Below are 45,422 nucleotides of genomic sequence, written 5' to 3' on the forward strand. Positions count from 1 at the left end.
AACACCGCGGTGCCCTCGACGGCGGCGGCCTCCCCGCGGACCGCGGCGGCCCCCCACCCCGGGCCCCCGCCCCCCCCGGCCCCCCCGCCCCCCCCCCCCTGCTGTGCGGCCGGCGGCAGGCGGGCCCCCGCGGCGGTGGGGGGGGGGGCCCCTCGCGTTGTCTCGCGGACAGTGTGGTCATCGCGACAGCGGATTCAGGGGCTGCGGGTGGCGTGGCTCGTCGTGCTTTGTGGCCGGGGTCGGCGGGTTCGACCCACAGCGGCGCGCAGACTCTTGTCTGTGTTGAGGACGTCGCCGCCACATGGCGGCGCTGCGGGCGGCAGGCAACGACGTCGACCAGGACGTGACTCGTCGTCTGTCCGCCGCTCCGGGCGACGACTTCGGAGACAACCCGCACGCAACGCTGCAGCACGCCGACCACGGCGTGGCCTCCAACGAGTGGCGCTTGGTCAACCTGCAGGCGGCCCGCAGTGGCGCGACCATCCCCTGCCCGCCGTGGACGGTGTGGTTCGCGACGACCGGCGCCCGGCCGGGGCACAGGCCCCGGTCCAGCAGCTGACGGCGCGTGACCAGATGCTCCGGGCAGGCTCCCTGGTCGTACTCGGGCAGGCCTGCCGGCCACGCGTCCGTGCTGCTTGCTCCAGGCGGCGGTTCGGTCGAGGACCTGACATCACTGTCCCCAGACGCCGGGCACCGGCGGGGCGGTGCGGATAACGGGACCCGGGGCGCTGCGGGCGGGGCCAGCCGATCCGGCGGCGGGCGGGGAATGACCACGAGTGATCTCCTCCAGACGTCCGGCGCATCCGCCGCCGGTGGGCAACAAGCAGTGCGCCCCGCGGCGCGGATGCCTCGGCGGGGCGCGGGATGGTGGCCGGCGGCCTGTCCGGTCCTCTCCCGGGGTCGCGCGTGACGCAGCGGGGCGAGGTCCAGGTGCAGCGACCGGAGGTCAGTGCTGGCGCGGGCTGCAGCTGGGGGCGTTGTCGGGCGTGCCGAACGGCAGCGGCGTGGGGTGGACTCGGAGCTGACCTGCCAGTGCGGAGTGCAGGGCAGAGACGAGGACGCACTCCCCGCCCCTGCCACAGACGGGACTCGGGACAAGAAAGGCAAGACAGTTGCGAAGGATGCGCCGGATCAATCGGTGGACACCGGGGTATCCGCACCGCATGTATCTCTCGAAACCGGTGAAGGCTCTCTTACTCGGCGTCGGCGTCTATGCGCTGCTCGTGTTGATGTTCCGGTACGGGCGCGGCGGCATGGCCTGGGACAAATCGCTACTGGTCGCCCTGGTCGCAGCGCCGGTGGCGCTGTTTTGGGGATGGGTGCGGGACCACTGGAACGACCGGGCCCGAGAGGCCGGCGCGAGGTGGCGGCGGAAGAGGCAGAACTGACCCGTACACGGCCGACCCGGGTTCCGGTGTGGCATCGGTCTGCGGGACGCCAAGCGGAGCACCGCCACGGCGTCCGGTGCCAGCAGGTATTCGATCAGATGCAGAGTACGGAGTGTGCCCGCAACTGGTCGGGCGGCCTACTGAGGTTGAACTCATGATGTCGTAGGGGCTGACGGCTCGTCGTCCCTGCGGTATCACCGGGGCATGCGGTATCCACAAGGGGGTGGGCTGACCGCCGAACGGCAGCAGTTCCGCGAGGAGTTACGGCTGAAGGCGGCCGAGAGGTTCGCCCAGGGCGAGGCGAGCTCGGTGATCGGCAAGGACCTGCGGGTCAGCGTCCGCTCCGTGCAGCGTTGGCGGCAGATGTGGGACGAAGGCGGTCCTCGGGCTCTGCGGTCACAGGGGCCGGCGTCGCTGCCGAGGCTGAGCCAGAAGCAGTTCGCGCAGCTGGAGGCGGAGCTGGCCAAGGGGCCGGCCGCGCACGGCTGGGAGGACCAGCGATGGACGCTCGCGCGGATCAAGACGGTGATCGGCCGGCGCTTCCACCTGACCTACACCATCCAGGGCGTGCCAAAACTGCTGGTACGCAACGGCTGGTCCTGCCAGGTTCCGGCCCGACGCGCCATGGAGCGGGACGACGAAGCGGTGGCCGGGTGGGTGAAGGAGGTTTGGCCCTGCGCGGAAGGCTCGCGGCGGCCCGTGGAGCCTGGCTCGTCTTCGAGGACGAAGCCGGCTTCTCCATGACGCCGCCGCGGGCGAAGACCTGGTCACAGCGCGGCCGGACCCCGGTGGTGCGGGTCCGCGGCCGCTCCCGCAGACGGGTGTCCATTGCCGCCCTGACCTGCTACAAGCCCAGCCATCGTTCCCGGCTGATCTACCGGCCGCGACGGGACGACGGCCGCCGCGACGGCCGCAAGAGCTTCTCCCGGCGCGACACCCGGGATTTGCTGATCGCCGCACACCAGCAGCTCGGCGGCCCGACCGTGCTCGTCTGGGACAACCTCAACGTCCACGCGGCCGCCGACCTGCGAAAGTTCGCCGAGGATCGCGACTGGCTGACCATCTACTACCTGCCGCCCTACGCACCCGACCTCAACCCCGTCGAAGGGATCTGGTCACTCCTGCGGCGCGGCTGGCTCTCCAACGTCGCCTTCAGCACCCCTGAACACCTCGTCCAGCGCATCCGACGCGGCTTACGGCACATGCAGTTCCGCAGCGATCTCACAGACGGCTGCCTCGCCGAGACCGGTCTGACCATCCGGCCCACCTGAGCAACCATGCGGCATCACGAGTTCAATCTCAGTAGTTTCCCGGCGGCCAACCACGGCGGCCGCAGGGAGCTTTTGGCGCAAGTCCAGGCAGCGCAGCCGTACGCCGGGCTCGCCGGCGTCCCGCGTCGTCCGCTCCGCTGTCGCCGTTGCCCACCATCCGGCGAGCATCTGCTGGAAGGAGAGCGCGGTCGCGTCGTCGGCGGCCGCGACGTCGACGACGACCAGGTCCTGCTCGCTCACGTGCGCCTCGTTGATGGGGTCCGTGTACGGCACTACGCCTGGCCTGCCGAGCGGGTTCCGCAGCAGCGGTGTCTTCACCCGACCGAGTGCAGGTGGTCAAAGGCTGTCGCAGCCCCAGTCCCAGCGGGCCGGGTTGCCGGGGCGCGGGTCGTACAGCGCCCAGCCTCCGGGGCCGAACTGCCCGAGTTCCGTGGCGAGGGAGACATCGTCGTCGATCTCCTCCGGCCTCCAACCGGTGATGTCGAGCAGCAGGCCGTCCAGCGGCCCGCCGACCAGTTCGGCGTAGTCCCGGTCCGGCCGGGCCCGGGTGGTCCTGGTCGCAGCCCGGCGGCGCAGCAGCTGCTATCGAGCTGGTGGACGACGAGGGGCTGAACCGCCACGGTGAGCGTCCCTACGACGACACCTACAGCCAACGGGGGCAATGAGCGCGCCGGCGGCTGCCTACTCCGGGCCGGGGTCGCGCAGCGGGTTGCGGTGACCTCAGTCCCAGCACTTCACGCTCTCGGGGAGGTTCTCGAATCGCGTGCCGGAGACGCCGAAGGAACCGGCGATGCGGAAGCCTCCGCAGCCGTGGCACGGTGTGGCGTGGAAGGGCTTGTCGCAGCGGAAGCAGGTGCCTTCCGCGCTGGTCTGGTCGAGGCGGGTAACTCGGGTGTCTGCGCTGCCACATCGCACGCAGAACGCTTCTTGGGTCTTCATGAGTCTGGTGTACGTCAGGTTCGCGGCATCGTTCCCCCTGCTCCGATCCGGGGGCGTTGCCGGCGGTCGCAGGGCGCGTGACGCCGCAGTCGCGGCGGGCCCCAGGGGGAGGCTCAACCCCGGGACCCGTGGCGTACCCGGGAGAGTCAGGGCCGGCGGCGGAACAGACCGCGGAGCTTGCCCGGTTCCTGGTCGTGGTCGTGCTCCTGTTCCAGTGGCGTGGCGGCCTGGTGGCGGGCGGCTTCGTCGGCGGCTTCCTTGCGGGCGACGTCGGCGGCGTGGCAGTGGCCGCACACGGACAGGTCCCCGGCCTTCCAAGCCGTCCTGTGGTGGATATGGGCGTCATGGCCGAAGGTGCTTGAGGGTGAATTGCGGTAGGGCGTAGGGGCCGGCCTGAGGCGCGGCCGGGTCGGTCGGGGAGTCCGCCTCGGGAATGCCTGCGGCATGGAGTTCGGCGTTGTCGACGGGGGTGTAGGCCAGTTCCGCCGGGTCGGGGAGTGCCCAGAAACGGCGGGTGTTGTTGGAAACGGCGTATGCCGTGGTGAAGCGGATAGAGGGCGGTGCGACCAGGGCGGCCCGCAGGTAGCCGACAGCGTCTCGCGGGCTCAACCAGGTCGCCAGGTGCCGGGGCTCGGTAGGCAGATGCTCGAAGCTGCCGATGCGCAGGCAGACGACGGACAGGTTGAACTTGTCGGCATACAGCTGTCCGAGCGCTTCGACGGCGGCTTTGCTCACCCCGTAGAGGCCGTCGGGGCGTACCGGCTCCTGGGGGCTGGTGAGGTGCGCGGCAGGGTAGAAGCCGGTGACACGATTGCTGCTGGCCAGCACCACCCGCTCGATTCCCGTGCGCCGCGCACCCTCCAGGACATGGTGCGTGCCGAGCACATTGGTCTCGAGCAGATCAGGGAGGGGCGCCTCGTCGGGCACGCCGCCCAGGTGCAGCACGCGGTCGGCTCCCGCCAAGGCCGACTCCACAGCGGCGGCGTCCCGCAGGTCCACGGTGTGCACCTCCTCGTTCTCGGCCTCTGGGCGGAGCGGCACGCGGTCGAGCAGGATCAACCGCTCCGCAGTGCCCCGCAGCGCCTCCCGCACCATGGAACCGATGGTCCCCGCCGCTCCCGTTACTGCCACCGTTCCCAGAATCACTGCGTCTCCCCTGATTTCGATAGTCCGGGCATCTTCGCTCCCGTTGATCCACTCAGCAAGGCGGTGGGAACCCGCGGAACTCCAGGGACCTCTTGTGCGAGACACGGGGACCTCCGGGAGCGCCGCCGACGATCCAACTTCGATGTCGTGAACGGTTCAGTCGTCCAACTTCGACGGCAGACGGTCCAGGTCCGATGTCAGAGGAGGACACCCGCCTCCAACGGGCGCGTTCCGCCGGCCCCGCACCCGGTGTCACGTTGACAGAGCGTAACTGTCACGCTCCCGCGGAAGAGTGTCACGCCTACTTCCACACGCCCGCCTTTATCCGTTGTGAAGGACCAAGAAGACCCCTCCAGGGCCCTGCTTCCCTCACCAGGCCAGAGCATGACACCCCGCCTTCGGCGTGCCGATCCATCACGATCCGTCACATCGCTCCTGAGAGGCACCCCTTCCGCGTGGGGCTGCCTCACCTTGATCTGGCTCTGCCGCGGTGTGGATCAGTGCGTGTGGACCAGGCGTGGACCTAATGGTGCGCCGTGAGCAGACAGCGAAATGCCGGCCGCTCCATGATGCTGACGCGGCATGTGGCAGACGTGCCTAAAGTTGGTGTGCCTTGCAGCCCTCGGCGATTTGAGATGCGGAGAAACGATGCGCCACCAAGCGGCCACTGACCGCGGGCCCAACACGCGGCCTGATCCAGACTCCAACGACAGCGCAGCACGCAAGCACCGGTTACGGCTCCTGGCGATCGGGTTTGTGGCCGGGGCCGCACTCGCTGTTGGTGGCATTCTCGCCTTCACGCCGATCATCGACGGGAACACCCAACCTCAGACGAACGCGAAGCCGTCCTCGAGGTCGGATGGTGACAAGAGCTCTGAACCACCGGGCCAGGGGCAGGAGTACACGCCAGCGACCGCCCGACCTGTCTCACTGCTCAAGCCGAAGTCGAACGCCAAGGGCATCGGGACCGGGTTCGAGCACTCTGGGCTCGGCGCGGAATCCGCTGCGGTCTCCTACTGGCAGGACTTCGACCTGAGGGATGAAGTGATCGCGCGCGAACAGTGGACCGCGGTCACTTCCGAGGACTCTCCCGAAACGATTGACAGAGGTGCGAGCGGAACGGTCGGAGAGCCGCTTCTGATCGCGGTGCCGAGGGATGGGAAAGCCGTCGTGAAGGCGCTTCTCTCCCGCAGCCTTGACGACAGCGGCGACATCATAGCCGTTTGGATGTTCTACGACCGCCTCGTCCCCAGTGGCGAAGAGGGTGCCGACAACAAGTCGCTGAAGGGTGAGACGACCTACTTGATCGTCAAGTGGGAGGACGGTGACTGGAAGGTGACCGAGGAGCCGCAGTACAAGGCCAAGGTGCGCGGTCCGCGTTCGTACCACCCGGACAGCAAGTGGGCTTTCGCGGCCGGATGGCGGCGGGTTGCCCAGGGCTAATTGTTCTGTCTCGGGAGGTTGTGGACGGGTGAGCCAGGTCTCGGCTGAGGGATCTTGAACGGGTGAGGGCCTTCCGGTTCGGTGTGGACCCCGACGTGTCCGTTCTCCTCACGTCACCGCACCAGCCGGAGATCAGCTCCTGAACACCGAGCTTGCAGCAATCGACGGACTCACCCGGCTCCGATCATCTGGAAGCTGAGAAGCCACCGATCCACAGGTATCGACGATTACTCCAGTCGATCTGGCCCCACTCTCAGATGATCTCGTCCGATTCGCTCGTCGCCTCGGGCGAGGCACGGGCGTTACTGGCCGTTTCGGGCGGGGCCAGAGAGACTCCTCCGCCCTTGGGCGGCCCGCGCCGGGCCGCTTCTGGCCCGGTCGGCGCTGCTAGATCTGCTGTGGTGCGTAGAGATGGCTGCTGGCCCGGCACCCGGAGGACGGCACTGTCGATCGCATCAGCCCCAGGATGTAAACCCGTGGGTCGATGCCGTACGGGAGGGGCATGTGACAGCGTTCCGTTGTGCCCACGGACCGGCCGTCGCGGCACGATTGACGATCCGTGACACGGAGGTCCCATGGCCGTCTCGCCGTTCACCGCCCACAGGAGCCTGACACGCCGCCGCATGCTGGGAGCCGCGCTGGCCGCCGGGGCCGCCGTGCCGCTCGCCGCCATCGCAAGCCCCGCGTGGGCGGACCCGGACAGGCCCGCCCCCGCCCCGGAGCGGCTCACGCTGCCCGTGCCCAACGGGCCGCACCCGGTAGGCACGGTCCCCCTGCACCTCGTCGACCGGTCACGCCCGGACGACATCGCGGGCCCCGGGCACTTCCGGGAGCTGATGGCCACCGTCTGGTACCCCGCCCGCGACGTCGAGCACTACCCGGTGGCGCCCTGGATGCCGGCCGGCGCCCTTCAGGCGTTCCTCACCGACGCCGGGTTCAGCGACCTGGTCCCCCTGGCGCCGCTCACTGCCGGCCACGTGGGCGCTCCGGTGCGGCGGTCGGGCCGACGGCTGCCCGTCGTCGTCTTCTCGCACGGCGCACACAGCCACCAGGGCGACCACACCGTCATGGTCCAGGAGCTCGCCAGCCACGGTTACGCGGTTGTGACGGTGGCTCACCAGTACGACACATACACCGAGTTCCCCGACGGCCGGGTCGCCGTCCCGCTCTACGACCGGAAAACACCGACGCTGCCCGGGGACTTCGCCGCCGACCTGCGCTTCGTCCTCGACTGCGTCGAGCAGCTCGCCGCCGGGTGCAATCCGGACGTCGACCAGCGGGAGCTGCCGGCCGGGCTGCTCGGCTCCCTCGACCCGCGGCGCATGGGCGCGTTCGGCTGGTCCAAGGGCGGGACAGCCACCGCCTGCGCCACGCTCTCGGACGACCGCATCCGGGCCGGTCTGAGCCTCGACGGTCCGATGCAGATGAACCCGCCGCTCGCCGGTGACCTGGACCGGCCGTTCATGATGATGTCCGCCGAGTACACCCGGGCCACGGATGCCGAGGCCGCCGCGTTCTGGTCGCATCTGCGGGGCTGGCGGCTGAACATCCAGGCCCAGGGCGCCGTCCATATTTCGTACGGCGACAACGAGGCGCTGTTCCCCCAGGTGGCGAAGCTGTTCGGATGGAGCCGACAGCAACTCCAGGGCGTGATCGGCACCCTCGATCCCGACCAGGCGGTGAAGATCCAGCAGGCGTACCCGCTCGCCTTCTTCGACGAACACCTCCGCCACCGCCGGGGACACCTGCTCGACCGGCCGTCCCCGGCCTTCCCCGCCGTGACGTTCCTCCCCTGAGACCCCGGGCCATGGCGCCGCGGCCCGGTCACAGGCGCCTGAGGGAGCAGGACGACTGGGCCGAGTTCTACCCGAACGCCTCGGGTTCCGCGCGCCGTGGGACAACTTGTACGACATCTGACTAGCCGTTGCTCTATCGATCTTGGTGATCGTGCGTTCGAGTCTGCCGACTCGGTCGGGTGATCTCCCGGTCGGCAGGGGATGAAAGCGGGCCTCCCGCACAGCTCGTGGGTGTCGAATCCAGCCGAGCAACAGGAGGCCCCTGGTGCCGCAGTCTTCCGTCTCCGTGACGTTGCCGTCCAACGCCGCGCCCCTGTCGTGTGATTGTCTCGCTCACCGGTTCGGGAACGCCGGGGATCGGCCGCACAGGCGTCCGAGGTACCCCTCGGACATGACCGACGCGGAATGGGCGGTCGTGCGCGACGCGATGCCCGTACCCGCCTGGCTGGAAGGCCGCGGCGGGCAGCAGGAGGGCTACTGCCACCGGCAGCTGGTCGACGCCCTGCGTTACCTGGTCGCGGGCGGCATCGCCTGGAGGGCGGTGCCCGCCGACTTCCCCGCATGGGACCGCGTCTACGCGTTCTTCCGGCGCTGGCGGGACAAGGTCCTGGTCGCGGAGTTCCACGACCGGTTGCGTGATCGGGTCCGCGAGGCAGAGGGCCGGGATCCGGAGCCGACCGCCGGGATCATCGACGCGCAGTCGGTGAAAGGGGCCGCGTCGGTGCCGACTGCCAGCCGGGGGTTCGACAGCGGGAAGAAGGTGAACGGCCGCAAGAGGCACATCGTCGTGGACGCCCTCGGGCTGCTGCTGGCCGTGATGGTCACCGCCGCATCCGTCACCGACCGCGAGGCCGGCCGGACGCTGCTGGAGCGGCTGCGTGAGCGACACTGGCGCATCTCGCTGGTGTGGGTCGACGGCGGCTGCACCGGACGCCTGGTCGACCTCGCCCGCGATGTCCTGCGGATCGCGCTGACGGTGGTCAGACGCACCGACGACACCACGGCTTCGTGGTGCTGCCGAGAGGCTGGTGGAACGGACATTCGCATGGCTGATGCACTCACGCTGCCTGGCCCGCGACTACGAGACCCGCACCGACACCTCCGAGGCGGTGATCCGGTGGTCGATGTGCATGGTCATGAGCCGCCGACTCGTCCGGCGAACACGCTGAACATCCCCGGGCGTTCCTCGGCCGGCCAGCCCCGCACGACCAGGTGCTTCACCTTCGACCGCACTCCCTCCACCTTCGCCGCGACCACCTCCAGATCCAAGGCCGCCGCGAGCTGCCGACAGTCCATCTCCTGCCCGCTCCCCGCCAGGACCTCCACAAGCCGCTGGCAGTCCGGCGCCAGCGAGTCGGGGGCGAGCCCTTCCCTCCAGGCGAGAACCACCGATCCGGGCACGGCCGAAGCGACCCGCGCAGGCCGTTCACCGGCCACCTCGGCCGACGGCGCCTCCTCGCCTGCAGGAGGTTCTGCCAGGACTTCCGCCACCGTCTGACGGGCGATCACAGACCGCTCCCACGCGGCTTCCGCCTCCTGCAGCTCAGCCTGAAGGACCTCCACCCGCTGCCGAGCAACACGCTCACGCTCCTCCAGCAGCCCCATCACCGACGGCATCCGGCACCTCCGCCGAAGAGACGACACGACACGACACCGCGTCTCTGCCACCGAGGCACCGACACTACGCCTGAGCAGCGGAAACGCACCCATCACTATCGGAAAGCAACGGCTTCCAAGGCCCCCGTCACTCGATGTCCTGCCGGTTGTCGTCACGTGTGTCATCCCCCTGCACAGCGATCCCGATCTCTTCGCTGCGACCGCCCAGACATGGAACTGACATGACAGCGGCAACCGATGTGGCGAAGCCGTCGCAGCCTGAAGCACCCGATCGGCACCGCAAGGTTTTCACAAGGTCGATGGTCCAGCTTTGGCGTCATCAAGCGCGGACGGTCGCTCTCAAGTGGTCGCCGCCGGTCAGGGAGGGCGTGGACATGCAGCAGAAGGACACGATCGCCAAGCGGATCGGCACTGGACGGGTCAGGTCGATCATCATCGTCGCGGCGCTGGGCTGCGCCGCCGTCATGGGCGGGGCGCCGACCGCCCAAGCGGGCACGGGGTGCACCCTCGGCATGTGTTCGACGACGGTGAACGACAGCGCGTACGGGGTCACGGCCTACTTCAACTGGTGCCGGGGCGGCGACAGCACGGGCGACTCGACGGCCAGCCAGCCGAAGTGCGCGTCCGACGGGGCGGCTCAGAAGACCCAGAACCTCACGGCGCGAGGCGGCCACACGCCGTACAACCAGGACTGGGACACCTTCCGTGTCGACGCCGGCTGGTGCTACAAGGTGAAGTTCGTCCGCACCGGGCAGACCGACTTCACCCGCACCTACGACCGGCGGGGCAAGTCGGCACTCTGGGTGAAGGTCGGGGACAACGCCGACGCGCACGTCCTCGACCAGGGAACCGCGTCCTGCCCCTGATCGGCCGCAAGCGCAGGCCGCCGGCGGCGCGCGCGGGTCCGGACGGGGGTCGGGGTCGGCGGACCGCCGGAACATGGGCACCGCGGGGCTGCTTTCGAACTGCCGGCGCTTGACCGCGGCTCAGGCCGAGCGCGTGTGCAACGAAGCGAAGTCGATGCTCGTAGCAGTACCCGATGATGCCACCGGCGAAGACTGGAACCGCCTCTATCACCAGCACGGGAGCTGGTAAGGAGCGACGAGGCGATGAACGCGGCTTGAGCCGGCACGACTTTCCGCATGCCCTGAGGCTGATCCAACCTCGTCGTCTCACGGTGAGGTGGGAAAAGCCTCATTGACAGCCCGGTGGCCGACCTCAGGTTGGCTTGCGCCATACGGAGATGTGCTTCGCGGAGTCCTGGGTGAACGGAGCCTCGTCCCAGTCCGCGACGCGACGTTCCAGCTCGAGTCCGGCGATCCGTGCCATCAGGTCGAGCTCTGCCGGCCAGGCGTACCGGTGTCGGGAGTTGCCGCGGCGGTAGCGGCCGTCGCCGCCGCGGGTGAAGTGGTGCGAGACGAGAATCTGCTCGACCAGGTCGAAGGTGTCGAAGCCGAGATGCTGCTCGGAGACATCGAACGGCACTGCGACCTGGCCGGGCGGCAGGAACCGCAGCGGCGGCACACCCAGCTCGATGACGAATCGGCCGCCGGGCTCCAGATGCCGTGCGGCGTTGCGGAAGCACTCGACCTGCTCGTCCTGAGTGAGCAGGTTCGTGATGGTGTTGTAGACGAGATAGACCAGGGTGAACTCACCGGGAACGGCGGTGGTAGCCATGTCCCCGATGACTACTGGGAGCGTGTCCTCGTCGATCTTGCGCCGCAGCACCGCTGCCATGTGCTTGGACAGTTCGATGCCCACTACCGGCACGCCGCGTTCCCTGAGCGGGACCCCCACTCGTCCGGTTCCGATGGCGAACTCCAGTGCCCGGCCGTCTCCGGCGAGATCGGCAAGGAAGGCGAGAGTCGGTCCGAGAACGGCAGCCGAGGAGGCGTCGGTCTCCTCGGCGTCGTAGCGGTCGGCGGTCGCACGGGTCCACAGTTCGCTGCTGGTCACGGACGGCCACCTTGCCGGATACCGAGGGGCGCTGTCGACGCATTTACGTTCTCCGCTGCGCCGCGCGCACCGCCCACAACTCGTCGCCGCCTTCCCACGGCTTCGGCCGACCCACCCCGCATCCCGGATCGGCAGTCCCGGAGTGATCCAACCACCTCGGAGATCATGGAGTAATCGTCAAGACCTGTGGACTGAGTGGTGAGAAGAAGCCGTTCGTGTCCTTGAGGAGACAAACGGATTTTGCGCGGTATGTGGCGCTGTCGCGCCAGGTCCTCTCTGTCTGCCCGCCGGTGATCGTGACGCCCGCCCTCCCAGCCGAGTTCTCCGCGGGCGCCAGGTGGCCGCAGGCGATGAGTGCGCCGATGCGGACGAGGGCGACGAGGTGAGGTGCGGTGATCGCGCGCCAGCGGACCTGGGCGGACTCGACGAGCTTGAACACCATCGCCAGGGCCGCGACCGGGCTGCCAGTTCGCCGGCCAGTACCAGGGCACCGTCTTCACCGGAGCCCGGGTCGAGCTCGTCATGAGCCAGGCGGATTCCGCGGTCAACGAGAGCGCCCTGCACATCTACGACGTCCTCAACCGCCCCGAGCGCATCTTCCCCTCCTGGCCGGGCAAGTCCGTCTACGGGCGAAGGCACCCCTGCATCGGCTCGTCAACGCGACCAAGATCGACGACCAGCAGGACCGAACCCGCCTGCGAGACCACGGCCCGACCGCCGCCCTCGACCCGGACACGCGGGTACGACCCGCTACGCTTCTTCACCTGGAGAGTGCTCCTTTCCCTGCAGCTGACAGGACCCTCGACAAGTCCCATCGTTGCAGGTCAGCAGCGCTCTCCTTTTGTTTGATCAAGACCTGGACAGCCCCACCCTCGTGAAAGCCCGAGGCCAACAGAAGCTGTTGATCATGTGCTTTTCGGCTTCGGTGGTCGTTGGTCTGGTCGTGGGGAAACGACAGTCGCGGCCTTGGATCGTGTCGGATGAAAGCCTCAGTAAGAGGTCGTCTCATTTGGTGAGCCGGCGGTAGCAAATGAGGGTGCAGGCGATGGCGGCGGAGGCCAGGAAGTGTTCGGCTTTGCGTTCGTAGCGGCGGTGGAGCCGACGGCAGCCGGCGAGCCAGGCCATGGTGCGCTCGATCGTCCAGCGGTGGCGGCCCAGCCGTGTGGAGGATTCGATGCCCTTGCGTGCGATGCGGTGCGTGATACCGCGCTTGCGCAGCCATCGACGCAGGTGGTCGTAGTCGTAGCCCTTGTCGGCGTGCAGCTTGGCGGGCTTGCGTCGGCGTGGGCCGCGGCGGGAGCGGATCAGGGCCTGGCTGAGGACGTCCTGGAGGGCGTAGTCGATCTCGCCGTGAACGGTCACGACACGGATGCCGTCGACGACCGTGCGCTGCGCGCGGAGCGGGTCTGATCGGTCGGAGTTGGGGTGTCGGTCATGGTCTCCTCGACTGCGACCTGGAGGACTCGCCGATCGACACGCCCCACTGGTCGCCGTCCGGGTCCACCACGAGCCTCGACTGACAGTGAGGGTGGGACGCGGTGAGCCTGCCTGCGGGGACCGGCTCGCCGATTGACCGACGTCTCGTCCGACTTCGCCAGACCGCACCCGTCCTCCATGAGGAAGCGCGTGGCACGGAGGAACTCCTCCCGAATCAGGAGGAGCAGAACGACGATTCCGCCCACGATGTCGCCGTGACCATCGCGGGTTCGGCTGCGGCAGGTCCGTCCCCGCCCTTCGGCTCACCGAGCAGGCGACCGCACATTCGGGCTGGAGCCGGGCCCCCGTTTTCCCCCCGACTCGCCACCCAAGGACTCCTGGGACGTCGAGAACCACCTCTGGGCACCCAGGCTCGGCATGTACGGTGTCCAGCGCAGCCACCTGCTGGGCAACGTCTTGTTGCTGGTCGGCAGGGGCGGGTGCGGCGGTTCGCCCAACGGTCCGGGCGATCGCCCGGACCGGTGCACCGTGACCGAACTCCCGCATGATCGCATCGGCCAAGGCGCCCTTCGCGCCCAGGAAGCTGTGTACAGGCGGAGAGCGGGGCCGGTAAGGCACTGGACAGCAGATCCGAGCGCGGACACGATCGCGTTCATGACACTCGAGGATGCCATTGTCGCCACTGCCGACCGGATCGCGGAGCTGCTCCAGGCGGGGGCCGACCCACACACGCCGCTGCCGGGCGCGGAGTGGACGGTGGGGGAGGCGGCGGCTCACCTCGCGCTGGCGGGGAAGCTGATGGCGGACATCGGAGCGGGCGAGGACCGCCCTTACGGCGATGGGACGCCGAGCGGCCTCGCGGCGGCCAACCGTGCGGCTCTGGCCGTCTTCCCGCAGCGGGATCCTGCGGTCCTCGGCGCGGAGATCGCGGATACCGCCCGAGCCTTCGTCGCGGCCGCGGCCGCGGCCGGCCGCAGTCCGCGGGAGGCGGTGCTGACGCCGATGGGGCCGATGAACCAGGCCGCCCTGGGCTCGTACCTGCTCACGCACCTGCTCGGGCACGGATACGACATCGCGGTCGCGCTGCGCGGGCCCCACATGGTCAACCGGGAAGTGGTCGCCTTCACACTGCCCTTCATGCGACTGGCCATGCCGCGTGCAGTGAACGCCGGCGCGGCCGGCCACCATGCGTGCTATCTGCTGCGGATCGGCCGCGACCGCTTCGCCGTCACCTTCGCCGACGGCGTGCCCACGGTCACCGGCACCCCGCCCCGGCGGCCCGACTGCACGATCGCCATCGACCCCGTCGCCTTCCTCCTCCTCGCCCTGGGCCGCTGGACCGCCCCCACCGCCATGGCCCGCGCCAAGGTCGTCGCCTGGGGCCGCAAACCGTGGCTGGGCCTGCGCTTCCCGATGCTCTTCACAGCGCCATAGACGAGCGAGCAGACTGCCGCCGGACGGCCTCTTTGACAACAATGAGGACACGAGCCCGCCAGCCCTTCGAGCAATGGCGAACGCTTACCCGTGGCTGATCTCGACGCACCCCGCAACGCTTCTCATGCAGATGCAGGGATAGGCGTCGTGGCGGCCGTCGGGACACAGGGCGACGACCTGATCGGCGAGGCCATCCGGGCGGGCTGGATGAGGATCTGGGAAAACCGTGCACCTGGCGCTGGGCGCCGATGCCGACCGGACTGCACGCTTCTTCGCCTGCGGCATGCTCGGCAACACGCTCACCGCCATTGGACTTCCCCGTCGGGGGAAATAGCCAGAGGGCCAGGAAGCCTTCCGGACGGACGAGGCGTCAGCGCACGCCTGCCGCATCCAGCAGGGTGACCACCGTGGGGGCGATGAGTCCGGTCATGGTGTCGGCTCCGATCCCGGCGCGGGCGCGGGCGCCATCGAAGACCAGGATCAGCTGCCGGGCCAGCAGATCGGGGTCGCTCGCGCCGCCACGCTCGGCCTCGGTGCGGAAGAAGGCGGTCAGTTTCGCCTTGATCCGGTGTGCCACCTGGCTCGCAGGGTGACTCTGGTCCTTGAGCTCGATCTGCACAGCCGGGTACCGGCAGCCTCGGAAGGCGGGCGCGCCCTCCCTGCGACTCCAGTTGCTCGAAGACGTGCAGGATCCGCTCGCGGGGGAGCGGCCGTCGTCCGCCGGGGGCAGGAGAGTGGCCACGAAGGGGGCAGTGCGCTCCTCCAGGCTTGCTGCCAGCAGGTCGTCCTTGCTGTGGAACAGCTGGTACATGGAGCGCTTCGACACACCCGCCGCCTTGCACAGCGCGTCGACGCCGATATTGACGCCGTCCTGGTAGGTGAGCGTGGCCGCCGCCTCCAGCAGGCGCTCTCTGGAAGTTGACTTCACTTCGGAGGTCCTGTCGTGAGGTTAACTCGAAACAGGCGAATCGAAACCGATCGGTTTTCAGCGATGCGGGGAGCCGACCGGCGCCGTCCAGGCACTGAAGTCCGCTCAGAGGCTCGGCGACGGTCTCGGGGGAGAAAAACCGTTGCCGAGCCCTGACGGTGTGCACGCCCCTCGTCCCCACGGGGGCGGCACACACGGGGTCACTCCGCTCAACGGCCCCGTCCTGGGAGATGCGGAAGGAATTCCGCTACACCGGGGTGGCGTTCTTCTCGGGGTCCGTCTCGGCAGGGATGCGGTGCAGCCCCTTGCGGTCGTACCACCCCAGCACGCCGAAGCCGAACAGCGCGGCCGCCACGAGGCCGACGGCCATCATGACCCAGCCCCGGGTCAGGCCCGCGTCGCCCTGCGCGCCGTAGTAGAGGATCGAGCGGACGCCGCCGGCGATCTGCCGCAGGGGCTCGAACTCCGCGAGGAAGCGGTAGAAGCCGGGCAGGGCCTGGATCGGCGTGGTGGCGTTGGCCGTCGGCACCGCCATCCCGATGAAAACCAGCGTGGCCACCAGCATGCCGGGGGTGCCGAACACCGCGAGGAGGGTGAGCGCGCCGATCCCGGAGATTGCGACGGCGCACACCGAGTACAGCCACAGCAGCGGCAGGTGCGAGGCGTCCATACCCATGATGCCGACCGCCCCGACCATGACCAGGGTGCCCATCAGCAGCGACAGGGCCGCCATGAGGGTGCTGCTGATGGCGAGGGTCTGGACCCGGGTCGCCCGGATCAGCGGGCGGTGCATGCGCAGCGGGCCCAGGTCGTTGTGAGGGTAGCCGAGGGTGTGGTCCACCTGGCCGCTGATGACGTTGGCGGAGAGCATGCCGACGACCGCGAGGGCGAGCGCGTAGTAGAACGCGGTGAGGCCCAGGCCGCTGTGCGAGTCGAGGGGATGGCCGTCCTTCACCGTGACGGCAGCCGGATCGGCGAGCAGGACGCGGGCCGCGGCGGGCAGCTTCTTCTGCGCGGGCCTGATCTGGGCGGTCAGTTCCTGGCCAATGTGGAGCGAGGCGCTCTCGGCGGCCTGCGTCGTCGCGACCCGCGCCAGACTGGAACCCAGGCTGCCGGCGGACTGGTTCGTCAGCACCGTCAGCGCCGGGCGGACCGGGTTTCGGCGGCCGTGGTGCCGGTCAGGGCGGCGACCGAGGACGTGAAGTCGGCGGGCACGACGAGCGCACCGCACAGCTTGCCCTTGCCGAGTTCCTCCTTCACCTCCCTCTCGTCCATCACCTTCCATTCGATCTTGTCCCCTCCTGCGGTGGACTTCTTGATCGAGTCGGTGATCTGGGCCCCCAGGTTGACCTGCTTGCCGTCGGCGGCAGCGCCCTTGTCGGCGTTGACCAGGCCGACGGGCAGGTTCTTCATGTGGCCGGCCGGGTCGATGTTGGCGCCGACGTACAGCACGGCGAACAGCAGCGCGAGAACGCCGGTGATCACACCGCTGGCGATCCACGGTCTTCTCCCGATGTAGCTGTGTTGTCCAGGCCGGAGTAAGTCATGAACGGAATTCATCCCTTCCGCATGCTGCGCGCGAAACCCCTGGACGGCACCATCGCCGGACCGGGAATCTGCAGACTCAAAAACGCCTTCGGCACCCGAAGCCAACCGTGGATCACGGTCTCGGCCGCCTCCCCTGGGGAAACCGATCGGTTTCCGGCCGAGGGGCGCGAGCAGCGGCATGGCCACCAGTGCGGGCAGGGCGCTGGCCCGCAGGATGAGGTCGCGGTGGGGTGCCCGGCGATGCCGGGCGGTCCGGCGACGGCCACCGCCGTGTAGACAGCGACGAATGCGCCCATCAGGGTCACGGTGGCCGCGTAACGGGCGACCAGCCGGCCCCGCCGCAGCGGCCGTGGCATCGCGGTGAAAGCTCGGAGCAGGCCCCGCCCGTGTCCTGGCGCGGTGTGGGGCGCAGGGTGCGGCGTACGGGCAGCAGGCTCAGAGCCATGAGGGCGGCGCTGATGAGGAACACCCGGGCGCCATCCGGGCCCGGCCGCGACGGCCGGGGCTGCGATCCGCATGAGGACGGCGGCGCCGAGCATGCGGCTGGTTACACAGGTGAGGGCGATCGAGCGCCGCTGAGGTGCGAGATGGTGGGCAGTGTAGGAGAACGCGGCGGGCGCGAACGCCGCAGCTGTCAGTCCCTGGTCGACGCGGAGCGCAATGGCCCAGGTCAGGGGCCGTGCTGACCGCGGCGGTCGCGACCGTTGCCGCCACCAGCCCGGTGGCCATCACCGCTTGCACTCCGTACCGGTCCGTCAGCGGACCGGCGACGAGAAAGCCGGCGGCGTAGGCGAACCCGAACGACGACGCGGTCCAGGTGACCTGTCCGGTCGTGGCATCCAGCAAGGTGGCCATGGGGTGGATAGGGGCCAGGACAAGGACGGTGTACATCTGGCCGACGACCAGGACGCCGAGCGCGGTCAGCAGCGCGATCGCCGCAGTGGCGGGGGCCCAGTCAGGGGGCGTGAGCGGTGCACCGACTTTGGCCAGGTGCCGGGGAGCGACGGGGTGTCGGCCAGGCGCAGGACGGCGATGTCGGCGGCTTGGCCGGGGGTGAGGGTGGCGCTGGTGTGCGGCGTGGTGAAGTCGGTGGCGGCGGGCAGGACGAGGGTGCCTGCGCAGTCGATGACGATCATGTTGTCGTCACCTGCCGCGGTCAGCAGGCCGGGGCCGATCCCGACGATCACGGAGCCGCCGATCAGAACGTCGGCTTCCTGCCAGTCACCCAACAGCGGATTACCGGTGATGACTGTGCCCGGTCAGCAGCAGTGGGCGCCCTTCCGGGTCACGCAGGGCGCATAGGACCTCGTCGTCGCGGCGCGGCGCCGTCCAGGGTGTGGTGGTCATGTCGGTATCTGCTTTCGGTTTCGTCGGTGGTGCTGGGGTGAGGCCCTGATGTCGGGACGCGTGCTCTCTCCTGCGGAGCGTGGGCGCGTCCCCCCCTCGCTCTTCGGGCCGGGTGAGGCGGCGGACCGCCTCCCTGCGGCCCGGAGGAGGTGCCCAGGTCTTCGATGGGGTGGTGCTCAGGCCGCGGGGGTGTTGAGCACGTACTCGCGGGAGGCGTGGACCTCGGCACGCAGAGCAGGCAGGTCGACGTCGAGGACCTGGCCGTTCCATTTGCGAGGTTCGCCGTTGATGAGGACGGCGCTGATGTTGCGGGCATCCGAGCCCAGCACGAGGGTGCCGACGGCATCGTTGAGCGGCATGTTGTTCAAGTCTTCGGCCTGGATCACCAGCAGGTCGGCCTTCCTGCCCGGGGTGAGCGAGCCGGTGATGCCGGCCAGCCCGTTGGTGCGGGCGCCCTGGAGAGTGGCGAAGAGCGCTGAAAGCCACGGTTGGCAACCGGAGCCCGGGAGGACCATCCAGTCCATCTACGCATCGACTCACAGTTCGCACGTATGCAAGCTGCAACGATGACTGCTCTCGGTGCGCAGAAAGATCCACGCCCGGGTGCGCTGGAGGTCACCCTCCTGGACGCGTTCGAGGAACCGCAGCATGTCGAGGGGGAAGGCGCAGGGTCGTGCATGTGTTCGATTCTAGAGAGTAGGGTGACCACCCGGCACTACGAGGAGGGCGCGACCAGCAGAAGGACGGCATGGACGACGACGCCCTCGCGTTCCTCCGCGTCGACCCCGCCGCCCTGGAGCGGGCCCCTGAGCGGCCGACGCGCGCCGATTCATGGCCGCGTATCGATATCTATTCGGCCGACCGGCGCCGCTGCTCGTCCTGCCGGGCGCTCGCCGTCGCGACACGCGTCGTCCGCCCGGCCGGGTACGGGCCGCGCTGGCACGATCGGTGCCGGGCCTGCATGATCGCCGGGATCCGGCTCACGTGGGAGGCAGGCACTCCCACGGAAGGCCGCTACGAAGTGACCCTGCTCCTCGAGGAGCGCCCTGCCACGGAGGGCTGGTGGCAGGAGCGCGCGACCGCAGAGCGGAAGTACCTCGCCTGGATCGGCGAGTACGGCAGCCGTGCCGGTGCAGGGTCACCCTCACCGACGAGGACGGCGGCGACGTCCTGGCGAGCTGGCCCGACGGCAAATGATCGTCCGTCAGTCGAAGAGGACGCCGGGGCGGCAGCTCGCAGCGCGTGAGCCGCCGGTCAGCCGGGACTGACCGCGCCCGCGGCAGAAGACGATGGCGACGTCGGCGCGACCCCGGTCTGCGAGGTTCGAGCCGGACCCGCAGCGGTGCCGGCCGCAGGCGAGTGGAGGACGCCGTAGTCGCGGTGGAAGCGGTTGGCCTCGGCTGCGGAGCCCGTCAGCCGGTGGAGCCAGAACCCGTAGGCCACCGACTCCATCTGCTCCTGTGTCAGCATCAGCCGCCACCGGCCCGCACCGCGATCGTGGACGGCCGTGCGGACCCGTTCAGCGAGCCCCTCCGCCGGCGGCGTTGTCACTGAGGTTTTCAGGGTGGGGTCGGTGGTGCGAGGGTCAGGCCGGTGGCGGTGAGGCAGCCGTCGATCAGGGTGGGCCGGAGCTGGATCCTGCGTAACTCCCGGCGAAGGACACGGTCGAGGTCGTCGGGTGTGTCGGAGGCGGTGTTGGCCATGGCCCGGCGTGCCAGTGACCAGAGGGCCTCGACGGGCTTCAGTTCGGGTGCGTACGGCGGGAGGCGGACGGTGGTGAGCCAGTCGTGCTCGGCCTCGTACTGTTTCAGCCCGGACGCCAGGTGGGTGTTGAGACCGAGCAGCAGTGACGGTCGGGGAGTTGGCCGGGCCCGCAGAACGCAGGGCCGCACTGCCGCCCTCGCGCCAGGCCCGGCGCCGGCGTTCCACCGACCGCACGCTCACCCGCAGGTCCTTCGCGATCACCGCGGTCTTCTCGCCCGCCCCGAACCTCTCACCGGCCTGGAGCCGGATCTTCTCCCGAAACGCCCGACGCTCAGCGGTCAGGCCCCCACCCCCCGGATAACGCATGCCACCGGCATACCGCAGGGATCATGAACCGTCACTCCCCGACGACAACCCGAAAGCCTCAGTAGGAGCCGAGCGGGTCTCGTGAGCCGGCGCAGGCCGACGGACAGCATGAGGTCCTGGTCGGTCTCAGTCCGCGCTGAGGGGGATCCGCAGCCGCACCCGGTAGCCGCCCTCCACGGTCGGGCCCGCCTCCAGGGTGCCGTGCAGGATGTCGGCCCGTTCCCGCAGGCCGACCAGACCGTGCTGTGAACCGGGGAGGGACAGAGAGGGACGTGTGGGCGGGGTGTTGGCGACGGTCACGCCGACGGTGTCGCCGTCCTGCCACAGTTCGACGCGGGCGGTGGCGCCGGGGGCGTGCTTGCGGACGTTGGTCAGCGCTTCCTGGACCGTGCGGTAGAGGGCCCGTTGGGCCGGTGTGCCTACGGTGGGCGGGAGTTCACCTTTCAGCTGTGCGTGAGTGCCGCTGGATTCCACAAGTTTGTGCAGGTCGGCCAGGGTGGGCTGAGGCGTCAGCTCGGTGGCGTTGCCGCCGGAGGCGCGCAGCAGCGTGACCATGGTGCGCAGTTCGTCGAGTGTGGTGACGCTCAGGGAACGGATCGTGCGGGCGGCCTCTTTGGCGTTCGGGTCCTGGGCGGCGACCTGCATGGCTCCGGCCTGTACGGCGATCAGGCTGACCTGGTGGGAGACCACGTCGTGCATCTCGCGGGCCAGCTGGGCGCGTTCGCGGGCGAGCACGGCCTGGGCATGCAGGGCCCGCTCGTGCTCCCTGGCCTCCTCGATCTCGGTCAGTCGCCGCGTCAAGTCCCGGTGCGCCCGGAGGAGCTGTCCGAAGAGGACCGGGGCCGCGGCGGTGGCCACGCTGTACACGAAGTCGATCAGCGTCATGGTCCGGCCGACCTCGGCGAAACTGGCCAGGGGCCACGGAATACTGCCCGCGACTGCGGCCAGGGCGACGCATCCCGCGAGGAGAGGACGGTTGCGGGAGCGTTCGGCCAGGGTGAACAGCGCCACGAGCGGGGCGAGGGCGATCGTCTGCGTCAGCGCGATGGGCAGGGTGAGCAGGAAGACGCCGAGCGGGAACCTGCGCCGGAAGGCCAGCGCGGCGCAGCCGAGCGCGGCCGGCGCGACGCCGGGACGCGTGTCGTCCCACAGGATCGGCAATAGGTCCAGGGCGGCCACCGCCACCAGGACGATGTCGACGACCGGCGCGGGCACTCGCTCCCACAGGACGCGTGCGCGATTCATCGTGTGGCCTCGGGCTGCGGGCGCGCATCGAGCAGCCCGGCCCGCTGCGCCAGCAGCGCGGCCTGCACCCGGCTGGTCACGCGAAGCTTGGTGAGGATCGCGCTGACGTGGTCCTTCACCGTGCCGGCACTCAGGTGGATGCGCACCCCGATGTCTGCGTTCGACAGGCCCTCCGCCACCAGGACGAGGACATCGCGCTCGCGGGCGGTGAGCAGCCGGACGCGGGCCGCCTCCTCGTCGACGGCGGCCTCGGTGCGGGGGTGGCTGTGCAGCAGGGTCCGCGACGCCTTGGCGGACAGCACCACGCCGCCCGCGGCCAGGGTGCGCACCAGGTGGGCGAGCTGTTCCGGCTCGGTGTCCTTGAGCAGGAAACCGGCAGCGCCGGAGTGCAGCGCGGTCAGGATGTATTCGTCGGCGTCGAACGTGGTCAGCATGGCCACCACCGGAGCATCAGGCATCGTCCGCAGCTCGCGCAGGACGGTGAGCCCGTCGACGTCCGGCATCCGGATGTCCAGCAAGACCACGTCGGGCCGCTCCCGGCGGACAGTCGCCACGGCGTCGCCGCCGCTCGCGGTCGCGACGACCTCGATGTCCTCGGACGCGCCCAGGATGAGCCCGAACCCCGACCGGACCAGGGCCTCGTCGTCCACCACCACTACCCGGATCACGTGCGCTCCGCCTCACCTTCGTCCCTACCACCCGGCTCATACCGCCTCGACCCTAAAGCCCCGGAGCGCACCTGCAGGGTCTCGAGTGGCAGCTCCAGCCACCCGGCGGGGTATCGCCCTCCGGTCGGCAGGGGCACGGCAGCCTTCTGCCGGATACTCCGCGGCTCGTCCGGTCTCCAGCCTGAGAGCCATGACTCAGCACGCAGACTTCCCGCCGGCTGACGCACCGTCCTCTGAACGCGAGCGCGGTGAGCCCTCGCCGGGCGCGGCCGGCGAGGGCCGGCTGGTTGGGCTGGACCTGGCCCGGGGTCTGGCCGTCTTCGGCATGTACGCGGTCCATGTGGGCCCCGCCCCGGGCCAGGACGGTGTCATCGGCTACCTGATGGAGCTGGCGCAAGGCCGCTCCTCCGCCCTGTTCGCCGTCCTGGCCGGCTTCGCGGTCGCTTTGATCACCGGGCGCCGCACACCGAAGACCGGGTTGGCCGGCCGCCAGGCCGTCGCCAAGGTAATCATCCGGGCCGTGATCCTTCTGGCCCTCGGCACCGTCCTGACCATGACCGGCACCCCGGTCGTGCCGATCCTCGCCTTCTACGGACTGTTCTTCCTGCTCGTTCTGCCGTTGTACCGGCTGGGCGCCAAGCCGCTGGCGCTGATCGCGGTGGGCTGGGCCGTGGTGGGCCCGCAACTGCTCTACGCGCTGAAGCCGGTGGTCGGCGGCCGCGTATTCCTCTCCTACGGCCAGGCCGACGGCCCCCTCTCGCTTTTGTTCACCGGCGGCTATCCGGCCCTGACCTGGGTTCCGTTCGTCATCGCCGGTATGGCTGTCGCCCGCTGCGACCTGGCCGCCACGGCGGTCCGGATACGCCTGGCTCTCACCGGCGTCGCCCTCGCCGTCACCGGCTACGGCGGCTCCTGGCTGGCGGTGCGTCTCGTACCCGGCGCCGCCGAGGCCGTCCGGAAAGCCGAACAAGGATCGGGCATGTCATCCATGCCGTCCATGCCGTCCATACCGTCCATGCCGTCCGGATCGTCCATGCCGTCTGTATCGCCCGACAGCATCGGCATCTTCGGCGACACCCCCGCCGGGATGCTGGCCTCCGCCCCGCACAGCGAGGCGACCCTGTCCATCGTGGCCGCCACCGGTGTGGCGATCCTGGTGATCACCGCGTGCCTGGCCGTCATGGACGCCTTCCCCAGGCTGCATCGCCTGGCCAAGCCCGTCATCGCGGTCGGCTCGATGTCTCTGACGGCGTACGTCTACCACATCGTCGCTATCTGGCTCCTGAACACCGAAGGCCAGACCGCCTCGCCCTTGTACGTCCTGCTCGGGTTCATCGCGTCCGTCACCGTCCTCGCCACCCTCTGGTCCCGCTTCTTCCAGCGGGGGCCGCTCGAATGGCTGATGGGCCGGGCGACCGGGATCGCCCGGCGCGTTCAATGAGACGGATCGAGGGAGCGCGACCTCGCGAACCACAAGAAGCGCGATTCCGTAGTGGCCGACCACCAACGAGCGGCCTCGATCATCGTCCCCTCAGGTTGAGGGTGACGGTGTAGCCGAGCTGGTTGAGGGCGGTGACCGTGCGGCGGGTGGCGCGTTCGGGGTCGCGCTGGGCGAAGTAGGTGCCGCCGAGGTCCTGGTAGGAGACGTGGCCGGTGAGCATGTGCCAGATCGCGGTGATGATCGAGTGCTCGATGGCGACCAGGGCTTTGAGCGGTCCGCGGCGTGCGGCTGCGACCTGCGCAGCCGTTTGTAGCGGGCCTGCAGATAGGTGTCCTTGGTCCTGGCAGCGCCGACGGCAGCCAGGCCGAGGGCGCCCCTGAGATACGGGTTGCCGGGGCGGACCTTGGTGTTCTTGGTGCGGCAGGCGGACTCGTGGTGGCCGGGGCAGACCCCGGCCCAGGAGGCGAGGTGCTTGGCGGAGGCGAAACGGTTCATGTCGCCGCCGGTCTCCGCGATGATCACCTCGGCGACGGCCCGGTTGATCCCGGGGACGGTGTCGAGGAGGTCGAGCGCGGGACGAAAGGGGGCCCTCGCCTCCTCGATCCGCGTGTCCAGTTGCCCGATGGCCGGAGGGGTTTTGGGCCTGGTTCGGGGAGTGTCGCTTCGTGAGTCGACCGGGCCACGATGCGTCCCGAAACGCCTGGCCGCCAAGCTGGCCGGGAGGAGTGGCGGCGCTGCCCTCTCTTGCCCGCGTTCTGTTCGTCCTGGACGGCGCCGGGCCCGCCGGTGTCGACAGACGATCGGATCAGCGCCCTGCCGCGGAGTAGGTCCCAACCCGCTCCTCTCGTGTCAGGAGCTGGTGCGGCCGGGTTCGGAGGAGAGGTTTGTTCGGGCGCGATCGGTGCAGACGATGAACTGACACAGCCTGTACATGACGAAGCGGAGAGGCACCATGGGCATCATCGCGTGGATCCTTATCGGCCTGCTCGCCGGCGCCATCGCCAAGGCCTTGATGCCGGGCAAGGACCCGGGCGGCATCATCATCACCATGCTCATCGGCATCGTCGGCGGTCTGCTCGGCGGCTGGCTCGGCAAGGTCGTCTTCGGCGTCGACTCCATCGACGGGTTCTTCGACCTCTCCACCTGGATCGCCGCGATCGCCGGCTCCGTCATCCTGCTCGCCCTCTACCGCCTCGTCACCGGCAACCGGCACTCGCACCGCCACGCGACCCGCTGACGGCACAACGCCCCCGGCCCACCTGGACGGCTCCCTTCCCTGTTCGCGGGACGGGAGCCGTCAGCGTGTACGGGCAGGCCACCCGGCGATCCACCCGCCGGTTACCGACGTCCGGGGGCCAACCGCGTCCGGCCGCCGTCCGAACAGGCACCTGCGCAGCCCGGTGGCATGATGGGGCTGCTCCTCGTGGGCAGGCGATAGCTGTGTCATATGCCCCGGCTGAGCTCGTCTCGCGGGTGAGTTCTTGCCTGGAGCAGGCCGGTTTTCCGGTGCTGGGCGACGCGGACAGCGGAATTCCGGGACTGCGGGTGGCCGAGGTGCCTTCGGACCGCCCGCTCGCCGGTACCGTTCGAGGGCACGCTCACTACGCAGGCCCGTACGTTGCGAGTTACCTACCTCGTGGGCCTGTTCAGATACAGATCACGATCTTTCCTCGGGTGCGTCCGCGCTCGGCGTGCGCGTGGGCGTCGGCGATCCGCTCCAGGGGGTAGGCCTGTTCGATACGGGGTGTGTAGCGGCCTTGCCCGCCCAGTTCCGCCGCCGCGGACAGGAGAGTGGAATCGTTCTCCGCGTTGACCACATGGGCGCCCAGGCGCTGCCCGCCCGCGTGGTCGGCGACCGTCGCGACGCGCTTCGGGTCGCCCGCGATCGCGACGAGGTCGTCCAAGGAGCCGGAGGCCGCGGTGTCGAGCACGATGTCGACGCCGTGCGGAGCGAGGGTGGTGAGGCGCTGTGCGAGGCCGGGGCCGTAGGTGGTGGGAACGGCGCCGAGAGAGGTGAGGAACTCGTGGTTGCGTTCACTGGCTGTCCCGATCACAGTGGCACCTTGCGCTACCGCGATCTCGACCGCCGCGCTGCCCACGCCTCCGGCGGCGCCCTCGACGAGAAGGGTGCGCCCCGCGAGGGAGCCGAGCGCGTTCAGTCCACCCATCGCGGTCACGGACGCGAGACCGGCACCAGCGGCCTGCTCGTCGTTCCACGTGGCGGGGGTGTGCGCCCAGGCCGAGAGGATGAGCAGCTCCGCGGTCGCGCCGGTGACGCCGCCCAGCCCGAAGACCCGGTCGCCGATGCTCACCCCCTGCACCCCGTCGCCGATCTCGTCGACCACACCGGCGCCGTCGCGCCCGGGAATGTCGGGCAGGTCCAGGGGAATCAGCTGGTGCAGGGCGCCGGAGCGCAGCTTCCAGTCGATGGGATTGACGCTGGCCGCCGCGACGCGGACACGGATCTCACCGGGTCCGGGGTGGGGATCGGGGGCCTGCTCGATCACCAGGGTCTCCGCTCCGCCGTATTCGTGGAACCGGGCTGCGCGCATTATGGTCTGCCTTACTTTGACGGGCCGGAAGGACGTGTTCATCCGACGCTCGTCACTCTAGAACCTGACGTTGACGTGAGGTGCAAGCCGCAACTGCCGCCCGGCCGGAGGAGGGCAGGCGCGGATGGGTGAGGTTGCCGAGCGGGCGGGGGTGAGCGTGGGGGCCTGCGCCGCTGCGAGGGATCACGCCACCCGTCACGGGCGACACCCATGTGCCCTCGGGCGGGCTCGGCGATCCCGGCACGACGCGAGGCTGCCGTGCGTACGTGAACCGCGTGAACGCCCCTCGGGTCCGCCACCGGGTCATGATCAATCTCGGCGCCGGCAACGGTTCGATCGGCCCCCAGGGCTGCCGCCGGAGCCGGTATTGCTAGCCTAAAGCTGACGTCAACGTGAGGTACGAGCGGGAAGGGAGTGACCTGCGTCATGCGCATCGGACAGCTCGCCAGGCGGTCAGGGGTCAGCGTGCGGGCCCTGCGCTACTACGAGGAACAGCGGCTCCTGGAATCGGCGCGGACGCCCGGTGGGCAGCGTGACTATCCCGACGAAGCCCTGGAGCGGGTCCAGCTCATCCAGGACCTCTTCGCGGCCGGCCTCTCCAGCCGTACCGTCGTCGAACTCCTGCCGTGCGTGAGCACCGGCGTCGCGACCCCCGCCATGCTCGACCAGCTCATCATCGAACGCGACCGCATCGCCGCACGCATCCAGGACCTGACCCGGGCCAAGACCAAACTCGGCCGCGTGATCGAGAATGTGACCGCGGCGAACGTGGCGCAGGACTGATCAACCCGTCGCGAGGGGTGGGGCCCCGGCCTATCCGGCATCTGCCGGGCGACATCGCGCGTGAACAGGTCTCCCCACCCGATCGGGTCCGTGAGCGCCACTGCCACCCCCCTGTACCCGCCATGGACGATCAACGCCTCCACGGTTTCGGCCGAGCGAAGCCCACTCGTACATGCCTGACTTGCCTTACATCGTTTCAACCCGTTGACCTGTAGAGACACTTGACAGCACTGGATAAAAGGAGAAGCGATTCGACGCCTGACCGCACGGTGCTGCCCGGCAAGTAGAGGACTGGAGAAGGGTGCCGCCGTGCCCGGCCCCGTAGGACGGCGCCGCCTTCTGCAGCCCGCGGCGACCGCGGAGGCCTTCTGTTCGGCGCGGGCGCGGGTGGCGGCCAGCCGGTAGGAGTCGGTGCCGGTCAGGCGCGGGGGCGTCCTGGTCGGCCGGCTGTTCGGCGCCCTGGTCGGCCTCGCCCCACTTGCGGGCCTCCAGGGCGACCGCGTCGGCGGTCAGCGCACCGGCCCGCAGCGCGGTCGCGATCCTGGCCACCGCGTGCTCGTGGACCATGTGCCGGTGCAGCAGCAGGACGGAGATGAGCGCCCGGGTGCCCTCCGCGTCGCCGTGGGCGGTGCAGGCCGCCTGCCACCAGGCGTCGTGGACCGGGGTGAACTTGCCCGCCGAGCGGGCCTGGTCCAGCGCGGTCGCCCCGGGCAGCGCGCCGGGCTTGCGGACCAGCGCCTCCAGGCAGTGGTCCAGCTCCAGGCGGGAGCCGCCCTTGGCGATCAGCCGCTCGTGGCGGGCGACTTCCGTGTGCGCGTCGTAGACAACGAGCACGATCTCTCCACGCCGACCCCACCCCCCCGGCAGCCCGCCGCTTCACGGCAAACCGCCGGGCACGACAGCGGGGGCCAGCGAACAGTGCCGTCTCCTACTGGGGGCGGCGTCCGGTGACGTCCCCGCCCAGGTCGTCCGGCAGGGCGATGCGGGCGGTGACGCGTTTGCCGACCGGCTACCGCTGGACCTCGAAGCCCTGGCAGACGGCCATGACGATCTCCAGGCCGTGGTGCTGCCCCACCCGGCCCGCATCGGCGGCGCGGGCCACCAGCAGGACCGGATCGCTGTCCCACACGACCACTTCCACCACGGCGCCCGTAACGCGCAGTTCCATCAGCACGGGCCCGGGGGCGTACTTGCGGGCGTTGGTGACCAGCTCGCTGACCACCAGCTGGGTCAGGTCCATCGCGCGTGCGGACGGCGCCCCCATTCGCCCGACACAGTTCCCGCACCTCGCGCCGCAGCTAGGCGAGCTCTTCCTTGTCCTCAGTGGCAAGAAGGTCGTCGCGCTCGCCGGCGTCGGCCTCGGCCTGGCAGATCCAACCTCGCAGGGCCTCGTGATGCACGCCGAGTTCCTCGGCCATGCGACGGATCACGGGCTTCGGCTCAGCTGTTCGGTACATGGCCCGTTCTCGGCGTTCGAGCCACGTGCTGTGCGGTAGTGCGTCGTGCGCCGTCAGAAGTACCGGACAGCCCAAGGCGCCCTGCGTGCCCCTGACGAGCGGCGGATCACCGACGCCTCGCAGACGCCCTGGGCACCTACCGCGTCATCCTCACCCGCGGCGCCGACGCCACCCGCATCCACACCATCGATCCGGACACCCACGACATGCTCGGCCGACTCCTCCCTCAGCCACCGCCGACTGACCCAGGCAGGGCACAGCTCACCAGCCGCCCAGGAAACCGCCCCCACAATGCGGACAGTCGCTGTCCCCGGTGGAGCCCACGGCGGTCACCGCTTATGGGAACGGCCTCCCCGGCGGAGAACGAGCGCTGCGGCACCGCCCTCGGTGCCGCAGCGCTCGCCCGCCGTCGGTGGTGACCTGGTGGGTTCAGTCAGGGGGCGATGTCCCACTGCTGGCATGTGTTGTCGAGCTGCTGCCACTGTCGGACTGCGGTGCCGTTGGCCGTTCCGCAATTCGCGACGTCCAGCGTCATGCCGTTGTTGACGTTGGTGATGGTGTAGTGGCTGCCGGCCTTGGTGACGTCCCATTGCTGGCAGGTATTGCCGAGGGAGGACCACAGCTGGACGGCGGTTCCGTTGCTCTGCCCACAGTTCTTGTCGTCCAGGACCGTGCCACTGTTGACGTTGGTGATGGTGTAGTGGCCGTTGCCTGCGCTGGAGAACTTCCACTGCTGGCAGGCGTTGCCGAGCGAGGACCAGATGTCGATCGACGTCCCGTTGGCCGTGCCGCAGTTCACTGCGTCCAGGACCTTGCCGGAGTTGGTGTTGGTCAGGCGGTAGGCAGTGCCTGCGACGGGGAAGGCGGCCGACGGGGTGGTGTATCCGACGGAGGTGATGTTGGCCTGTACAGCGTTGTCAGCGGCGTCGGTGGGGTAGCCGGAGGTCATGACGCCTTCGAAGAAGGAGCCGTCGGACCCGTTGCTGTTGTCGCCGCCGGTGCCGAGGACGATGGCGCCCTCCAGGTGCATGGGGGTGTATCCGCCGAGGTTGGGCAGGGCGCCGTTGTACCAGGTGCTCAGTGAACCCGACTGGGCGTTGCCGCCCTTGATCGCATAGGTGGTCGTGCCGTTGTTTTTCTCCATGGCGGTGACGTACTCGCTGGAGTTGCCCTTGTTGTTCGCGTTCGAGCCGTTCCCTCCGAAGAAGAGCCCGTTCTCCAGGTCCGCCTCGACCCAGGGGCCCGACCCGGCACCGGAACACGAGAACCAACACTCGGTACCGAAGTTGATCGCATCCATGTGACCGTTGCCGGTGTCGTTCCCGGATGTCTCGGCATTGCCGTAGTCGAAGCAGCACCGGTTGTTCACGTGGTGGCCGCTGGTCACCATGTACGCGCCCTCCGGCTTGCTTCCGGTGGCGATGCCTGTGGTGCTGTTGTCGCGGTAGCCGACGCCGGCCGATACGAAGATGCCGTAGGCCGCGTGGCCGCCGACCGTGACCGGCAGGGCATTGGCGATGGCACCGACGTCCTGTCCGCCGTTGCCTCCCGGCCCCTCGATGGTCAGGTCGTTGTGGTTCGAGCTCTGGTCGTAAATCTTCGTGATGACACAGGTCGTGGCGGAGCAGAAGGAGTCCTGCGCCGCCGCGTTCGCGTAACCGCCGGCGGTCAGCAGTCCGATGTTGGTGGTGGCGCCGTCCGAGGCGCGCTTCACCTGGTAGAGAGCGCCGTTGTAGGAGGTGTAGAGGGCCCGCGTGGTGCTGTGCGCCGCGGCGCAGGGCGTCCCCGCGGAGGCGTAGATGTCGCACGGCAGGGACGAGGCGGCCTGAGCCGTTCCTGCGGCGCTGACGAATCCGGTCAGGATGCCGGCGAGCAGGGCGAGAACCGCGCCCACCACCCTCAGCCGAATCCCTCTCAGGTGTCTGCCTATCACTGTGAACCTCTTCCGTCTTGGGTTCTCGCTCGGCGCGACGCCGCGTGCGCAGGGAGCAGGGGGACGTCGACCGCACAGCGGTGGATTGTGAGCGCTAACAAGGGCGGCGTCTCGGATGCCGCCACTCATACGAGCTGTATGGACACGGGGGTAGGGTCGGCCTGTCGGTTCGCACTGCTGGAGCTACACCGCGGTGTTGTGTTCCGCGCCGCTCTCACGTGGTTGGTGACTGATCGACCGGTTGTCGCGACAGCATCTTTTTACGCCGCGGTGAACTGCAGGCAACACAGTCGAACAGTCAAGAGTGTGGAAAGTAACGTCATGCGCTCGCTTCAATCCGGTGCTCGGTCGGCGGCCACCCGGCTCCGCTATGGGTGACGGAGGCAAAAGTGGGTGCCGATTTTGGATCCCTGACACGTGGTCACGAATCAAAAGACCAATCAGAGCGATCGGCCTACCGAAATGTGTGCGCTCACAGTTCCTGTCGGGTCAGCCCGTCACACGGAAGGTGGCGTCGCCGCGCCCCGTCGCCGTGGAGATCGGCTCGAGCTTGAGTTCGTACGCGTAGTGGCGGATGTACCGGTCGGGGTAGTTGTACGACTGGAACGACGACCAGGTCGCGTCGGCGAGTCCGGCGACCTGGCGGAAGCTGGCGTCCGCGGCGAACCCGGCGGTGCCGTCGTTGTAGACGAGCTGGAAGTCGAACGCGGAGTGCCGCAGGAAGTAGCCGGGGAAGTTCACCGACTCGAAGGAGACGGTGCCGGTGCCCGCCAGGCCGGTCCGCATCCGGAACTGGGAGTCCTGGCTGGTACTGACGTTCTGGTCGATGCGCACGTCGAAGTTTGTGTGCCTCACGTACCGGTCCTGGAAGTTGTACGACTCGAGCCGGTTGGCCGTCGTGTTGGGCCAGCGTGCGAGAACGCGGCTCTCCTCGGCGGCCGTCAGGTTCATGATCCAGCCGTGGCGCTTCTTGGTGCCGCCCATGTTGTAGCTCGTCGACGCCTGCTTCTGGTAGGCGGCCGGGTTGGACGGGTCGGTCGTCAGGACGGGCATGTAACCGCCGCCGGTGGCGTACTGGTCGAGGAAGAGGGCCCACTTGTCGCTGCCGTTGAACTTCATCCACATAGGGCCCTCGACCTGAGAGCCACTGAGGCCGACGCCGGACAGGTCGCCGAGGGTGGTCCATGTCCCCAGGATCGAGTTGCTGCCTTCAAGAGTGATCTGGCCGTCGCCGGAGGCCCGAACGTAGCGGTAGTTGCCCACGCCGGACGGCACCTCGATGATCTGGGTGTCGATGATGCCCTGAGTGCCGGGCCGGTCGATGTATACCTGCGGGGTGGTGATGGTGCGGAAGTCCGTCGTGTGGGCGTAGTAGATGCGGTGCTTCGTCACGCCGTTCAGCGGCGCGTTCGTCGCCCAGTACAGGACGTAGTCATTGCTCGCCGGGTCCCAGATCGCCTCGGGCGCCCACGCGTCACCGGAGCCTGGGATCGCGTCGGCGACGTTCAGGAGCCGCGGCTGCGACCACGTGACCAGGTCGGTGGACTCCCACACCACCAGGTTGCGGCTGCCGTTGGTCTGGGAGTCACCCCATCCCTGCCCGCAGCCGATGCACAGGTCGGTCGCGATGATCCAGTACTTGCTGCCAGGCGATCTCACGAATGCGGGGTCGCGCACCCCCTTCGTACCGACCGTCGAGCGCAGGACCATGCCGCCGCCGTTGAGGTCGTTCCAGTGCAGACCGTCCGTGCTGTGCGAGAGGTACATCTGCTGATTGGTCGACCCCTCACCGGTGAAGTGCACCATCAGGTAGCCCGGGTCGGCGGCAGCCGCCCGCTCGGGTGCGGTCAGCGTCTGGGAGGTGAGAAGCAGGCAGGCGGTGACGAATATCGCCGCCATCCGGCCGAGAAGCCTGGCCATGCGTGTCTCCTTTCGTACTACGGGTGCCATGCTCGCGTTGAAGGCGGGATTGAGGGTGAATCCGTTTTTTGCGCCAGGGGACAGAACCTGCTGTCGCATGACGCGGAACGTCGCATTGGGGCGCTCGGGCGCTGGGCTGGTCAACGGCCGAAGAAACGCAGTTCTCGCTGGAACATGGCGGGGAGCCGTGACGCGGCGGCGGCGGACTGGGTGCCGAGTGGAGCAGCCAGGGCCGACGGAGCAGCCAGGAGAGCGAAGCAGTAACGGGTGCGATGCACGGGCTGTCCCCTTTGACGGCCATGACGTTCGACAAGTCGAACGCCGTACGTAACTTCGACCAGAAGATAAGTTTCGGCTAAGAGCGCGTCAATGGAACTGGCCGATCTGCTGCTGAATATTCTGCGGGCGCACGAAACGCCAGGCCCGAAAAGGGCCATTTCACCCTCCGCCTGGGATCTCTCCCACTACTCGCCGAGCGCTCTGTCCCACGCTGCGGGCGGGGAACAGCTGGCCTCACTGGGTGACGTCCCGGCGCACGCGACAGCGGTGGACGCCCATCCCGAGTAGCGGGAGGAGCGCTGGCGGGAGGTGAAGCGGGCGGTAGAGGAAAGGGCGGTGCGGGAGGCTGCCCCGGCGGACGACGACACTCCGTCGGCCTACCGCGTTCTCGCCCGCTTTCGAGCCCGGTGACAGCGACCTCTTCTTCGGCCGGCACGGGAAGGGCTCGTACCCGGCAAGGTGTGGGCGGGGGACTGGTGGGTCGCGACTACGGTGAGGTCGGGGCGGACGTTTCCCAGGCGGCCATCTGCTCGCGGAACTTGGTGCAGCTGACGATGTCCTCTTCGCCGCACTGCAGGGCGTGGACCAGGAGCTGGTGGGCGTGGTCGAGGTCGATCATCCGCTGCTTGACTTCGGCGATCTTGGCGCGGATCATCGCCTGCCTGCGCGGTTGGTCCTCCTGGAACTCGCCGATCTCCGCCAGGGTGAGCCCCGCCTGCTGGCACTTGCGCAGCACCACGATCCGCTGCGCGGCCTCCGGCGGGTAGCGCCGCTGCCCGCTCTGGCGCTCGGGCGCGGGCAGCAGGCCGTGGCGTTCCCAGAACCGGATGGCCGACGCCGGTACTCCGGTGATCTCCGCGAGCTGTCCGATGGTCATGCGCACGTAGCCGCTCCTGCCGTTCCTGCTCGGTCCGGCCGTCGGCCGCTTGACTTGAACCTGAGTTTAAGTTGAAGAGTGGGACGTGCGAGCACGGCGGCGATCGAGAGCCGCCGGCAGTGGACTTCGGAGGTGCCGGATGGCAACCGTACAGGCGGCGAACGAGCGGGCGCACGAGCTGGTCGCGGCGGCGGAGGCGCTCTTCACGGCGGGGGTGATGTCCCACTCGGGGCATGCCAACCTCAGCGCCCGGCTCGATGCCGAGAGCTTCCTGTTGACGCCGGGATTCGTTCGCGGGCTCCGCCCCGGCGACCTCGCGGTCGTCAACCTCAACGGGCGCATTCTGAAAGGGGAGCTACGGTCGGTCAGCGTCGAGATCATCGCCATGCACAGCGCGGTCTACCGCGCCCGCCCGCACGTGGGCGCCGTCATCCACACCCATTCGCCCTCCGCGACTGCCTTCGCCGTCGCGCACCGGCCGCTGCCATGCCGGACCGAGCCGATGCTGCGCTTCGGACAGCCCGAGGAGGTCCCAGTGGTGCCCTGGGGGCCACGCGGGTCCGACGTATCCGTCCGGGGCATCGCCGACGTCCTGGAGCAGCGCCCCACGACATCGGCAGCCCTGCTGGCCAACCATGGACTGATCGTGTTCGGCCCGGACTCGGCGGCGACCGCCCACCTGGTGGTGGCCATCGAGGAGAGCGCCGAGGCGGAGATCGCGGCGGCGGCGATCGGCGGAGCCGTTGATTTCCCCGAGGGCGCCCTGGCCGCCGTACGCGCCTCGATCACCCGGGTCACGTCATGACCGACGACGCGATGACGGTCGCGGCGACGGCCGACGACGCGACGACCGATGACGCCTTCGCCCGGCGCACCGAGGCCGTGCGCGCCCGCTACCACTCCACCCTCGGAGGCGTTCCGGGCGGCGTGCAGGACCGGCTGCGCCTGGCGCGGGACTTCGACCGGCTCCCCACCGAAGAGGCACTCGCGGCGCTGCGGCACATCGTGCTGACCGACAATCCGCTGGGCGCTCGCGTCCAGCAGCTCGTCCACTACGGGCAACTCCTGTCCCTCGGCCGGGAACACCCCGCCAGGATCCACGCCCGGGGCGCGCTCCACGCGGGCGCCACCGTCGCCGACCTCATCGGAGTCGCCGAGACCGCCCTCATCACCTCGGGCGTCCCGGCGTACGCCCTGGGAACGGAGATCGTCATCGACCTCCTGGCGACCACCGCCCTCTGACATCCCTCGTGCCGGCGCGGCCGGTCAGCGCGGTTCCCGGATGCCGTCGATGACGCGGGTCCAGTTGTCGCCGCCGCGTCCGTCCTCGATCGCGCTCCGGTAGGGAGACCGGACGACCAGCGGGAGCGCGAGATCGAGGCCGAGCGAGACGCTGGTCTCGACGATGGTCGGCCGCCGCACCCATCATGGTGACCCTGCCGCTACGGGCCGACACCGTAACGCCCTTGAGAAGGAGACTATGCGTACAGCACCGAGAGCCGCTCTCGCGGCGCTGTCCCTGCTGTGACCAGAGCCGGCCCGGCCGGACCCGCGCAAGCTCGGGCGAGCGGCGGGTCGACGGCGCGATCCTGATGGAGTTGCGCCAGCTGGCGCCGCTGTTCGGGGTGTCCAAGTCCGCCGCCGACCGCATCATCGATCACCGCGGACCCGCGCTCGCGCTCAAGCAGCGCAAGCTGTTCCGCAAGGACACGGTACTGATCGTCGACGGCACCCGCGCCCCCACCCGCGACCACACCATCGCCGAGCAGCCGAAGGACACCCCCGAGCCGGCCACGGTCGCCGCACATGCGTGCCGTGGCCGTTCGCCTCACCACGTAGGACACCGTCTTCGTACGCGCGGCACCCGCCCGGCGAGCATCGCGGGGCGGGCGCCGTCGAGCTGCAAGCTCAGGCGGGGGTGATGTTCTCCGCCTGGGGGCCCTTCTGGCCCTGGGTGACGTCGAAGTTCACCTTCTGGCCTTCTTGGAGCTCACGGAAGCCAGAGCTGGCGATGTTGGAGTAGTGAGCGAAGACATCGGGGCCGCCGCCGTCCTGCTCGATGAAGCCGAAGCCCTTTTCCGCGTTGAACCACTTCACGGTTCCGGTGGCCATGTCGTCCTCCAAGGGGACTAGGAATCGGTCCCGCACCGTGCGGAACCGGAGGTGATCGCCCTGGTCCTCAGAGAAAACAGAAAAATCGCCCATGAATGTTGCGCTCACGGACGCCCGGTACTTCGGAACCATGACAGCTGCCACCGACGCTACACGCACACTCCCGGCCCCACCATCAGGACATCCTTACGGGTGGCGGAGAGCTCACCTTCCGGGGGAGGGCCAGGCCGCCGCGGCGCAGGAGGCTGAGGCACCGCTCGGCTAGTACTGCAATCACAGTTATGAGGTTTGGTGTGATTGAGTGCCCCGGTGTCTGTGGATCTTGGTGTGCGTCAAGTCGAGTCATGGCGTGAGACGTTGGCCGGGTCACACGCGCGGTTCGCGTCGCGGTTTGCTCGCTCGGAGCCGCGGGGCCGGGCGCTGGAGTACATGGCCGGGCTGGTGGCACCGCTGGAGCGTAAGAACGGCTGGTCGCTGGCGGAACGCGCTGGTGAGGCGCATCCGGTCGGGATGCAGCGGCTGCTGGGCGAGGCGGACTGGGACGCCGACGGGGTCCGCGATGACGTCCGTGACTTCGTCATCGAGAGCATCGGCGACAAGGACGCGGTGCTGATCGGTGACGACACCGGGTTCCTGAAAAAGGGAGTCCGCTCGGCCGGGGCGCAGAGGCAGTACTCCGGAACGGCCGGCCGCACCGAGAACTGCCAGATCGGCACCTTCCTCGCCTACGCCTCGCGGCGAGGGCGGGTGTTGATCGACCGAGAGTCGTATCTGCCGAAGTCCTGGACGGACGACCGGGAGCGGTGCCGGGCGGTCGGTGTCCCGGACGATGTGCCGTTCGCCACGAAGATCGAGCACTTCCAGGCCATGCTCCAGCGGGCCCTGGATGCGAAGGCCATTCGCGTGGGTGACCGCAGACGAGGCATACGGGCAGGTCAAGCGACTGCGGTACTGGCTGGAGCAGCGCGCGGTCGCGCACGTGCTGGCGACCAAGGTCAACGACACCGTCATCACCACCCGTGGCGCCGAGGCCCGGGTCGACGCCTTGGTGGCCGGCCTGCCGCGGCAGGCATGGAAGCGGCGTGTCGGCAGGGGCCGGCGCCCACGGGCACAGGTTCTACGACTGGGCCCGGGTGTCGATCCGGATCTGGTGGGAGAACGGCTTCGGCCACGGTGCGTGGCCGGCGCGAGGGAGAGGTATCGGACGTCCACGAAAGGCGTGCCGCAGTGCCGGCCTCCCCGCTCCCGCGCCCACAGACGCACAAGGCATACCCCCGTGCGGTACCGAACTCCCTTACGGGGTGAGGAATCGGCCATTCGCATCCGGCGCTCAGGGGTGTGGGGAGGCGCGCGATGGGGGTGAAGAGCGCGATGCCGTTTCCCTCGCCCGTATGCCGTGTCAACCCGTGGTTCACCGCGGTGTCACCGCAGGTTGCGTTCGGACCCTCCCCGCGTTCTCGATCAACGCCTTACCATTCGCGTACTTGCCGGGGTGGGCATGGGGGGGAGGAACTCTTGTTCGGTGATGTTCAGGAATGCGTGCCGGGTACGGCTGCCGTCGGGAAGGGCCGGAGCGGGGTGGGGGACCTGCCGGGCGGTGTGCGGCTGTACCGGCTGCTGCCCGACGGCTCGATCGTCCTCGCTGACCGGGACGGCGCCCACGACCTCGGTCCGGAGCGGGATCTCCTGCGGTTCATCGACGACGGGCAGTTCGCCCACTACCTGGTGGGCGACGCCGCCACCTCGCCCGAGCGTCCCTCCAACGCCACCGTCAAGCTCGGTGTCGTCGGCCCGCGCAGCGCCTTCACCCCGCACGCGCACGGCGGTGAGCACTTCGTCCTCAGCCTGGGCTACGCGTCCTGCGGCCTGTACGACGCCGACCGCGACCGGGTCACGGAAGTCCCGCTCACACCGGGCGAGTTAATAAGAATCCCCGAGATGATGCCGCACTCCTTCGCCAATCGGGACACTTCTCCGCTGACCATTCTGGCCGCCAACACCGGCTACGGCATCGACCACGAGGACTACGCGATCACCGCCCCCGAGGCGGACCGCAGGGCGGCGGGCCCGGCGGACGGCATGGTCGCGCCTCCCGGCTCCACCGGCACCAGCACCCTTGCCCGCACCGACTACCTGGCGCTGGCCGCCGCCCTGCGTGACATCGAGCGGGTCCAGCGGTTGCGGGGAGCGGGTGTCACCACCGTCAAGGAACGCCTGGCCGCCCGGCTGCGGCGGCTGGCCCACCGGCTGGAGGGCCCCGCGTGATCTGTCCGCACTGCGAACAGTCCCTGCTGCGCAAGGAACGCCCCGGCAACGTCTGCGGCAAATGCGACCGCAGGTATGCACTGGATCCCAAGACCAACCCCCTGCGCCTGAACGACCTCCGTGTCCGCCGCGTCGCCGCCAAGCTCACCGAGGAAGGCCGACTGCGCTGCACCACCGGCCAGTTGTGGTACGCCCTGTCCCGCAAGTCGCTTCAGGACACCGCCGTGGAGACGGGCTGCGGCGAAGTGGCCGCCCTGTTCGGCCTCGTCCTCGGCGTCGTCGGGCTGATCAGCGATGTGGTGCTCTCCGCGGTGCTGGGGGGTCTGCTCCTGGTGACCGCCCTCGGCTACCTCATCGCGGGGGCGTCGGGATGGAGGCGAGGCCGGCCCCGCGTCTCCCGGGAGTCCTTCCGTACCGAGTTGATGCGGAAGTGGTACGACGTCTACGGCTCGCTCCCGCCGGGGGTGATCAGCGACAAGGGGTATCCCTCACCTCGGCCGGCCCCTCGTACCTCCCGTATCGGCCGGGACCGTTCGGCGGTACCGGCAGCCGAGCCCGCGTCCGGCGGGCCCGTGCTGCTCTGCCCGGACCCGTCCGTCGCCGTCTTCCTGGATGCCGCCGACCTGCCCGCCCGCCACGGGCTGCGCCTGGTCGCCACGCCCGACGGACTGCCCGCCGCCCTCGACCCGTCGGGCCCGGGAACGGTCCTGGTGCTCCACGACGCCGACGCCGCCGGCCTCGCACTCGTCCACCGCGTGCGCGCGGCGTACCCCGGACACCGGGTCGTGGACCTCGGACTGCCGCCCGACGCCGCGCGGGACCGTCCGAACGCCGTGCCCGTACGGGGCGAGCCGCCCGGCGACGCTGTCATGGAGATACTGCGACGCAGCGGGGAGTACCCCCCCGACCAGCTGAAGCGCCTGTCCAAGGGCTGGGGGCTGCCCCTGGTCGCCGTCCCGCCCGCCAAGCTTTTCGCGGTCGTCACCCGAGCCGTCGAGCGCGCCGGCGAGGCCACCGACCCGGAACGTCGGCGCGCCGCCTCCCTGGGCTTCATGACCTGGCCCGGCGGAGGCGGTACATGATCTGCCCGCACTGCCAGACCTCCCTGCCGCGCAAGGAACGCACCAACAGCGTGTGCTCCCACTGCGAGCGGGCCTTCGCCCTCGACCCCAAGGTGCACGGCCGCGGCATGCACGACACGCGGATCGAGCGCATCGCCCGCACCCACACCGATGAGGGCCGCCGCACGGTCACCCTCACCCAGTTGTGGTACCTGGCCCGGGCCGAGAACCGCACCTGGGACGCGGCTCCGCGCAGCGGTCGCTCACCATGGGCGGGACGCACGGCTGCGGTGGTGCTCGTCGCCGGACTGGCGGCGCTCGCCGTGCGGCTGCCGGACAGCGCTCACGCCGGACTGCTCTGGTGGGGCAGCGTGGGGGCGGCCGTCGTCGTGTACCTGATGGCGAGGGGGCGGCCACGCAGGCCGGCCCGCCGGGCCGGCGCATGCGTGGTGCCGTACGCGCACGCCTTCCGGACCATGATGCTCGGGCGTTGGGTGGAGGTCTACGGCGGTTTGCCGCCCGGCGTCGTGGACGAGGAGAAAGCCGGCGACGCCGCGTTCCTGCCCGCGGATCGGGACCGGCAGAAGCGGACGGTGGCGCTGCTGTGCCCGGACCGGGCGGTACGCGTCTTCCTATCCGTCAACGACTTCCCGCACCGGCTGGGACTGACCCTCGCCGCCCGGCTCGCCGATCTGCCGCCCACCGGGCCCGTGGTCGTCCTGCACGACGCGAGCGCCCGCGGCTTCCAGCTGCTGGCCGACGTTCGCGCGAACCGCCCCGACGCGGTGGTCGTGGACGCGGGCCTGCCGGTGAAGGCGGTCCGGGGCAACCGCAGGGCCGTCGTTCTCCATGAGGATCCCTCCGAGAGTGTCGGGTCCGGCGGGGCCGACTGGCTCCGGCGGATGGAACGACTCGCCCCGGAGGACGCCGCATGGCTGCGACTGGGCTGGCTCGGTCCGGTCGCCGCGGTCCCCCCGGCCCTGCTGGAGGCGTGCGTCGCCCGAGGCGTCGAGCGGGCCCGGAGCGCCCCGGAGCCGGCGCGTCGGCGGGCCGCCGAGCTCGGATTCCTGAGCTGGCCGCAGCCGCCCGAGCTGGAGGGGATCTGACATGCGTCACCTCGTCGAGCCGCGCACGGCCGCCGTCTTCACGAGCGTTGTCGCGGCGGTCGCCGTCCGGCGCGCGGCGCCGACGCGTGGGCGGACCACCGAGTTCGGTTTCCCGAACCAGTCGCAGTCGTCGCCCGGGAAGGACGAAAGCTGACATGCCTACCCCCATCGAGCCGCCCGGGCCATTGCGCCCGGTCTCGCGGATGGTTCTGGAGCGGGCGATCGGCGTCGCCGCCCGGCACGCGGCCCTGCCCGGCGGGATCCGTTACACCGAACGGCAGCTGTACTACGAGACGTGCCGCGTCCTGAGGCCGACTCCCGCGCCACTGCGACGCCTCCCGCACAGCCCGCGCCCGCCCCTCAGGCTGCCCCGCTTCGCCGAGGCGCTGCGGGGACTGGAGCCGGCCGGACTCCTTCCGCCCCCGCGCCGTGCCGCCCGGACGATCGGCGGGCCCGCGCGCGAGGCCGACCTCTACGCCTACGGGCTGCCGCGCATGCTGATCTGCCAGGACCGTTCCGTCGCCTGGATGCTGCTGGCCAACCACGTCCACCTGGAGGCCGCCTGCCCCGTCCTGAGCGCGGCCGACGACCTGCCACTCGATCCCCGGCTGGTGGCGGCGCTGGAGCGGGCCGAAGGCGCCACTGTGCACGTCCTGCACGACGCGAGCCCCACCGGCGTCACCCTGCCCGCCCAGGTGCGCCAGCAACTGGGGCCGGTGCCAGGAGTACGGGTGGCCTCGCTCGGGCTTGTGCCCCGGCACGCCCGGACCCTGCGCCTGGTGACCGGGCGCGCACCCGGCCCCGTCCCCCCACTCGGCCCGCTGCCTCCGGGGCTGCGGCCCGAGGAGGTCGCCTGGCTCGCGGGCGGCCGGTTCGCGGAGGTCGCCGCGGTGGCGCCGGCCCGGCTCCTGCGCGCCGTACTGCGCCTGACCCGCGGCCCCCGGCCGTCCCGGCACTCGGTCTGGGGCGAACTGCGCGAGCTGCGCACCGCGGGGTTCATGACCTGGCCCGATGCATGATCGGACGCCGACCCGAGGACCGTATGCCCGAGCACCGCAGACCCGAGGACCGATGAGCATGATCCGCCCCCGCGAAATCGGCTACACCGACGAATTGCTCGCCGACGGCAGCGTCCACCGCACCTACGAGGACGGCCGTCAGGAATGGCGCCGCCGCGGCCCCGGTGGCGTGGTGGACTGGCACGACGACCGGGGCGGCGCGGGCACCGACGAACTGCTCGGGGACCGGATCGTCAAGCGGCTGCTCGCCGACGGCACCGTGACCTACGGGCGGGACATCGGCTACGGCCGGACGCTGTGGGGCGGCGGCGACACCGTGATGATCAACCGGACGTCGTTCGGCGGCCGGATGGGAGCGATCCTCGTCGGCCTCGGCGTCACCGGACTCGCGATCACCGCCGCTCAGTTGCCGCCCGCACATCTGACGCCGGAGGAGGAGGAAGAACTGCGCCAGCAGGCCCAGAGCTCGTCCGCCTCGGGCGGCGACGGCGGCGGGGACGGCGGAGGGGACGACTGGGACGGCGGCGACTGGAGCGATGGCGAAGACGGCTGGAGCGACGACGACTTCGGCTGACCGCGTGCGTCGCGGCGGTCCGGACCGGGGCGCCGCGTACACACCATGACGCACGTACCCGCACGGTCCACCTCCCCGAAGAGCGCGCGGGCGCAGCCGGACACAACGACGAAAGGACTCCCTCGCTCCATGGCACGCTTCTGCGTCTGTCTCGGCCCGGATCCCGGCCACCCCGACGTTCGGCCTGCGGCCGCCGACGCCCACCTCACCGCCATGGGGGCCCCGCCTCTCGCGCCGGGACTGGCACTGCTGCCCGACGAACCCGGGCACGCCGAGGGGCCGTTCGAGGCGTCCGGAATGCGCGCCGTCGGCGAGGTCACCCTGCACAACCGCGCCGACCTGCTCACCGCGCTCGTCACGGCCGGCGCCCCCGCCCCGCACGGCTGCGGCGACGGAGAGGTGCTGCTGCGGCTGTGGGCCCGGCTCGGCGCACCGGGCGTCGCGCTCGCCGAGGGCATGTTCGCGCTCGCCGTCCTCGACGGCCGCGACCTGGTGCTGATCCGCGACCACGTCGGCGCCCGCACCCTCTTCTACGCCCGCGCCGGCGACACCTGGGCCGCCGCCACCTCCCTGCGCGCCCTGCGCCGCTGGCCCGCACTGGGCACCCGGATGAACCTCTCCGCCGTGCGCTCCTTCCTCACCTTCGCCTACCTGCCGGGCGAGGAGACGCTGCTGGAGGGCGTGCGCGAAGTGCTGCCCGGACGGGTGGTGCGGCTGGCGGTCGACGGGCCCCTCAGCCAACAGGTGTACTGGGAACCGCAGGAGGGCCACGGCGAGCCGGGCGGCCCACGACCCGATGACACGTACGCCCTGACGCTTCGCGCCCTGCTCGAAGAGGCGACCGCACGCCGGCTGCCCGAGGCCGAAGCCGTCGCGATCCTGCTGTCCGGGGGCGTCGACAGCTCTCTCGTCACCGCGCTCGCCGCGAAGCTGCACAGTCACCCCGTGCACACCTACTCCATCAGTTTCGGCGGCGAATTCCCCAACGAACTGGGTTACTCCGGGCTCGTCGCCGCCCACTGCCACACCCGGCACCGGGTGCTGACCGTGTCCGGTTCGGCGGTCGCGGCTCGGCTCGCCGAGGCCGCCGCCCTGCTCGACAGCCCGGTCGGCGACCCGCTGACCGTACCCAACCTGATGCTCGCGGAGGCAGTCGCGGGGGACGGGCTCGGGATCGTCCTCAACGGGGAGGGCGGAGACCCCGTGTTCGGTGGTCCGAAGAACCTGCCGATGCTGGTCCAGGAGATGCACGCCGGGGCGCCGGGGGCGGCAGACGCGCCCTGGTACGAGGACCGGGCCACCGCCTATCTGCGCTCCTACCGCAAGTGCTGGACCGACCTGCCCGACCTGCTTACCCCCGACGCGCTCGCCGCGTTGGACTCCGCCCCGGCCCCGCAGCGCTTCGTCGAGCCCTACCTCACCGGCCCGGACCGGATGACCCACCTGCTCGACCAACTGCTGCACTGCAATCTGCGGACCAAGGGCGCCCACCACATCCTCACCAAGGTCGAACGGCTCACCGCCTCCCAGGGGCTCCAGGGCCGCGCCCCCCTCTTCGACCGGCGCGTCGTCGACCACGCCTTCGCCACCCCTCCCGCCCTCAAACTGCGGGGCACGGCCGAGAAGTTGGTGCTGAAGGAGGCCGTACGCGATCTGCTGCCCGCCACCGTGGTGGACCGGCCCAAGAGCGGGATGCGGGTCCCGGTGCAGCAGTGGCTGAGCGGCCCGCTGCGCGAACTGGGCGGCGACCTGCTGCTCGGGCGCGCGGCCCGGCAGCGGGGGCTGTTCCGGCCCGCCACCGTCCGCACCTGGATGCGCGGCGAGGGCACGCTGCTGCCGCGCCAGGGCGGCAAGCTGTGGCTGGTCCTCACCCTGGAGCTGTGGTTGCGGGCGTACGACCTGTGACCGCCGGAACCCTCACGGTTGTACCGTCCGCAACCGCGACGGACGTACGGCCCATGACCCCGCAGCCATGCCGACCGCTCGGCGTGCGGCGAGAACCAGCCGTGGAGGCAAGCGCACCGTGAAGACCACTCTCGTCGACCCCCGCACCGGCCGGGTCCGTGGTACCGCCCCTGTCACACGGGAGGAGGGGATTCGGTCCGCGGTCGGCGCGGCCCGCGCGGCGGCGCCAGCCTGGCGCGCCCTGACACCCCGGGAACGCGCCCGCCGACTGGAACGGCTGGCGGCGCGGGTGACGGAGAACACCGCCGCGTGCGCCGTGCGGGAGATGGCCGGGACCGGCAAACCCGACAGCGAGACCGCGGGCGAGGTGGAGCGGGCCGCCGACCTCCCGCGGTGCTACGCCTCCGCCGTCCGCGCCCAGTCCGCGCCGGCCGCCGGAACCCTTCGTCGAGGGCCACGAGAGCTGGGTGCGCACGCCCATGGTCGCGCTCTGGTGTTCCTGGCGCAGCCACCACGGATCGTTGTCGTATCCGGGCGGCCCGCCGGTCCTGCGGCGCAGGCGGATGACGGTGCCCGTCGGGCCGCCGTGGCCGGTCGCGGTCAGTAGCCCCAGCCACCCCCGCCCGACCCGCTCGCCGAGCCGGCGGCGGTACGCCTGGTCGGCGGGCAGCGCCCGCGGCCGGCCGGCGGCGGTACGCCTGGTCGGCGGGCAGCGCCCGCGGCCGGCCGGCGCCGCTGTCGGCCCACGCCAGCTCGGCCATGGCCGGGTCCAGCAGTGCGTCGGCGACGGCCGCCGTCTCGCAGGCCGCGATCGCGGCGGACAGCTGCGGTTTCGTCGGAAGGCCGGGTCGGAGCGGCCGCGGGTGAAGTGGTGGGCGGGGGTGTAGGGCGTCGCGTGCAGCGGGTAGTACACGCGGCCGTCGGTCCACACCGTGGTCACCGTGACGATGCCGTTGTCCGTCTTTCCCAGCCGGCCCAGCCGCTGCCGGCCCACGTGCGCGGTCGCCGTGTCGTCCTTGCGGCCCCCGGAGTCGTCGATTACGAGGACCCCGCCGTCGTGCGGAGCCGTCGCCGGCTCCTCACGCAGCAGCTCAAGCCGCCGGTCGTTGACCCGCTCGGCCTCCCAGGGCGACTCGGACAGGAAGAACCGCAGCCGCTGGACCCCTGGCATCCCCGCACCCGCCACCGGCTCCGCCCCGGCCAGGCAGTTGATCGTCTCGTTCCGCTCCTGGTCGGTCGTCTTTGTCGCGTCCCTGAGGGGCGAAGAGCGACTGTCACACTGCGTAAGTGACCACGGAAGTGGACCAGAGCCAGCTCTCGGTTACGGAGCCGCTGTTCTTGGCGGTGCCGCCTGGGGCACCCTCCGACGGCGACCTGCACGCCGTCGACGACACCGCGCAGGCGGTGAGTGGCGGCTGCGCGGTGGCCGTCGACCTGTCGGCCGCTCGCGGACTTTGGCCGGAGCTGGAAACGCGAGGTTCCCCCGTTGTGCGTCCTTGGTCCGCACGGCTCGTCGAACGTGCACGGCAGGCCGGGCAGCCGCGCCGCCCGCGCCCTTGGCCGGTCGGTTGCGAGCATCTTCGTGCGCAGACGGCGCAGGATGCGGGGGCGGGCGGCGTGCCGCTCATCTCCCCCCAAGGGTGGGTAGACCTCAGCACGGCGCTCGACCCCGCGCGGGCGGGGTGGCGGCCCCGTGTACTCCTGGACCTCAGCCCTTCGCGCACGGAGCCGCCCCCCGTTCTTCTCAGCCTGCCGGTACGGCGGCGAGGTCACCCGCCGTCGAGCGGGCGCGCTGGGCGTCCCGCAGGGCCGCGTCCAGCTCCGCCGCGCCCTTCTCCAGGATTGACGCGGTCGACGCTGGAGGCACGGTCGACGGCGACACGCCTCCGCCCGACGGCGGCGGGC

General features: G+C 70.2%; 44 protein-coding genes and 11 pseudogenes. 25 read left to right on the plus strand and 30 right to left on the minus strand.

Annotation, left to right across the window (positions count from 1 at the left end):
* Nucleotides 1–301 precede the first annotated feature (301 nt).
* The 4 genes from ACFVYK_RS14865 (at nucleotide 302) to ACFVYK_RS14880 (ending at nucleotide 2,659) form a co-directional block, all read left to right on the plus strand.
* A complete protein-coding gene (locus ACFVYK_RS14865) occupies nucleotides 302–559 on the plus strand; it encodes a hypothetical protein (protein ID WP_389773288.1) in 258 nt (85 codons plus the stop codon).
* A 604-nt stretch (nucleotides 560–1,163) separates the two neighbouring features.
* Nucleotides 1,164–1,388 carry a hypothetical protein gene (locus tag ACFVYK_RS14870; RefSeq protein ID WP_356564354.1) on the plus strand — a complete coding sequence of 75 codons (225 nt, stop codon included), beginning with the start codon at nucleotides 1,164–1,166 and terminating at the stop codon, nucleotides 1,386–1,388.
* A 204-nt stretch (nucleotides 1,389–1,592) separates the two neighbouring features.
* A complete protein-coding gene (locus ACFVYK_RS14875) occupies nucleotides 1,593–2,132 on the plus strand; it encodes a transposase (protein WP_389773291.1) in 540 nt (179 codons plus the stop codon).
* Nucleotides 2,129–2,659 carry a transposase gene (locus ACFVYK_RS14880; protein ID WP_389773502.1) on the plus strand — a complete coding sequence of 177 codons (531 nt, stop codon included), beginning with the start codon at nucleotides 2,129–2,131 and terminating at the stop codon, nucleotides 2,657–2,659. Before ACFVYK_RS14875 ends, ACFVYK_RS14880 begins: the two co-directional genes overlap by 4 nt.
* On the opposite strand, the gene ACFVYK_RS14885 is transcribed toward ACFVYK_RS14880, so the two are convergent.
* The 4 genes from ACFVYK_RS14885 to ACFVYK_RS14900 all read right to left on the minus strand — a co-directional run bounded on the left by ACFVYK_RS14885 (nucleotide 2,582) and on the right by ACFVYK_RS14900 (nucleotide 4,693).
* The gene (locus tag ACFVYK_RS14885; protein WP_389773294.1) at nucleotides 2,582–2,977 is read right to left on the minus strand and encodes a DUF6207 family protein; all 396 of its coding nucleotides are present in this window, start codon (nucleotides 2,975–2,977) and stop codon (nucleotides 2,582–2,584) included. The two genes, ACFVYK_RS14880 and ACFVYK_RS14885, sit on opposite strands and share 78 nt — an antisense overlap.
* A 402-nt stretch (nucleotides 2,978–3,379) precedes the next feature.
* Entirely contained in the window at nucleotides 3,380–3,598 is a 219-nt protein-coding gene (locus ACFVYK_RS14890; protein ID WP_389773296.1) for a hypothetical protein, read from the minus strand.
* 146 nt (nucleotides 3,599–3,744) lie between these two features.
* The gene (locus ACFVYK_RS14895) at nucleotides 3,745–3,894 is read right to left on the minus strand and encodes a hypothetical protein (protein WP_389773299.1); all 150 of its coding nucleotides are present in this window, start codon (nucleotides 3,892–3,894) and stop codon (nucleotides 3,745–3,747) included.
* A gap of 46 nt (nucleotides 3,895–3,940) precedes the next feature.
* On the minus strand, nucleotides 3,941–4,693 hold the full coding sequence (locus ACFVYK_RS14900; RefSeq protein ID WP_389773302.1) for an NAD-dependent epimerase/dehydratase family protein: 753 nt from the start codon (nucleotides 4,691–4,693) through the stop codon (nucleotides 3,941–3,943).
* 807 nt (nucleotides 4,694–5,500) lie between these two features.
* On the opposite strand from ACFVYK_RS14900, the gene ACFVYK_RS14905 reads away from it, so the two are divergent.
* The 4 genes from ACFVYK_RS14905 (at nucleotide 5,501) to ACFVYK_RS14920 (ending at nucleotide 10,466) form a co-directional block, all read left to right on the plus strand.
* Nucleotides 5,501–6,187: a hypothetical protein gene (locus ACFVYK_RS14905; RefSeq protein WP_389773305.1), complete on the plus strand. Its 687-nt coding sequence runs from the start codon at nucleotides 5,501–5,503 to the stop codon at nucleotides 6,185–6,187.
* A 575-nt stretch (nucleotides 6,188–6,762) separates the two neighbouring features.
* On the plus strand, nucleotides 6,763–7,983 hold the full coding sequence (locus tag ACFVYK_RS14910; protein ID WP_389773308.1) for an alpha/beta hydrolase family protein: 1,221 nt from the start codon (nucleotides 6,763–6,765) through the stop codon (nucleotides 7,981–7,983).
* Between the two features lie 391 nt (nucleotides 7,984–8,374).
* On the plus strand, nucleotides 8,375–9,481 hold the full coding sequence (locus tag ACFVYK_RS14915; RefSeq protein WP_389773311.1) for an IS5 family transposase: 1,107 nt from the start codon (nucleotides 8,375–8,377) through the stop codon (nucleotides 9,479–9,481).
* A gap of 493 nt (nucleotides 9,482–9,974) precedes the next feature.
* A complete protein-coding gene (locus tag ACFVYK_RS14920) occupies nucleotides 9,975–10,466 on the plus strand; it encodes a hypothetical protein (protein ID WP_389773314.1) in 492 nt (163 codons plus the stop codon).
* 352 nt (nucleotides 10,467–10,818) lie between these two features.
* On the opposite strand, the gene ACFVYK_RS14925 is transcribed toward ACFVYK_RS14920, so the two are convergent.
* The 3 genes and pseudogenes from ACFVYK_RS14925 to ACFVYK_RS14935 all read right to left on the minus strand — a co-directional run.
* The gene (locus tag ACFVYK_RS14925) at nucleotides 10,819–11,556 is read right to left on the minus strand and encodes a class I SAM-dependent DNA methyltransferase (RefSeq protein WP_389773317.1); all 738 of its coding nucleotides are present in this window, start codon (nucleotides 11,554–11,556) and stop codon (nucleotides 10,819–10,821) included.
* A gap of 334 nt (nucleotides 11,557–11,890) precedes the next feature.
* Nucleotides 11,891–12,022: pseudogene (locus tag ACFVYK_RS14930) on the minus strand (IS256 family transposase); the annotation flags it as partial.
* A 539-nt stretch (nucleotides 12,023–12,561) separates the two neighbouring features.
* Nucleotides 12,562–12,861, minus strand: a pseudogene (locus ACFVYK_RS14935) (transposase); the annotation flags it as partial.
* A 786-nt stretch (nucleotides 12,862–13,647) separates the two neighbouring features.
* Between ACFVYK_RS14935 and ACFVYK_RS14940 the strand changes: the two are divergent.
* A complete protein-coding gene (locus ACFVYK_RS14940) occupies nucleotides 13,648–14,427 on the plus strand; it encodes a maleylpyruvate isomerase family mycothiol-dependent enzyme (protein WP_389773320.1) in 780 nt (259 codons plus the stop codon).
* 370 nt (nucleotides 14,428–14,797) lie between these two features.
* Here ACFVYK_RS14940 and ACFVYK_RS14945 read toward each other — a convergent pair.
* From ACFVYK_RS14945 to ACFVYK_RS14955, 3 genes and pseudogenes are all read right to left on the minus strand, one after another.
* Nucleotides 14,798–15,355, minus strand: a pseudogene (locus tag ACFVYK_RS14945) (TetR/AcrR family transcriptional regulator).
* 247 nt (nucleotides 15,356–15,602) lie between these two features.
* Nucleotides 15,603–16,490 carry a DUF3533 domain-containing protein gene (locus ACFVYK_RS14950; protein ID WP_389773323.1) on the minus strand — a complete coding sequence of 296 codons (888 nt, stop codon included), beginning with the start codon at nucleotides 16,488–16,490 and terminating at the stop codon, nucleotides 15,603–15,605.
* A gap of 2 nt (nucleotides 16,491–16,492) precedes the next feature.
* Complete coding sequence (locus ACFVYK_RS14955; protein WP_389773326.1) at nucleotides 16,493–16,840, minus strand: YhgE/Pip domain-containing protein; 348 nt, start codon at nucleotides 16,838–16,840, stop codon at nucleotides 16,493–16,495.
* 60 nt (nucleotides 16,841–16,900) lie between these two features.
* On the opposite strand from ACFVYK_RS14955, the gene ACFVYK_RS14960 reads away from it, so the two are divergent.
* Nucleotides 16,901–17,179 carry a hypothetical protein gene (locus ACFVYK_RS14960; RefSeq protein WP_389773329.1) on the plus strand — a complete coding sequence of 93 codons (279 nt, stop codon included), beginning with the start codon at nucleotides 16,901–16,903 and terminating at the stop codon, nucleotides 17,177–17,179.
* A gap of 159 nt (nucleotides 17,180–17,338) precedes the next feature.
* Here the strand turns inward: ACFVYK_RS14960 and ACFVYK_RS14965 are convergent, their stop codons facing one another.
* The 3 genes and pseudogenes from ACFVYK_RS14965 to ACFVYK_RS14975 all read right to left on the minus strand — a co-directional run.
* A complete protein-coding gene (locus ACFVYK_RS14965) occupies nucleotides 17,339–17,893 on the minus strand; it encodes an MFS transporter (protein WP_389773504.1) in 555 nt (184 codons plus the stop codon).
* Nucleotides 17,824–18,132 carry a hypothetical protein gene (locus ACFVYK_RS14970; protein WP_389773332.1) on the minus strand — a complete coding sequence of 103 codons (309 nt, stop codon included), beginning with the start codon at nucleotides 18,130–18,132 and terminating at the stop codon, nucleotides 17,824–17,826. The genes ACFVYK_RS14965 and ACFVYK_RS14970 overlap by 70 nt, the downstream gene beginning before the upstream one ends.
* A gap of 294 nt (nucleotides 18,133–18,426) precedes the next feature.
* A pseudogene (locus ACFVYK_RS14975) lies at nucleotides 18,427–18,720 on the minus strand (amidohydrolase family protein); the annotation flags it as partial.
* Nucleotides 18,721–18,998: 278 nt separating this feature from the next.
* Here ACFVYK_RS14975 and ACFVYK_RS14980 point away from each other — a divergent pair.
* Complete coding sequence (locus tag ACFVYK_RS14980; RefSeq protein ID WP_389773335.1) at nucleotides 18,999–19,496, plus strand: hypothetical protein; 498 nt, start codon at nucleotides 18,999–19,001, stop codon at nucleotides 19,494–19,496.
* A gap of 8 nt (nucleotides 19,497–19,504) precedes the next feature.
* Here the strand turns inward: ACFVYK_RS14980 and ACFVYK_RS14985 are convergent, their stop codons facing one another.
* The 5 genes and pseudogenes from ACFVYK_RS14985 to ACFVYK_RS15005 all read right to left on the minus strand — a co-directional run bounded on the left by ACFVYK_RS14985 (nucleotide 19,505) and on the right by ACFVYK_RS15005 (nucleotide 22,233).
* Complete coding sequence (locus ACFVYK_RS14985; protein WP_389773507.1) at nucleotides 19,505–19,858, minus strand: DUF6417 family protein; 354 nt, start codon at nucleotides 19,856–19,858, stop codon at nucleotides 19,505–19,507.
* Nucleotides 19,810–20,142: a transposase gene (locus ACFVYK_RS14990; RefSeq protein ID WP_389773338.1), complete on the minus strand. Its 333-nt coding sequence runs from the start codon at nucleotides 20,140–20,142 to the stop codon at nucleotides 19,810–19,812. Before ACFVYK_RS14990 ends, ACFVYK_RS14985 begins: the two co-directional genes overlap by 49 nt.
* Nucleotides 20,143–20,191: 49 nt before the next feature.
* Nucleotides 20,192–20,320: pseudogene (locus ACFVYK_RS14995) on the minus strand (transposase); the annotation flags it as partial.
* Between the two features lie 126 nt (nucleotides 20,321–20,446).
* On the minus strand, nucleotides 20,447–21,565 hold the full coding sequence (locus tag ACFVYK_RS15000; RefSeq protein ID WP_389773341.1) for a sensor histidine kinase: 1,119 nt from the start codon (nucleotides 21,563–21,565) through the stop codon (nucleotides 20,447–20,449).
* On the minus strand, nucleotides 21,562–22,233 hold the full coding sequence (locus tag ACFVYK_RS15005; protein ID WP_389773344.1) for a response regulator: 672 nt from the start codon (nucleotides 22,231–22,233) through the stop codon (nucleotides 21,562–21,564). Before ACFVYK_RS15005 ends, ACFVYK_RS15000 begins: the two co-directional genes overlap by 4 nt.
* A gap of 190 nt (nucleotides 22,234–22,423) precedes the next feature.
* Between ACFVYK_RS15005 and ACFVYK_RS15010 the strand changes: the two genes are divergently transcribed.
* Nucleotides 22,424–23,674, plus strand: a complete 1,251-nt coding sequence (locus ACFVYK_RS15010) for a DUF418 domain-containing protein (protein WP_389773346.1) — start codon at nucleotides 22,424–22,426, stop codon at nucleotides 23,672–23,674.
* A gap of 79 nt (nucleotides 23,675–23,753) precedes the next feature.
* On the opposite strand, the gene ACFVYK_RS15015 is transcribed toward ACFVYK_RS15010, so the two are convergent.
* Nucleotides 23,754–23,894 (minus strand): hypothetical protein, encoded by a 141-nt coding sequence (locus tag ACFVYK_RS15015; RefSeq protein WP_389773521.1) that lies wholly within the window; start codon nucleotides 23,892–23,894, stop codon nucleotides 23,754–23,756.
* A 149-nt stretch (nucleotides 23,895–24,043) separates the two neighbouring features.
* Nucleotides 24,044–24,196 (minus strand): annotated as a pseudogene (locus ACFVYK_RS15020) (transposase); the annotation flags it as partial.
* 430 nt (nucleotides 24,197–24,626) lie between these two features.
* Between ACFVYK_RS15020 and ACFVYK_RS15025 the strand changes: the two are divergent.
* A complete protein-coding gene (locus ACFVYK_RS15025) occupies nucleotides 24,627–24,911 on the plus strand; it encodes a GlsB/YeaQ/YmgE family stress response membrane protein (RefSeq protein ID WP_389773509.1) in 285 nt (94 codons plus the stop codon).
* A 409-nt stretch (nucleotides 24,912–25,320) separates the two neighbouring features.
* Here the strand turns inward: ACFVYK_RS15025 and ACFVYK_RS15030 are convergent, their stop codons facing one another.
* On the minus strand, nucleotides 25,321–26,226 hold the full coding sequence (locus tag ACFVYK_RS15030; RefSeq protein ID WP_389773349.1) for an NADP-dependent oxidoreductase: 906 nt from the start codon (nucleotides 26,224–26,226) through the stop codon (nucleotides 25,321–25,323).
* 426 nt (nucleotides 26,227–26,652) lie between these two features.
* Between ACFVYK_RS15030 and ACFVYK_RS15035 the strand changes: the two genes are divergently transcribed.
* The gene (locus tag ACFVYK_RS15035) at nucleotides 26,653–27,009 is read left to right on the plus strand and encodes a MerR family transcriptional regulator (RefSeq protein WP_097289521.1); all 357 of its coding nucleotides are present in this window, start codon (nucleotides 26,653–26,655) and stop codon (nucleotides 27,007–27,009) included.
* Nucleotides 27,010–27,195: 186 nt separating this feature from the next.
* Here the strand turns inward: ACFVYK_RS15035 and ACFVYK_RS15040 are convergent, their stop codons facing one another.
* The 6 genes and pseudogenes from ACFVYK_RS15040 to ACFVYK_RS15065 form a co-directional block, all read right to left on the minus strand.
* Nucleotides 27,196–27,843, minus strand: a complete 648-nt coding sequence (locus ACFVYK_RS15040; protein WP_389773352.1) for a hypothetical protein — start codon at nucleotides 27,841–27,843, stop codon at nucleotides 27,196–27,198.
* A gap of 94 nt (nucleotides 27,844–27,937) precedes the next feature.
* Nucleotides 27,938–28,339 (minus strand): annotated as a pseudogene (locus ACFVYK_RS15045) (ATP-binding protein).
* Nucleotides 28,308–28,427 (minus strand): hypothetical protein, encoded by a 120-nt coding sequence (locus tag ACFVYK_RS15050; RefSeq protein WP_389773355.1) that lies wholly within the window; start codon nucleotides 28,425–28,427, stop codon nucleotides 28,308–28,310. Before ACFVYK_RS15050 ends, ACFVYK_RS15045 begins: the two are co-directional and overlap by 32 nt.
* A gap of 472 nt (nucleotides 28,428–28,899) precedes the next feature.
* Nucleotides 28,900–30,399 (minus strand): arabinofuranosidase catalytic domain-containing protein, encoded by a 1,500-nt coding sequence (locus ACFVYK_RS15055; protein WP_389773358.1) that lies wholly within the window; start codon nucleotides 30,397–30,399, stop codon nucleotides 28,900–28,902.
* 489 nt (nucleotides 30,400–30,888) lie between these two features.
* Nucleotides 30,889–32,319, minus strand: a complete 1,431-nt coding sequence (locus tag ACFVYK_RS15060) for a glycoside hydrolase family 43 protein (RefSeq protein WP_389773361.1) — start codon at nucleotides 32,317–32,319, stop codon at nucleotides 30,889–30,891.
* 766 nt (nucleotides 32,320–33,085) lie between these two features.
* On the minus strand, nucleotides 33,086–33,475 hold the full coding sequence (locus ACFVYK_RS15065) for a MerR family transcriptional regulator (protein WP_389773363.1): 390 nt from the start codon (nucleotides 33,473–33,475) through the stop codon (nucleotides 33,086–33,088).
* 139 nt (nucleotides 33,476–33,614) lie between these two features.
* Between ACFVYK_RS15065 and ACFVYK_RS15070 the strand changes: the two genes are divergently transcribed.
* Entirely contained in the window at nucleotides 33,615–34,280 is a 666-nt protein-coding gene (locus ACFVYK_RS15070) for a class II aldolase/adducin family protein (RefSeq protein WP_389773366.1), read from the plus strand.
* A complete protein-coding gene (locus ACFVYK_RS15075; protein ID WP_389773369.1) occupies nucleotides 34,277–34,717 on the plus strand; it encodes a carboxymuconolactone decarboxylase family protein in 441 nt (146 codons plus the stop codon). The genes ACFVYK_RS15070 and ACFVYK_RS15075 overlap by 4 nt, the downstream gene beginning before the upstream one ends.
* A 24-nt stretch (nucleotides 34,718–34,741) precedes the next feature.
* Here ACFVYK_RS15075 and ACFVYK_RS15080 read toward each other — a convergent pair.
* Nucleotides 34,742–34,910, minus strand: a pseudogene (locus ACFVYK_RS15080) (NAD(P)-dependent oxidoreductase); the annotation flags it as partial.
* Between the two features lie 157 nt (nucleotides 34,911–35,067).
* Here ACFVYK_RS15080 and ACFVYK_RS15085 point away from each other — a divergent pair.
* A pseudogene (locus tag ACFVYK_RS15085) lies at nucleotides 35,068–35,253 on the plus strand (IS5/IS1182 family transposase); the annotation flags it as partial.
* Between the two features lie 130 nt (nucleotides 35,254–35,383).
* Here the strand turns inward: ACFVYK_RS15085 and ACFVYK_RS15090 are convergent.
* Nucleotides 35,384–35,587, minus strand: coding sequence for a cold-shock protein (locus ACFVYK_RS15090; RefSeq protein WP_215030177.1), 204 nt, complete (start codon nucleotides 35,585–35,587; stop codon nucleotides 35,384–35,386).
* 327 nt (nucleotides 35,588–35,914) lie between these two features.
* Between ACFVYK_RS15090 and ACFVYK_RS15095 the strand changes: the two are divergent.
* The 8 genes and pseudogenes from ACFVYK_RS15095 to ACFVYK_RS15130 all read left to right on the plus strand — a co-directional run.
* A pseudogene (locus ACFVYK_RS15095) lies at nucleotides 35,915–36,798 on the plus strand (IS701 family transposase); the annotation flags it as partial.
* Between the two features lie 367 nt (nucleotides 36,799–37,165).
* A complete protein-coding gene (locus ACFVYK_RS15100) occupies nucleotides 37,166–37,852 on the plus strand; it encodes a cupin domain-containing protein (protein ID WP_389773372.1) in 687 nt (228 codons plus the stop codon).
* Nucleotides 37,849–38,934, plus strand: a complete 1,086-nt coding sequence (locus ACFVYK_RS15105) for a hypothetical protein (protein WP_389773375.1) — start codon at nucleotides 37,849–37,851, stop codon at nucleotides 38,932–38,934. Before ACFVYK_RS15100 ends, ACFVYK_RS15105 begins: the two co-directional genes overlap by 4 nt.
* On the plus strand, nucleotides 38,931–40,019 hold the full coding sequence (locus ACFVYK_RS15110) for a hypothetical protein (protein WP_389773377.1): 1,089 nt from the start codon (nucleotides 38,931–38,933) through the stop codon (nucleotides 40,017–40,019). Before ACFVYK_RS15105 ends, ACFVYK_RS15110 begins: the two co-directional genes overlap by 4 nt.
* A gap of 155 nt (nucleotides 40,020–40,174) precedes the next feature.
* Nucleotides 40,175–41,038 carry a hypothetical protein gene (locus ACFVYK_RS15115; protein ID WP_389773380.1) on the plus strand — a complete coding sequence of 288 codons (864 nt, stop codon included), beginning with the start codon at nucleotides 40,175–40,177 and terminating at the stop codon, nucleotides 41,036–41,038.
* Nucleotides 41,039–41,096: 58 nt separating this feature from the next.
* Nucleotides 41,097–41,612, plus strand: coding sequence for a hypothetical protein (locus ACFVYK_RS15120; protein ID WP_389773383.1), 516 nt, complete (start codon nucleotides 41,097–41,099; stop codon nucleotides 41,610–41,612).
* A gap of 129 nt (nucleotides 41,613–41,741) precedes the next feature.
* Nucleotides 41,742–43,517, plus strand: a complete 1,776-nt coding sequence (locus tag ACFVYK_RS15125; RefSeq protein ID WP_389773386.1) for an asparagine synthetase B family protein — start codon at nucleotides 41,742–41,744, stop codon at nucleotides 43,515–43,517.
* A gap of 67 nt (nucleotides 43,518–43,584) precedes the next feature.
* Nucleotides 43,585–44,124: an aldehyde dehydrogenase family protein gene (locus tag ACFVYK_RS15130; protein ID WP_389773389.1), complete on the plus strand. Its 540-nt coding sequence runs from the start codon at nucleotides 43,585–43,587 to the stop codon at nucleotides 44,122–44,124.
* A gap of 330 nt (nucleotides 44,125–44,454) precedes the next feature.
* Here the strand turns inward: ACFVYK_RS15130 and ACFVYK_RS15135 are convergent.
* Nucleotides 44,455–44,688 (minus strand): annotated as a pseudogene (locus ACFVYK_RS15135) (transposase); the annotation flags it as partial.
* Nucleotides 44,689–45,422: the final 734 nt, after the last annotated feature.

The organism is Streptomyces sp. NPDC058291 (assembly GCF_042880855.1).
Classification (GTDB): domain Bacteria; phylum Actinomycetota; class Actinomycetes; order Streptomycetales; family Streptomycetaceae; genus Streptomyces.

Coding starts and splice junctions, on each gene's coding strand:
- ACFVYK_RS14865 (WP_389773288.1), top strand. CDS start 302: ATGGCGGCGCTGCGGGCGGCAGGCAACGACGTCGACCAGGACGTGACT.
- ACFVYK_RS14870 (WP_356564354.1), top strand. CDS start 1,164: ATGTATCTCTCGAAACCGGTGAAGGCTCTCTTACTCGGCGTCGGCGTC.
- ACFVYK_RS14875 (WP_389773291.1), top strand. CDS start 1,593: ATGCGGTATCCACAAGGGGGTGGGCTGACCGCCGAACGGCAGCAGTTC.
- ACFVYK_RS14880 (WP_389773502.1), top strand. CDS start 2,129: ATGACGCCGCCGCGGGCGAAGACCTGGTCACAGCGCGGCCGGACCCCG.
- ACFVYK_RS14890 (WP_389773296.1), bottom strand. CDS start 3,598: ATGAAGACCCAAGAAGCGTTCTGCGTGCGATGTGGCAGCGCAGACACC.
- ACFVYK_RS14900 (WP_389773302.1), bottom strand. CDS start 4,693: ATGGTGCGGGAGGCGCTGCGGGGCACTGCGGAGCGGTTGATCCTGCTC.
- ACFVYK_RS14910 (WP_389773308.1), top strand. CDS start 6,763: ATGGCCGTCTCGCCGTTCACCGCCCACAGGAGCCTGACACGCCGCCGC.
- ACFVYK_RS14915 (WP_389773311.1), top strand. CDS start 8,375: ATGACCGACGCGGAATGGGCGGTCGTGCGCGACGCGATGCCCGTACCC.
- ACFVYK_RS14920 (WP_389773314.1), top strand. CDS start 9,975: ATGCAGCAGAAGGACACGATCGCCAAGCGGATCGGCACTGGACGGGTC.
- ACFVYK_RS14940 (WP_389773320.1), top strand. CDS start 13,648: ATGACACTCGAGGATGCCATTGTCGCCACTGCCGACCGGATCGCGGAG.
- ACFVYK_RS14960 (WP_389773329.1), top strand. CDS start 16,901: ATGAACGGAATTCATCCCTTCCGCATGCTGCGCGCGAAACCCCTGGAC.
- ACFVYK_RS14980 (WP_389773335.1), top strand. CDS start 18,999: ATGGACGACGACGCCCTCGCGTTCCTCCGCGTCGACCCCGCCGCCCTG.
- ACFVYK_RS15000 (WP_389773341.1), bottom strand. CDS start 21,565: ATGAATCGCGCACGCGTCCTGTGGGAGCGAGTGCCCGCGCCGGTCGTC.
- ACFVYK_RS15010 (WP_389773346.1), top strand. CDS start 22,424: ATGACTCAGCACGCAGACTTCCCGCCGGCTGACGCACCGTCCTCTGAA.
- ACFVYK_RS15015 (WP_389773521.1), bottom strand. CDS start 23,894: ATGCTCACCGGCCACGTCTCCTACCAGGACCTCGGCGGCACCTACTTC.
- ACFVYK_RS15025 (WP_389773509.1), top strand. CDS start 24,627: ATGGGCATCATCGCGTGGATCCTTATCGGCCTGCTCGCCGGCGCCATC.
- ACFVYK_RS15030 (WP_389773349.1), bottom strand. CDS start 26,226: ATGCGCGCAGCCCGGTTCCACGAATACGGCGGAGCGGAGACCCTGGTG.
- ACFVYK_RS15035 (WP_097289521.1), top strand. CDS start 26,653: ATGCGCATCGGACAGCTCGCCAGGCGGTCAGGGGTCAGCGTGCGGGCC.
- ACFVYK_RS15050 (WP_389773355.1), bottom strand. CDS start 28,427: ATGGCCGAGGAACTCGGCGTGCATCACGAGGCCCTGCGAGGTTGGATC.
- ACFVYK_RS15060 (WP_389773361.1), bottom strand. CDS start 32,319: ATGGCCAGGCTTCTCGGCCGGATGGCGGCGATATTCGTCACCGCCTGC.
- ACFVYK_RS15065 (WP_389773363.1), bottom strand. CDS start 33,475: ATGACCATCGGACAGCTCGCGGAGATCACCGGAGTACCGGCGTCGGCC.
- ACFVYK_RS15070 (WP_389773366.1), top strand. CDS start 33,615: ATGGCAACCGTACAGGCGGCGAACGAGCGGGCGCACGAGCTGGTCGCG.
- ACFVYK_RS15075 (WP_389773369.1), top strand. CDS start 34,277: ATGACCGACGACGCGATGACGGTCGCGGCGACGGCCGACGACGCGACG.
- ACFVYK_RS15090 (WP_215030177.1), bottom strand. CDS start 35,587: ATGGCCACCGGAACCGTGAAGTGGTTCAACGCGGAAAAGGGCTTCGGC.
- ACFVYK_RS15110 (WP_389773377.1), top strand. CDS start 38,931: ATGATCTGCCCGCACTGCCAGACCTCCCTGCCGCGCAAGGAACGCACC.
- ACFVYK_RS15115 (WP_389773380.1), top strand. CDS start 40,175: ATGCCTACCCCCATCGAGCCGCCCGGGCCATTGCGCCCGGTCTCGCGG.
- ACFVYK_RS15120 (WP_389773383.1), top strand. CDS start 41,097: ATGATCCGCCCCCGCGAAATCGGCTACACCGACGAATTGCTCGCCGAC.
- ACFVYK_RS15125 (WP_389773386.1), top strand. CDS start 41,742: ATGGCACGCTTCTGCGTCTGTCTCGGCCCGGATCCCGGCCACCCCGAC.
- ACFVYK_RS15130 (WP_389773389.1), top strand. CDS start 43,585: ATGCCGACCGCTCGGCGTGCGGCGAGAACCAGCCGTGGAGGCAAGCGC.